Genomic DNA, 57,671 nt, shown 5'->3' with positions numbered 1-57,671 from the left:
ATTTAGTTTGTAATAGCGATGAAGGTGAACCCGGTACTTTTAAAGACCGTGACATCATGCGCTATAACCCACACGCTTTGATCGAAGGCATGATCATTGGCGCCTACACAATGGGTATTACAGTTGGTTACAACTACATCCACGGTGAAATCTGGGATGTGTATTCACGCTTCGAAGAGGCTTTGGAAGAAGCGCGAGCAGCCGGCTACTTGGGCGATAAAATTTTAGGAAGTGATTTCTCCTTCCAATTGCACGCATCCCCAGGATGGGGTGCTTATATTTGTGGTGAAGAAACGGCCTTGCTTGAATCTCTAGAAGGTAAAAAAGGACAGCCACGCTTTAAGCCACCATTCCCTGCAAGCTTTGGTTTGTATGGCAAACCAACCACGATTAACAATACAGAAACATTTGCCGCTGTGCCATTCATTTTGGCCATTGGCGGTCCAGCCTATTTAGAGCTTGGAAAACCCAATAATGGCGGAACCAAAATATTCTCGGTATCAGGCGACGTAGTTCATCCAGGCAACTATGAAATTCCGTTGGGAACTCCATTTGCAGAGCTCTTAAAGCTTGCTGGCGGTATGCGTGATGGCAAAGCTTTGAAGGCTGTGATTCCTGGGGGATCTTCTGCGCCAGTTGTTCCTGGCTCGCAAATGATGGATCTGACGATGGATTACGACAGTATTGCAAAAGCAGGATCTATGTTGGGTTCTGGTGCAGTGATCGTGATGAACGAGACCCGCTGTATGGTCCGCGCTTTAGAGCGTTTGTCTTACTTCTACCATGAAGAATCTTGTGGTCAATGCACCCCATGTCGTGAAGGTACTGGTTGGTTATGGCGCATTGTTCATCGCATTGAACATGGTGAAGGGCGTCCAGAGGACTTGGATTTGCTAAATGACGTAGCTGCCAATATTCAAGGTCGTACGATTTGCGCTTTAGGTGATGCAGCAGCAATGCCGGTACGTGGCATGTTGAAACATTACATGGATGAATTTGCGTATCACGTAGAACATAAGCGCTGCTTAGATTCTGCACAACCTTTATAAAGATTTAGAGCACGGGATATCTAAAAGTGAGCATGGTAGAAATCGAATTAGATGGTAAGACTGTAGAAGTTCCGCAAGGTTCGATGGTGATGCACGCCGCGAACAAGCTCGGCACCTACGTTCCTCACTTCTGCTATCACAAAAAGTTATCGATTGCCGCTAACTGCCGCATGTGTTTGGTTGAAGTAGAAAAGGCTCCTAAACCTCTTCCCGCTTGTGCTACACCAGTAACTCAAGGCATGAAGGTGTTTACGCATTCTGCCAAAGCCGTAGAAGCCCAGCGTTCTGTCATGGAATTCTTGCTCATTAACCATCCATTAGATTGCCCAATCTGTGATCAAGGCGGTGAGTGCCAATTACAGGATTTAGCTGTTGGTTACGGAAAATCTAATTCACGCTATGACGAAGAGAAGCGTGTTGTCTTCCATAAGAATGTTGGCCCATTGATCTCCATGCAAGAGATGACGCGTTGCATCCATTGCACTCGTTGCGTACGCTTCGGCCAAGAAGTTGCCGGTGTTATGGAGCTGGGTATGGTCAACCGTGGTGAGCATTCTGAGATCACCACCTTCGTTGGTCAGACGGTAGATTCAGAGTTGTCTGGAAACATGATTGATTTGTGTCCAGTTGGCGCTCTAACCAGCAAGCCATTCCGTTATGCAGCTCGTACATGGGAACTTGGACGTAAACGTTCAGTTAGTCCGCACGATAGCTTAGGTGCCAACACTACAGTTCAGACTAAAGCTAATAAAGTCATGCGTGTAGTTGCTCTAGAAAATGAAGCCATTAATGAATGCTGGATTAGCGATCGTGATCGCTTCTCTTATGAAGGTTTAAATAGTGCTGACCGTGTAACCACACCGATGGTGAAGCAGGGTGGTGAGTGGTTAGATACAGATTGGCAGTCAGCTTTGGATTATGTTGCCCATTCTCTGAAAACAATCTCAGCAGAAAGTGGTCCCGAGTCCATTGGCGCTTTAGCTCACCCAATATCCTCCACTGAGGAATTGCACCTCTTGCAAAAGTTGGTACGTGGCCTTGGCTCCAATCAAATGGAAACTCGATTGCGCCAAACTGATGTAAAAGCTGCAGCATCAGCACCATGGTTGGGTATGTCAATCGCCAAGATCAATGAATTGGATCGTGTATTAGTTATTGGTAGTTTCTTACGCAAAGACCAGCCTGTATTGGCTGCTCGTATTCGTACTGCCAGCAAACGCGCCTTGCAAGTATTACGTATTGATGCGGGTGGTGATGACTGGTTGATTTCAAGTAGCGGTATTTCTGCAGCTCCAAGTGCATGGTTGAATGCATTGAGTGAGGTTGCACTTGCTGTTGCAAAAGCAAAGTCAGTAACAGCGCCAGTAGGCACATTTAATTTAACTATTTCTCCTGCGGCGCAGAAGATTGCCGATAGCTTGCTTTCCGGCGAGTCAAAAGCTGTATTGCTTGGCTCTGCTGCTATTGCGCATCACCATGCTTCAGACTTGCACGTTATGGCGCAATTTATTGCTGATCAGACTAGTGCTACTTTAGGCTTCTTGCCAGTTGGTGGCAATGCAGTTGGCGCATCTTTAGTGAATGCTAACGGCGTAGGTGTTGAGTCAGTCTTATCTGGCGAACGTCGCGCAGTGATCTTGATGAATATCGAGCCAGATTCAGATTTGCCAAACCCAGCAGCTGCTCGTGCAGCTTTGGCAAAGGCTAATACCGTTATTGCTTTGAGCGCCTATAAAAGTGCTGACTTGATGGAGGTAGCTGATGTCATTCTGCCTACTTCAGTGTTCTCAGAGACAGTCTCAACCTTTGTGAATTTAGAGGGAAGAGTTCAAACAGTACAGCCTTCAGTAAAACCTTTAGGTGATTCACGTTCAGCATGGAAAGTATTGCGCGTATTAGGTGGGCTCTTAGGTTTAGATGGTTTCTTGTTTAACGCTCCCGAGGAAGTTCTTGGAGAAGCATTGGATGATGGTTATTGCAATCGCCTAAATAACAAAACTACAAGCTCTTCAATTGCTAATGGAAATTTAGCACCTTTCAATGGTTTCGAGCGTTTGGCTGATGTCAATATTTATGCTGGCGACCAAATCGTGCGTCGTTCTTCTGCTTTGCAGTTAACGCGTGATGCTAAGCGTGGCAATCAGGTAGGCTTAAATAAAATTACTTTCGCTGAATTGGGTCTCAAAGAGGGTGATGCAGTGCGCGTTACCCAAGACTCTCATTCAGTTGATATGCCGGCAACATTAGAAGTTAATTTAGCGCCTGGAGCTGTCAGAATTTCTGCTGGCACCATGGCTAGTGCCAAATTGGGGTCGATGTTTGGTCCAGTAACTATTAGTAAGGCATAAGGGACGAGATGGATAATTTCTTGAACCTCATAACTACTCAAGGCGAGGCTATTTTTGGCTCATTGTGGCCCTTGGTTTGGGCATTGATTCGTATTGTGATCATCGTATTGCCGATGTTTGGTTGCGTTGCCTATCTAACCCTTTGGGAAAGAAAGTTGATTGGCTGGATGCATATTCGTCTTGGCCCAAATCGCGTAGGTCCACTGGGTTTATTGCAGCCAATTGCTGACGCATTAAAGCTCTTGATGAAGGAGATCATTGCACCTGCTCAAGCTAGTAAGGTTTTGTACTTTATTGCACCAATCATGGTGATCATGCCTGCATTTGCTGCTTGGGCGGTGATTCCATTTCAAGCAAAGATGGTTTTAGCTGATGTAAACGCAGGCTTGCTGTACATCATGGCTATTTCCTCTATTGGTGTTTATGGGGTCATCTTGGCTGGTTGGTCTTCTAACTCTAAATATCCATTCCTCGGTGCAATGCGCGCATCAGCCCAAATGATCTCCTATGAGATTGCAATGGGTTTTGCATTGGTAACCGTCTTGCTTACCTCGGGTTCATTAAATTTAAGTGCCATTGTTACTTCACAAGAGCAGGGTTACTTTGCCAGCATGGGCCTTAATTTCCTCTCGTGGAATTGGTTACCTTTATTACCAATGTTCTTGATTTACTTTATCTCTGGCGTTGCTGAAACAAACCGCCATCCATTTGACGTGGTTGAGGGTGAATCTGAGATCGTAGCTGGACACATGGTTGAGTATTCAGGCATGTCTTTTGCCATGTTCTTCTTGGCTGAATATGCCAACATGATTTTGATTGCAGCTGTTGCATCCATCATGTTCTTAGGCGGTTGGTTGCCGATTGTTGACTTGCCAATCTTGCGAGATATTCCAGGGTTCTTCTGGTTATTTGGTAAAACATTCTTCCTCTTATCCTGCGTTATTTGGTTACGCGCTACATTACCGCGCTATCGTTATGACCAAATTATGCGTTTGGGTTGGAAAATATTTATTCCCATCTCAGTATTTTGGGTGGTTGTTATCGGCGCGTGGGTTGTCTCTCCATGGAATATTTGGAAATAAGTTGATAAATCATGTTTAAGAAAATTTCCCAATTCCTCGATAGCTTGATGCTAAGAGACATCTTGGTCGGTATGTCTATTACTGGTCGCTATCTCTTCAAGCCAAAAATTACCGTTCAATACCCAGAAGAGAAGACGCCGTTATCCAGTCGCTTCCGTGGTTTGCACGCACTTCGTCGCTATGAAAATGGTGAAGAGCGCTGTATTGGCTGCAAGTTATGTGAAGCAGTTTGTCCGGCTTATGCCATCACCATTGAAACTGCTGAGCGTGATGATGGCACTCGTCGTACCAGCCGTTACGACATTGACCTGACTAAATGTATTTTTTGTGGTTTCTGTGAAGAGGCTTGCCCAGTAGACGCCATTGTTGAAACAAATATTTTTGAATATTTCGGCGATAAGCGCGGCGATTTGTATTTCACTAAAGACATGCTTTTAGCTGTTGGTGATAAGTATGAAAAAGATATCGCCGCTAACCGTGCAGCCGATGCACCTTACCGTTAATCGAATCGAGCTTAACTAATATGACATTCGATCCTTCTACTTTATTTGCCATGTTCTTTTATGGCTTTGCAGGTTTATTGGTAATTTCTGCACTGCGTGTTATTACTGCCCGCAATCCGGTTCATGCGGCACTGTTCTTGGTGTTGGCATTCTTTTGTGCATCTGGTCTTTGGATGCTGCTTAAGGCTGAATTCTTGAGCTTGGCTCTGATTTTGGTCTATGTTGGCGCGGTGATGGTCTTGTTCCTCTTCGTGGTGATGATGCTGGACTTAGATATTGAGCATTTACGTCGCGATTTTAAAAAGTTTCTGCCAGTTGCCTTCTTAATGGGTGCCGTTATCGTTCTTGAGCTATCAATTGTGATTATTCGAAGCTTCATTGGGACCAACGCGCCAGTCCAGCCAATGCCAGAAGAGATGATGGCAAACAATACCCAAGCTTTGGGGATGTTGATCTTTGTTGATTATGTATACGCCTTCGAAGTAGCCGGCGTGATTTTGTTGGTGGCGATTATTGCCGCTGTAGCGTTGACATTACGCAATCGCAAAGACTCTAAATCACAGAATATTCACGAGCAAGTCAATGTCGTTGCGGCAGATCGAATGCGCATTGTGAAGATGGGTTCAGATATGGCTGCAAAGCAAGACGTAAGAGGGGGGAAGAAATGAATATCACTCTCGCTCATTATTTAGTGCTTGGTGCGATTTTGTTCGCAACCAGCGTCATTGGAATTTTCCTGAACAGAAAGAATGTCATCGTTTTGCTAATGGCAATTGAGTTGATGCTCCTCTCGGTGAACATGAACTTTGTAGCCTTCTCCCACTACTTGGGTGATATGGCTGGTCAAGTATTCGTATTCTTTATTTTGACTGTGGCAGCTGCTGAGGCGGCTATCGGCTTGGCAATCTTGGTTGTGCTCTTCCGTAAGGTTGACACGATTAATGCTGATGATCTTGACCACCTAAAAGGCTAGTCATGCAATTGACCTTAAACATTCCTGTACTTTGCGCTATTCCTTTGGCGCCTTTAGTCGGCTCTATCATCGCTGGTTTCTTTGGTACGAAATTAGGCGGCAATCGCATTGGTCATGGCGCCAGTCAATTTGTGACTATTTTGGGCGTAACCATTGCATTCGTACTTTCCTGCAATGTATTGGTTCAAGTGATGGATGGCTTCTATTTCAATGGAACTGTTTACCATTGGATGCAATTAGGCGAACTCAATTTAGATATTGGCTTCCTGATTGACCCTTTAACGGCAACCATGATGTGCGTAGTGACCTTTGTGTCATTGATGGTTCACATCTACACCATTGGCTATATGCACGGTGAAGAAGGTTACAACCGCTTCTTCTCCTATATTTCTTTATTCACCTTTGCTATGTTGATGTTGGTGATGAGTAATAACTTATTGCAACTCTTCTTTGGCTGGGAAGCTGTGGGTGTGGTTTCTTATTTGTTGATTGGCTTTTACTTTGAGCGCCAGTCTGCAGTGTTTGCCAATATGAAGGCTTTTTTAGTTAACCGCGTTGGTGACTTTGGTTTCATCTTGGGTATTGGCATCCTGTTGGCTAGCACCGGCTCGATGCAATATGACGTGATCTTCTCTCAGAACTCTGCTTTAGCGGCCCAGACTTTGCCTGGCACTAGCTGGAGTTTAATGACAGTTGCTTGTATCTGTTTATTCATTGGCGCAATGGGTAAATCAGCCCAATTCCCGTTGCATGTGTGGCTACCTGATTCCATGGAAGGCCCTACACCAATCTCTGCATTGATTCACGCTGCAACCATGGTTACCGCTGGTATTTTCATGGTGTCACGCATGTCACCATTATTTGAGCTTTCAGATGTAGCTCTGAGCTTTATTTTGGTGATTGGTTCAATTACAGCGCTCTTTATGGGCTTCCTCGGTATTGTGCAAAACGATATTAAGCGGGTCGTTGCTTATTCGACTTTGTCTCAGTTGGGTTACATGACGATTGCATTGGGTGTTTCTGCGTACCCAGTTGCCATCTTCCATTTGATGACACACGCTTTCTTTAAAGCATTGTTATTCCTTGCTGCAGGTAGCGTGATTCTTGGTATGCATCACGAACAAGACATGCGCAAGATGGGCGGTCTCTGGAAATACATGCCAATTACTTGCTTGATGATGTTGTTGGGTAATTTAGCTCTGGTCGGTACCCCATTCTTCTCAGGCTTCTATTCAAAAGACTCCATTATTGAGGCGGTAGCTGCAAGTCATATTCCTGGTTCGGGATTTGCCTACTTTGCAGTTATGGCTAGCGTATTCGTAACGGCTCTGTATTCATTCCGCTTGTATTTCTACGTATTCCACGGCAAAGCACGCTGGGGTCATGAGGATTCACATGCCCACGACCATCATCACGATCATGCTGAGCAGGGTGATGATCATGCGCATCATGGTTTAGCTCCAGGTCAAAAGCCTCATGAATCACCATTCGTTGTAACTTTGCCATTGATTCTTTTGGCAATTCCATCCGTGATTATTGGTTTCTACACAATCTCACCGCTGCTGTTCGGAACTTTTTTTGGTGACTCCATATTTATTGACCTAGCACGACATCCTGTGATGAAGGAGTTGGAGGATGAGTTCCATGGCCCGGTTGCAATGGCAATTCATGCATTCACATCTCCCGTGTTGTTGCTGGTAGTGCTTGGCGTGTTAACGGCTGCGATAGGTTATCTCTGGGCTCCTAAGCTACCAGCAAAAGTTGCTGAAACATTTGCACCAATTAAAAAATTATTTGATAACAAGTATTACCTCGATGAGATCAACCAAGCTGTGTTTGCTAAAGGCCTTATTTGGATTGGCAGCTTCTTATGGCATCGCGGCGATCAAAAGATCATCGATGGTTTCTTTGTTAATGGCAGTGCGCATGCAGTAGGGCGCTTTGCCGGAGTAATTCGTCATTTGCAATCCGGTTATCTCTACCACTATGCCTTCGCAATGATTGCGGGTCTAGCAGTATTGTTAGCTTGGGTTTTGTATGCTTACCTGCCTTTTGTTCGCTAGGCCTTTGTTACTTAAGTAGCCACTATGATTCTTTCTTACGCCATTTGGACCCCGATTGTCTTTGGACTCATTATTCTGTTTTATGGGTCTGAAAGATCAACTGCTGGTGTGCGCTGGTTGACCCTGATCGGAGCTGTACTTAGCTTCATTGCAACGCTTCCATTGTTGATTAATTTTGATATCGCTAATTCTGGAATGCAGTTCGTTGAAAAGGTCAGTTGGATTCCGCGTTACGACATTAACTATTACCTAGGCATTGATGGCATTTCTGTTTGGTTCATTGTTCTAACTGCGTTCATCAATATCATTGTGGTGATTGCAGCATGGGAGGTGATTCAAACCAAGGTATCGCAATACATGGCTTCGTTCATGATCCTGTCTGGACTAATGATCGGCGTATTTTGCGCTCTTGATGCTTTGCTTTTCTATGTATTCTTTGAAGCGACATTAATTCCGATGTACATCATCATTGGTGTATGGGGTGGTCATAATCGTATTTATGCGGCATTTAAGTTCTTCTTGTATACCTTGCTTGGCTCTTTGCTAACTTTGATTGCCATGCTGTACCTGTACAACGTGACCAATACATTCGATATTCTGGCTTGGCAAAATGCCCGACTAGATATTGTTGAGCAGATCCTATTGTTTGCAGCATTCTTTATGGCATTTGCTGTCAAGGTTCCAATGTGGCCATTACATACTTGGCTACCAGATGTCCACGTTGAAGCGCCAACAGGTGGCTCAGTGGTCTTGGCTGCGATTATGTTGAAATTAGGTGCATATGGCTTCCTGCGCTTCTCTTTGCCAATCGCGCCAGATGCAAGCCAGTACTTAGGCCCATTTGTTATCTTCTTATCTTTGGTTGCTGTGATCTATGTAGGTGCAGTTGCTCTTGTTCAAAAAGACATGAAAAAACTGGTTGCCTATTCTTCAGTGGCTCACATGGGCTTTGTAACCCTAGGCTTCTTCCTCTTTAGTCCGCTGGGTATTGAGGGCGGTATTGTGCAGATGATTTCACACGGCTTTGTTGCCGGTGCGATGTTCTTGTCCATTGGCGTGCTTTATGACCGCATGCACACTCGTCAGATTGCTGATTACGGTGGCGTAGTGCATCGTATGCCTGCATTTACTGCATTTGCCGTATTAATGGCGATGGCCAACTGTGGTTTGCCTGCTACCTCTGGGTTTGTTGGTGAATTCATGGTGATTTTGGCTGCTGTTGACTATGACTTTGTCATCGGCATACTGGCTGCTACAGCTTTGATCTTAGGCGCCGCTTATTCCCTGTGGATGGTGAAGCGTGTATTTTTCGGTACCGTTAACAATGCCCACGTTGAAGAGTTGAGGGATTTGAACTGTCGTGAATATTTCTTGATGGCAGTTTTATCTATCTGTGTAATTGGTATGGGCGTCTATCCAAAACCGTTTACCGACATCATTCATCCAGCTGTAATTAATCTGTTGCAGCATGTTGCTGTTAGCAAACTCTGAGTAAGTACAAATGCAAGCATTCGACCTTTACGCCATCCTGCCGGAACTTGTTTTACTCGTAGCAACCTGTTTGTTATTGGTTGCTAGCGTTTATGTTCGCGAAAGAGTGTCATCTACCCCTGGTATTGAGCAAGACATCTTCCATACTCCGCGAGGAGTTGGCTTTGTGTACTTTTTCTCATTGATCTTATTGGTGTATCTCATTTTTGCTTTTATTGGCCGCATGGGAGACCCAGCGCTAGTGGCAATGAATGGTCTATTTCAGTCTGACCCATTTTCTAACTTGCTCAAGGCATGTTCTTGCATCGCTGTTTTGGTGAGCTTAATTTATTCCAAGCAATATTTGATGGATCGCGCCTTGTTCCGTCCGGACTTTATTGTCTTAGCTTTGCTTGCTTTGCTTGGCCAGTTTGTGTTGATCTCAGGCGCAAATCTATTGACTCTATATCTTGGCTTGGAATTAATGGCTTTGCCTACATACGCTTTGGTAGCTATGCGCCACAGCAGCGAAAAAAGTGTTGAGGCTGGCATTAAGTACTTTATTTTGGGAGCATTGGCATCAGGCTTTCTGCTCTACGGCATGTCTATGCTTTACGGTGTAACGGGATCATTAGATCTGATCGAGATCTTTAAAGCCGTTGCTGATCCACGTGTAAATCACCTGGTGATGGCTTTTGGTTTGGTATTTATTGTTGCTGGCTTGGCCTTTAAGTTGGGAGTGGTGCCATTTCACATGTGGGTACCAGACGTCTATCAAGGTGCGCCAACTGCTGTGACTTTGATGATTGCTGCGGCTCCAAAATTAGCCGCATTTGCGTTGTTATTCCGATTGTTGGTAAATACCTTGTTGCCTTTGCTAGGCGACTGGCAGCCAATGCTAGTCTTACTCGCAGTTCTATCGCTAGTTGTTGGTAACGTGACTGCGATTGCGCAAACCAATATCAAGCGTATGCTGGCTTACTCTGCGATTGCGCAAATGGGCTTTGTGCTCTTGGGCATGCTGTCTGTTTTTGATGACCATGCGTTTAGTGCGGCGATGTTCTACGCCATTACGTATGTGTTGACAACGCTTGGCACCTTCGGCTTGTTGATGGCTTTGTCGCGCAAGGGTTATGACTGCGAAACCTTGAATGGCTTAAAAGGCCTTAATAAGAAGCATCCGTGGTTTGCTTTTATTGGTCTAGTAATGATGTTCTCCTTGGCCGGTATTCCGCCTACCGTTGGTTTTGCGTCTAAGTTAGGTGTTTTGGAAGCCTTGGTTGATGCTGAGCATACATTCTTGGCTGTAATTGCGGTGATCGCCTCTTTGATTGGTGCTTTCTACTACCTCAGAGTAGTTAAGGTAATGTACTTTGATGAGCCTGAGCATGAAATTACAATTTCTGGTTCAGGCTTCGCCAAAGGGCTCTTGAGTCTTAATAGCATTTTGGTTTTAGTTATCGGCATTGTTCCTGCAGGCCTCATGAGTCTTTGTTTGGATGCAATGCGTCGCACCTTGCTGGGATCGTAATCCGAATGGATGTCTTGCTAAAGGCTCCGTAAGGGGCCTTTATTATTTCAGTTGCCATCAAAATGACATTGAATTTAGTTAAGCTGATTTAATCATCTACAGACGGAATACATACTAAGACACTATGACTGAAAAATCATTTCAAGATCTGCCGGCTGGTGATAAACATTTACGTGAAGAGCCTCTATCTGGCGAAGATATTTACGGCGGCATCTTCTTAAACATGAAACGGGATAAAGTCTCATTGCCCGATGGTAAAGAGGCGATACGCGAATATTTAACGCACCCTGGCGCGGTAGCCATTCTTGCAATCTTGGATGATAGTCGTGTATTGCTTGAGCGCCAGTATCGTTATCCGATTGCAAAAGCCTGCATTGAAATTCCTGCGGGAAAGTTAGACCCCAAGGAGAATCATCTAGTTTGTGCGCAGCGAGAGCTTGAAGAAGAAACTGGGTATACGGCAAAAAAATGGAGTTTCATTCGTCGTATTCATCCTGTGATTTCGTATTCAACAGAGTTTATAGATATCTATCTGGCAGAGGAATTGATTCCCGGTAAAAGCCATCTAGATGATGAAGAGTTTTTGGACGTATTTGCTGCCCCGTTGGAGCAATTGATTGCTTGGGTTGAGGATGGCGAGATTACGGATGTCAAAACCACGATAGCCACCTATTGGCTTGATCGCTATCGTAGGGGCTTAGTAAAACCGCATCTAATCGAATAGGCGGCATTCAAACCCGATTAAAATGGGGGTATTGAATTTACTATTTTTGCCCTTATATACATTTAATGAAAGTTTATAACTTAGCCTGCCCCCTAGACCATCGCTTTGAAGGATGGTTTGCTTCAGAGGAAGATTGCCTTGCTCAGCAGGATAAGGGGATGCTTGCCTGTCCAGTATGTGACAGCACGCAAATCACCCGTATGCCATCAGCTCCACATATTGGTAAATCAAGCTCTACTGAGTTAGCTTTACCTAAGGCTGAACCTGAAAGTTTGAGTGGGGGTGTTGTTGCTCTGACTGGTAGTGACCATTCTCATCTCGAGGCTCAAGTACAGGCCGCCTTTTTGAAAGGTATGCGTGAGCTAATGGGTCGCTCTGAGGATGTTGGCAATTCCTTTGCTGATGAGGCTAGAAAGATTCACTACAAGGAATCTCCCGAGAGAAGTATTCGTGGCCAAACAACCTTGGATGAGGCTGAGGCCTTAAGGGAAGAGGGTATTGATGTACTCTCGATGCCAATGATTCCAGCCCTTAAAAACACACTCCAGTAAATCTTTACTTCATCCCGGCAAATAAAAAAGCGATCCGAAGATCGCTTTTTTGCTAATGACTTCCTGATATTACTTAGAGGTAGGCATTACAAACTCCGCCCCTTTAGCAATACTCTCAGGCCAGCGTTGCATCACGCTCTTTTGCTTGGTATAGAAACGTACACCTTCTTTGCCGTATGCATGCATATCGCCAAAGATGGATTTTTTCCAACCACCGAAGCCATGCCAGGCCATTGGTACTGGAATAGGTACGTTAATGCCAACCATACCCACTTGTACGCGACGAGCAAATTCACGCGCAATATTGCCATCGCTTGTGAAGCAGGCTACACCATTGCCAAATTCGCAAGAGTTAACCAAGTTAAGTGCGTCCGTAAAGTTAGCGACACGCAAGCAAGATAAAACTGGTCCAAAGATTTCTTCTAAGTAAATCTTCATATCTGGGGTAACGTTATCAAACAATGTACCGCCGATAAAGAATCCATTTTCGTTGCCAGGAACTTTGAATCCGCGGCCATCAACAAGGAGTTTTGCGCCAGAAGCTACGCCAGCATCAATGTAGCCAGTAATGCGCTCAAGAGCTGCTTTAGTAACGATTGGACCCATTTCAGCATCAAGTTCCATACCGTTTTTAACTTTTAGCGTCTTGGTGCGCTCGATCAGCTTTGGCATGATCTTCTCTGCAACATCACCAACCAATACCGCTACAGAAATCGCCATGCAGCGCTCACCAGCAGAGCCGTAAGCTGCGCCAACCAAGGCATCAATTGCTTTATCAATATCAGCGTCAGGCATGATAACCATATGGTTCTTCGCACCGCCTAATGCTTGGGAGCGCTTGCCAAAGTGAGAGCAACGCTCATAGATGTAATTGGCGATTGGGGTGGAGCCCACAAAACTAACCGCTTTAACATCTGGATTTTCGATTAGGGCATCCACTGCTTCTTTGTCGCCTTGAACAACGTTGAATACACCATCAGGTAGGCCAGCCTCCTTGAGGAGCTTAGCCATAAATAATGAAGCGGAAGGGTCTGTGGGGCTAGGTTTGAGGATAAAGCTGTTACCGCAAGCAATCGCAACAGGGAACATCCACATTGGCACCATGACTGGGAAATTAAATGGGGTGATGCCAGCAACCACACCTAAAGGCTGACGCATAACCCAGTTATCGATACCGGTCGATACTTGCTCGGTGTAGTCGCCTTTGAGCAGCTCGGGAATGCCAGTAGCAAATTCCACAATCTCAATACCACGCGTCACTTCACCTTGAGCATCGGTAAACACCTTGCCATGTTCTGCTGTAATGATGGCTGCCAGCTCATCGCGATGAGCGTTTAACAATTCAAGATACTTGAACATGATGCGTGCACGGCGCAATGGGGAGGTTTGACTCCATGACACAAAGGCTGTTTGCGCATTGGCTACTACTTCATCAACCTCTTTGCGACTAGCAAGCGCAACGCGGCGCGCTACAGTTCCTTTGGTTGGGTTGTAAACATCGGCAAAGCGTCCATCTTTAGGGTTAACTACGTTGCCGCCAACAAAGTGGCCAATATCTTCATTTGATTCAAAGGCTTGAGGTGCGTTCATAATCTCTTTTTGTGAGTACTTTTCAGGTTTTTGGTAAAAAAGTCGCTTGGCCAAATAGCCTGCACGACTTCGCTGTCTCGTTTATTCTGCTTTTTAAGTATTCTATCGCTTTACAGCAATTTTCGTATTTTTGACCTATTTTTGGGCATTTCAAGGTATTTTATGAGTCTTTTATTTTCGAGCTATACCCTCACTTCCCCGCAGGGACCTTTAAAGCTAGCAAATCGCATTGTGGTTGCCCCTATGTGCCAGTATTCAGCCAATAACGGAGAGGCAACTGACTGGCACCTCATGCACTGGGGTAATTTGCTAAACAGCGGCGCAGCGCTCTTCATTATTGAGGCTACCGGAGTAAGTCCGGAGGCTCGAATTACGCCTGCATGTCTGGGACTTTGGGATGATCGCACTGAATCGGCCTTGAAAGACAAGTTAAGTCGTGCGCGTGGATTGGCTCCTGCGGTCCCTGTTTTTATTCAGCTAGCCCATGCAGGACGCAAAGCTTCCAGCGCAACCCCTTGGGACGGCGGACAATTGCTTTCAACGAATCAAGGTGGATGGGAAACCTTGGCTCCTTCAGCAATCCCTCAGCTAGATGGAGAGCGCTTACCGCATGAATTGAGTAAGGCTGAATTAAAAAAGCTGATCGATGATTTTGTGGGGTCTGCAAAGCGTGCTGCGCGAATTGGAATTGATGGGATTGAACTCCATGGCGCCCATGGTTACTTGTTGCACCAATTTTTATCTCCTATCGCAAACCAGCGCACAGATGAATACGGCGGCTCATTTGAAAATCGTATTCGCTTTCCATTAGAGCTCTTTGCTGCCGTAAGAGCGGCATATCAAGGTGTGCTTGGCATACGTATTTCGGCTAGCGATTGGATGGAGGGTGGCTGGACTCCGGAAGAAACGGCGAATTTTGCAAAACAACTTAAACCCTTGGGTTGTGATTTTGTGCACATTTCTTCTGGTGGGATTTCGCCGAAACAAAAGATTGCGATAGGTCCAAACTACCAAGTCCCTTTTGCAAAGATCGTTAAAGATCAATCTGGTTTGCCAACCATGACTGTTGGACTCATTACCGAGCCCCAGCAAGCCGAAGACATTTTGCAAGCGGGTGATGCGGATCTCATAGCTTTAGCAAGAGCATTCCTATACAAGCCACGTTGGGGCTGGGAAGCTGCAGCAGCTCTGGGTGGCACAGTTACCGCAAATGAACGTTATTGGCGCTGCTTACCTAGAGAAGCCCAGGCTGTATTTGGTGATGTAAAAGTAGGGCAGCGATAAGTACTCAAAAATCATACGTTGGAGACAGTAATGAAAAAATATTCAGTGATGCGCAGTGCGCTTGTAATTTTGGGGTTTGGGATTTCATGTCTAGTTATGGCTGAATCTTTTCCGGATCGTCCAATTACTTTGGTAGTACCTAATCCACCAGGCGGGCTTGTTGATACTTCGGCACGTCTATTAAGTGAGCCGTTGACTCGCGTGATCGGTCAACCAGTGATTGTCGATAATAAACCTGGGGCAAGTGGTAATACCGCCTATCAGTATGTTGCCAAAGCAAAGCCAGATGGTTATACCTTATTGATTTCCTATTCGGGTTATCACGTTGGTAATCCTGCTTTATTCGATAAGCTCCCTTGGGACCCCATTAAAGATTTCTCTCCAATTGCCTTGCTAACGGTTTCTACCAATGTCATTGCAGTGCACCCTTCAGTTCCAGTCAATAATTTGAAGGAATTCATTGCTTATGCAAAGGCTAATCCAGGTAAATTAAATTACGCTTCACAAGGCAATGGTTCTGTGTCGCATATTGGTACAGAGATCTTTAAGCAAACTACCGGCGTGGATATGGTGCATGTTCCATATAAGGGATCTGGTCCAGCTATTCAGGATGTTTTGGCTGGGCAGGTGCAGGTATTTATTAGTACGCCACCCTCAGTCATGCAACACGTCCAGAGTGGAAAACTCAAAGGACTTGCTGTCACCGGTAAAAATCGTCACCCTGGTATGCCAAACGTACCAACCACCGCTGAGGCTGGTCTACCATCATTTCAATTGGAGTCATGGGTTGCGCTCTATGCGCCTGCGGGAACGCCTGCACCAGTAGTGACTAAGCTCACCAATTCTGTAAAGCAGAGTTTGGCGCTGCCTGAAATTAAAGATCGTGCTGATGCTGCTGGCGTTGAACTTCGTTACCTGGGGCCAAACCAAACAGATGCACTAGTTAAGAAAGAGATACCTTTCTGGGCTAAAGCAATTAAAGCGGCAAACATTACCCTTGATTAAGAGCTTGGCTAAGCCTGATCTCGTAAACTGGGATCGGGCAATGCCAATGTAAATGCCCGGGCAGCACTCAATAAGAAATGATCTTTACCTGGGCCTGCAATGAGTTGCACGCCTACTGGCAACCCATTGGGGCCCATGCTTACGTTGATATTGATGCAGGGCAAACCTAGAAGAGTCCAGGCTCTAGAAAAAAGTGGATCTCCCGTGCCATCTTTAATGTTGGGTGCCTCTCCATTTGCACTTGGGGCGATCAAGATATCAAGTTCATTATTAAATAAGTCTTCCATAGCCGCCCTTGACTTATCGGCAAGGCTCAAATCTTTTGCATATTGCTCATAACTAATTTCAGCACCTTCACTGAGTTGCATCAAAAGTTGTGGACTAAGTTTTTTTGCGTAATGTACCCGTTCAAAAGTAAGGCTGCGTGACATTTCAGAAATCATGATGCGCGTTTGGGCTTGGGTGAGACCATCACACGTCTTAGGTAGCTTTTGATCAATTACCGCGCCTTTAGCAATCATCTCTGCAGCATGGCGAGCAACGGCAAGCGCTGTAGCAGTTTCCTTTTGTGCAAACGGCCAGCTAGAAGTCTTACAAATGGCGATGCGGGGTTTGTTATTTAAGACTTCAATTTTTGCGAGTCGATGATCGCCGCTCATAGCCGCTACGCCGAGCCCCACATCTTCTACTGTTCTGCCGAAACAACCCATGGTATCTAAGGTTACCGAAAGACTTTTAATCCCCGCAATACTCACTTTGCCGTGACTGGGTTTAAAACCCACTACACCACAAAAAGATGCAGGGCGAATGATTGAGCCTGCAGTTTGACTTCCGGTTGCAAGTGGGACCATAAAATCAGCTACTGCAGCTGCAGAGCCACTAGAGGAGCCACCCGGGGTGTGCTTTGGATTATGCGGATTCGTGGTTAATCCACTCTTGAATGTTGCAAATTCTGTTGTGACAGTTTTGCCTAAAATAATGGCACCAGACTGTCGCATTAGGGCAACCGCTACAGCATCGGCAACCGGATAGTGATTGGCGTAAATAGGTGAACCATATGAGGTCGGCAAATCATAAGTGTCATAAAGATCTTTAGCCCCAATTGGAAGGCCATGTAATAGGCCCTGAAATGCCCCCTTATCAAGCTGTTTGGCGCGAGATAGGGCGTTTTCCTTCCCTAGGCTTGCCCAGGCCTTAACAACGCTCTCTTTTTGCCCTATGCGGTCTAGACAGGAGAGGAGTAAATCAGTTGCTTTTATTTCCCTCTTTGAGAGGGCTTTGATGGCTTGGGTGGCGCTGAGGCTTTCTAGATCTTTCATGGTCTCATTCTACTTATGGTGGCGTATGATCGCAATTGATGGTTTTTGTCCTAGATTTCGATAGAAGAGAAGTTAAATGAAGCAACATACAGTACGTGAGGCGTGGCTAGAAGACGCCGTAAGGCATCTAGAACCAGTCTTTTCAAAAGCAGGTTATGCCATCCCTCCCGTCAGGGTTTCATGCGGCTTTCCCGCCTCTAGTAGCCCTAGAACAACTCTAGGCCAATGCTGGCCCCGCGAACGCTCAGGCGGTGGCGTAAATGAGATATTTATATCCCCTAAGTTGGATGAACCTGTTCAGCTCTTAGACACCCTGGTTCACGAGCTCTGCCATGCAGTGGATGATTGTTTTAGCGGCCATGGTGAAGATTTCAAGGGTATTGCTCAAACGGTAGGCTTGGAAGGCCCAGCAAGACTGGCTCATGCCACCGAGGAGCTCACTGTGAAACTGATGATGATTAGTCAGGAACTAGGCCCATATCCCCATCAAGCGATTGTTTTCCCGCCTCCAAGGCCTAGCAATGCCAGTCGAAGTAAGGCTAAATGCGGTCAATGTGGCTACGAGGTGACTCTGCTCAAGAAGTGGGCGAGTTATGGAGCGCCAATCTGCCCCAAGGACAATATTCGGATGTTAGAGGCTGCACCAGAGACAATCGAAAATACAACTGATTACGATAGTGAATCGGTTGAAAAAGGCAGTAAGAAGGCGCCGGATGAAATTCGTCGCGCCATTAGCTAGTTATTTGTAAAATTCATCTTCAACAAAATAAAACGAGACACATTATTTATGAACGCAAAGAAAATATTTAAGAATCCCAAGATTGCCGTTATTCCTGGAGATGGTATTGGTAAAGAAGTGATGCCAGAGGGCGTACGCGCTCTAGAAGCGGCTAATCGTAAATTTAATCTCGGTATGCAGTTTGATCATTTTGATTTTGCTAGCTGTGATTATTACCTCAAGCATGGCAAGATGATGCCGGATGATTGGTTCGACACTCTCATGAAGTACGATGCGATCTTCTTCGGTGCAGTTGGCATGCCTGACATCCTGCCTGACCATGTTTCATTATGGGGAAGCTTAATTCAATTCCGCCGCGGCTTTGATCAGTATGTCAATTTGCGTCCAGTACGTTTATTACCAGGAGTGCCATGCCCGTTAGCCAATCGCAAGCCTGGTGACATCGATTTCTTTGTTGTGCGTGAGAATACCGAGGGTGAATACTCCAGCGTTGGTGGCAAGATGTTCCCGGATACCGATCGTGAGATCGTGATTCAAGAATCTGTTTTCACTAGACAGGGCGTTGACCGAATTTTGCAATTTGCATTTGACTTAGCTCAAAGCCGTCCTAAGAAGCATTTAACTTCGGCAACCAAATCAAATGGTATTGCTATCACCATGCCTTATTGGGATGAGCGTGTTGAAGCAATGTCTAAGAAATTTGCCGACGTAAGGGCCGATAAGTATCACATTGATATTTTGGCGGCTCACTTCGTCATGAATCCAGATCGGTTTGACGTTGTCGTAGCGAGCAATTTATTTGGAGATATTCTCTCTGACTTGGGTCCCGCATGTACCGGCACAATTGCTGTTGCGCCATCCGGCAGCATCAATCCTGAGGGTAAATTCCCTTCCTTGTTTGAGCCTGTTCACGGATCAGCGCCTGATATCTTCGGCAAAATGATCGCCAACCCGATTGGTCAGATCTGGAGTGGGGCGATGATGTTAGATCACCTTGGTTATCCCGAGGCTGGCAAAGCAATATTTAGTGCGATTGAGAAGGTATTAGCATCGGGTCCAGGACATGCACCTTTGACACCTGATTTAGGTGGCACTGCTAAGACGGATGATTTAGGTAAGGCGATTGCCGCAGCAATCTAACTACTAAACCACTAATTAGGCAGCAGCATTTAAAGGGCTCCAAACGGGGTCCTTTTTACATGTCTTGGCAATTTCTGCCAAGATTTTTTCATGACTTTGTAGATCATCATCGGAGGCTGAAAGCACCATCAGATTCGTTGGCAATGCCTTGGTATGGCCAGTAGAGTCTGCTCCCACTGTGTAGTCAATCAGATCAATAGAAAGGTCTTCTTGACCCCTAGTCATCGATACGTAAACTTCAGCTAGTAACTGGGCATCTAACAGCGCGCCGTGCAAAGTACGGTGTTTATTGCTAATTGAAAAGCGTTCACACAGCGCATCTAATGAATTGCGCTTTCCGGGGAACATTTGACGTGCGTCGAGCAGGGTGTCGGTAATTTTGGCGGCTAAATTTCTGAATGGGGGGCGCTTTAGAAGGGCAAACTCGTTATCCAAGAATCCCAGATCGAAGGCTGCGTTATGAATCACAATTTCAGCGCCATCTACAAACTCAATTAACTGCTCAACAATGTTTGCAAAGATTGGTTTATCAGATAAAAACTCTCTAGAAAGTCCGTGGACTGCAAAGGCACCGGCATCAATATCGCGTTCAGGATTAATGTAGTAGTGGAAAGTTCTATCGGTAAGACGACGACCCACCATCTCAACGCAACCAATTTCAATAATGCGGTCGCCGGTAGCTGGATTAAGGCCAGTAGTTTCGGTATCGAGAATAACTTGACGCATTAGGCACCCTCTAGAACAGCAGGTGGAATATCCATCGGACCGTTACCGGCATATTTATCCAGATAGAGATAAATCACGGGTGTAATGATCAATGTTACGAACTGAGAAAAAATCAGACCGCCAGCAACGCTAATGCCCAGCGGCTGGCGTAATTCAGCTCCAGCACCTAAGCCAAAGGCAATCGGAATAGCGCCCATCAGCGCTGCAAACGTAGTCATCATGATGGGTCGGAATCGCAAGATGCAAGCCTCACGAATGGCCTTCTCTGGAGTCATTCCCTGATTACGTTGAGCATCTAGGGCAAAGTCGATCATCAGAATTGCATTCTTCTTAACGATACCAATCAAAAGCAAAATACCAATAGAAGCAACAATAGTCAGTTCAAAACCAAATATACGCAAGGCTAATATTGCGCCAATCGCTGCAGATGGTAAGCCAGCCAAAATCGTGAGCGGGTGGATATAGCTCTCATAGAGAACGCCAAGCAGAATGTATATAACTCCTAGCGCTGAAAGAATCAAGATCAGCTGGCCAGATTGATTGCTTTTAAATACAGCCGCATCACCACCGTAGCTGGTAATGATTGAGGATGGTAGATCTATGGCTTTAGTGAAAGATTCAATTTGCTTAGTCGCATCACCCAGAAAGATATCTGGAGCCAAGTTAAACGACAGGGTAACTGCGGGAATTTGGCCTTGATGGTTTACTGCTGTTGGGCCAACAGTGCGCGTAAAGCTAGCAAGGCTTGATAGCGGGATGAGCTTATCTGTTGCCCGTCCTCGCACGAAGATTTTATTGAGATCAGACTCATATTGACGATCTTCAACTGCGCCCTCAAGAATGACGTAATAGGTATTTACCGGGGTGTAAATGGTTGAAACCTGCTTTTCTCCATAGGTGGAGTAAAGGGCTGATCGGATATCAGCAATGCTAACGCCAGCGCTTGCAGCTTTTTCACGATCAATATCAATTTTGACGTTCAAACCCTTCATTTGAGAGTCGCTTGTTACATCTCTAAACATCGGATCAGCGCGCATTTTTTGCATTAATTTATCTGACCACTCATTTACGCCTTCAAAGCCTACGCTTTGAAGTGTAAATTGATAGCGACTCTTGCTGCTCTTGCCACCAAGCTGTAAGTTCTGCACGGGGCGCATATAGACTTGAAGACCTGGTATCTCTTTAAACTTGGTGCGCAAGCCTTCCATGATCTTCGCCATTTTGGCGCGATCGCTTTTGGGCTTAAGAATAATAAATATCCTGCCGGTGTTGTAACCTGAGCTGGCGCCACCGCCAATCACGGAGATAGAGCTGGCCACATTGGGATCAGAGTTAACCAATTCAGCAGCTTGGTCCTGCAAGGCAAGCATGGCTCTGAAGGAGATGTCTTCGGAAGCTTCTGTAGTGGCCAGAATTTGGCCGATATCTTCTTCCGGGAAGAAGCCTTTAGGGCTACTGATGAAGAGCGCAATCGTAATTACAAATGTGGAAAGAGCTCCCCATAAAACCACTTTACGATTTTTCAGGGCTAGATCTAGGTAGTGAATATAGGTTTTGAGCATCCAATCAAAGACACGGTCAAACCTTTTATTAATTGCATACTCTTTAGCATGCTGCCCCGGTTTTGGAAGGAAGCGACTACAGAGCATTGGCACCACGGTTAGGGATACAACCGCAGAGACCAAAATAGATAGAGAAACCACCACAGCAAATTCTCTAAAGAGAAGGCCGATTGGCCCAGCCATAAAGAAGAGTGGAATAAATACAGCTACCAAGGAGATAGAGATGGAGATGATGGTGAAGCCAACTTCTTTACTTCCTTTGAGTGAGGCCTTGAGCGGATCCATACCTTGCTCAACATAACGCATGATATTTTCCAGAACCACAATGGCATCGTCCACCACCAGACCAACGGCCAGGGTGATACCAAGGAGCGAAATATTATCTAGGCTATAGCCCATGAAATACAGCAGGAAAAATGCGCCAATCAGCGAGATTGGAAGGCTAATGGATGGAATTACAGTGGCTGATATATGTTTTAAGAAGAGGAAGATCACTAGGATTACCAGCAAGACTGTCAACGCGAGCGTGAAATTAACGTCATGAATCGCTTCAATAATGGAAAGGGAGCGATCATTTAAGAGTTGTAGTTTGATTGACTCAGGCATTTGCTTTTGCAGCTGAGGCAATAAATCTTTTACCGACCGCACCACTTCAACTGTATTGGCGCTTGGTTGTCTTAGAACTGCTACTGCAATCGATCGTTCGCCATTAGAGCTAGCAAGCGTTTTGACATCCTCATAGCTTTCAACAACATCAGCCACATCTTTTAAATAAATTGGCAAACCATTCTTTTGGCTCACAATCAAATTAGCAAACTCTTCAGGTCTTACTAGCTGAGGGTTAGCGTAGATGGTGATTGCTTGACGTGGTCCATCCAATACTCCCACTGGGCTATTAGAGTTTGCTTTATTTATGGCTAAGGCAATGTCGTCAACAGTCAGGTTTCGATTGGCTAGCGCATCTGGATGAACGCGAACGCGAACGGCGTAGCGTTTTGCCCCATAAACCAATACCTGAGCCACGCCGCTAATTGTGGATAAATTTGGTGAAACAAGATTTTCTGCGTACTGATTGATATCTGAAAGGCTGATTGAAGGTGAGCTCATACGCACAACCAATACCGGTGTATCTGCCGGGTTAATTTTGCGATAGGAGGGCGGCACTGTCATTTCAATTGGTAGCCGCTTTTGCGCTCGTAGCAACGCAGCCTGCACATCCACGGCTGCTTTATCAATGTCCCTGTCGTTATTAAATTCGAGGGTAATGCTGGTGCTGCCTAAAGAGTTGGTCGAGCTGATGACGTTAATGCCGTCAATCGTCGAAAATTCTTTTTCGAGAGGGAGTGCAACTGCAGACGCCATATTTTCTGGAGAGGCTCCTGGCAAGGAGGCGCTCACAGAAATAACGGGAGTATTAAAACTTGGTAGTGCGGCTACCGGAATTTTGACGTAAGCAACTGCGCCAGCTATAACGGTAGCTACAGAGAGCAATACCGTCATTACTGGACGCCGAATACATAATTCGGAAAGTGTCATTTCTTATCTTGGACTGAAGGAGTTGCTGGAGGGGTCGAGCTTGCTGGGGCTGCAGGTGATGGATTCTTCGCTTCCCGAACTTTGCCACCAGGGCGCAAGTTTTGCTTACCCTCCACCACCACTCGATCACCAGCATCAATACCGGTTACAACGGTTGAGCCTAGATATTCATAAACCACTTTGATCGGTTTGGCCACAGCTTTGCCATCCTTATCAACGACATAAACCATTTTCCCGCGGGCATTAATAACTACAGCCTGCGAAGGAATTGCCAAAGCATCCTTTAAAGTGTTTGCAACTAATGATACGCGAGCAAACTGACCGGGCAATAAGGTTTTGTCATCATTGGGAATCTGGGCTTTAACGCGGACTGCTGCGATCGATGGATCTACTTGGTTATCAATCACCAAGACTTTTCCTTCGTATGTCTTTTTACCACTATCGCCAACTACAACTTTGACGGTCATTGCTTCTCCATCAAGCTGATTCTCAAGCATGATGGGGATATCCTTTTCAGGAACAACAAACTGAACATTAATTGGGTTCAATTGGGTAATGGTGACCATAGAGCCTACGCTTGAAGTGGCGGTAGAGCTGGTCGCAGTTGAAACAATGTTGCTGGCTTGAACTAGTGAACCCGGAAACACATTCACAATTCCAGCGCGACCGTCAATAGGTGACTTGATGTAATCAAAGGATAGCTGCACTTCTGCGGAACGGGCGGCTGCTTGTGCAGACTTGGCGTTGGCTAAGGTAGTCTCTAAGGCTGCTTTTGAGATAAAGTTCTTCGCAACAAGCTCCTTGGCTCTGAGGTATTGCTTTTGGGCATCATCGGCAAGGGCTTTAAGCTTTTCATAGTTAGCCTTGTCGTTGCGGTCATCTAAAGTAAACAGCAAATCGCCGGCCTTGACTTCTTGACCATCTTTAACTTCAATCTTAGCTACGGTATTGGTAACCATTGGACGAATATCAACAATACTGTTCGATACGATCGTGCCAGTGGCCTCGATGATGAGAGGAACATCTTTCTTCTCTACTACAACAGAGGTAATGGTTACCGGACCACCTGATTTTTCAGAGGCGGGGAAGAAATAATCGTAAGTCTTAGTGCACGCATAGAGAATAATCAGCACCAATAAGATGCGCCATTTGAATTTCACTACAAATGATTTAACGGTTAGGTAGTCCAGCTGCTTAAGTTGATTTAATCGAGGAGAGTGTTGTTGCCAAAGTGCGCATAAGCGGGCTTTGCCGCTGCTTTTGTATTGCACGAGTTTGACAACAGCCTTGTCGAGTGAGGATTCTATTTTTGACACAGTCTCGTTTTTCTTGATTTTATGTTTGTTTAATGCTGCTTCTAAGCCATTTAGAGCAAGGTCATTCTCTCATAAGATGGCTGAAAAGGAGGCTCTTGAGATGCATTTGCCCTATGGCAAAAACTCCTCAACACCCTTATTGGCTAGCTGGTCGGCCAACTCATTTCCAGGGTGTCCATTGTGTCCCCTAACCCAGTGCCAGGAGATCTGATGCCCGGGGAGCAGGGTATCAAGCTCTTGCCAGAGATCCGCATTCTTCACTGGATCCTTGCTGGCGGTTTTCCAACCTCGCTTTTTCCAGCCCTCAAGCCATTCCGTAACCCCTTTCTGGACATATTGAGAGTCCGTCCATAGCTCAACGGTACTGCGTTGTTTGAGTGCTTTTAGGGCAAAAATAACGGCACATATTTCCATGCGGTTGTTGGTTGTGAGCTTTTCACCGCCATGAATATGCTTTTCATGGCCGCCTGATCGCAAAACAGCCCCCCAGCCTCCAGGCCCAGGATTGCCTTTACAGGCGCCATCCGTGTAAATCACGATGTGAGGGTGCTGAGGATGGGATTTCGAATGCGGCATGGCAATAATTTACTTGGAATTCTCGTTTTTGAGGCTTTTTTGCAGATTGCTTCTCTCGGCGGCAGGACTTAGCTGCTTAATGGCTGGTATGCGGACAAGTGATGCCGGGCCAATGAGGCGTATTCCTTGTTGGCGTTTAATAGCTGAAACTAAAAAAACAGCCCCAAATATGGGCCACCATCGGTTCCCCATTTTTTCAAGAAAATTCATCTTGCCCATAACCGCTTCGCCTTGCAAGGGAAGTTTATAGCAACCAAAGTGACCGCGGTCTAGCGAAAAGTTAAGCAACTCCAGCCAATCTTTTATGCGGATGAGGCTAATAAATTGACCATCTCTAGGCAGGTAGGGAGTACCTACCAATCTGCTCAGATATTGTCTGGCACCCCAGAGGCTTGCTGGGTTGAAGCCGGAAATAATTAAACGACCTTCGGGTCGAAGCACTCGATCGACCTCCCGCAATATTTGATGGGGGTCTGTAGCAAATTCTAAAACATGCGGCAGCACAATCAGATCTAGGCTGTCACTGGCAAAGGGGAGGTCTGTGGAGTCACCTTGAATTAAATGCCAGTTGTAATTACTTGCTTGAGAGCGGCTATCGTTAGAGTGAATGAGGATGGCATGCAGAGGCATACGATTTTCACCTAGCGCGTTAATCTGGGGTAGACCTATTTGCAGCGCATGAAAGCCAAAGACATCGGTAACAATTTGGTCAAAACACCGTTGCTCCCAGGCTAGGACATAGCGTCCTGGAGGGGATTGGAGCCATTTTTCCCATGAGCTCCAGGGAGGTGCAAGTGTCTGAGAGGGTATGGGTGGGGTTGGTATCATCGGTCTATGGATAAGAATACTTTATTGCAGGTTTGGCCCATTCCGGCTTTTGATGATAACTATATCTGGTGTATTCACGATGGCAGCTCTGCTTTAGTGGTCGATCCTGGTGATTCAGCACCAGTTTTGGAGTACCTGAGCTCTAATCATTTGACCCTCAAGGGCATTCTCATAACCCATCATCATGCTGATCACACAGGCGGCATTCTTAATTTATTACAAAGCTTGGGTGCGGATCTACCTGTTTATGGCCCAGTTGGTGACAATATTCCAGGCCGTACCAATGTCGTAATGCAGGACGATAAATTTGAAATTGCCTCCCCACGCATTAGCTTGAAAGTTCTCGAAGTTCCTGGGCATACCTTAAGTCACATTGCTTATTTTGCAAACATGCAAGCAAATGTTGTTGAACCAATGCTTTTTTGTGGTGATACCTTATTTGCCTCTGGCTGCGGAAGATTATTCGAGGGGACACCAACTCAAATGACGGAGTCGCTGGCTAAGTTTGCCGCACTGCCAAAAAATACTTTGGTTTATTGCACCCATGAGTACACCTTATCGAATATTCGTTTTGCTTTAGCGGTAGAGCCTAACAACCTCAATCTACTTTCATGGGCAGAGCAGGCTAAATCTCTGCGAGAGCAAGGTTTGCCAACACTGCCAACGACTATTGGGCAAGAACTCCAGGTAAATCCTTTCATGCGTTGCGATCAAGCCGAAGTCATTGCAATGGCTAAAGAGGTTTCAGGCCAGACATCATTGCCAACGCCTGCACATGCATTGGCAGTCATTCGCGGCTGGAAAGATCGCTTCTAATGCGAATGATGTATGCAGTAGTGGTGATTACTGCTTTGTTGAGTGGTTGCGCTAGCACTGGCGATTGGTCTTCCGATACGCCAACTAAAGCGAATTCAAAGGCTTCCAGGGTCGCAAGGGTTAACCTCAAAAATCAATCCGTTAGCAAGGTTTATGCGCCTTCTGACAACCTGTGGATACGCATTCGTGATGGCTTTCAAATGGAGCCCATGAATTCCCCCCTAGAGATTGAACAGGTTCGCTGGCTGGCGGCAAGACCGGACTATGTGAATCGCTCGATGACGCGTTCTTCACGGTATTTGTTTTACATTGTTCAGGAAGTGAATGCGCGCAATATGCCTACCGAAATTGCACTTCTTCCATTTGTTGAAAGTGCTTTTGTAACCAATGCAAAGTCAAATGCAAAGGCTGTGGGTCTATGGCAATTTATGCCAGCTACTGGCAAAGACTTTCGACTCACGCAAAACGTATTTAGGGATGAGCGTCGAGATGTTGTCCAGTCTACGGATGCGGCTTTAGATTACTTGCAACGTTTGAATAATCAATTTGGGAGTTGGGAATTAGCGCTTGCAGCTTATAACTGGGGTGCCGGCAACATTACGAAAGCGCAAAAGCGTAATGCCGCTGCAGGCTTGCCTATAGATTATGAGAGCTTGACCTTACCGCGCGAAACTAGAAATTACGTTCCTAAATTAATGGCGTATCGTCAAATTGTGTTGGATCCACAGGCATATGGCATTGTGCTTCCTGAGTTAGAAAATCACCCCTATTTTGTTGCAGTTGATGTGGGTAGCGATATCGACGTTGCCCTGGTTATTAAATTAGCCGAAATACCAGCGGATGAATTCCATAGCCTGAATCCGTCTTTTAATAAGCCGGTTATTTTGAGTAATGCTAACCAGCAAATTCTTTTGCCGTTTGCGCATGCTGAGATCTTTCAAGATAACCTCAAGCTATACCCTAAACCTCTTTCGTCGTGGACTGCGGTTCAAGTATCTAAAACAGAAAGTGTTGATCAGGCTGCTAAAACATTGGGTGTGGATGTAGATACTCTGCGCGAGGTCAACGGTATTCCAAGGGGAATGCGTATACGTGCGGGCTCTACCGTGCTGATTCCCAAAACCAGTCGTAGACCGGGCGATGTTTCAACTGCTATGGCTGAAAATGCTAGCCTCAGCTTAGAAAAGCCAGCTCCACCTGCGCCTAAATGCCCCAAACCAGCAAAGGGTGCAAAAGGGACTAAATCAAGTAAATGTGTAGCACCCAGCAACACCAAAACAGGAGATAAGGGCACCTCTAAGGGTAATTCTTCTGGAAAAAATGCTGCATCTCAGCATAAATCCGCATCGACAGGGCTTGCAAAATCTGCGAAAAATGGTAGTTCACCTGCCTCAGCCAGCAGCAACGCTAGTAAAGGGGTGAGCAAGAGCCAGTAATTTGAGTAACTTTTTAAGAGATCAGGTTGACCATGTCCTACAAAGCACACCACGAACGTTCAATTAAAGACCCAGATGGATTTTGGGGTGAGCAAGCGCAGTTAATACATTGGGAAAAACCTTTTAACAAAGTCCTCAATTACGACAACCCTCCATTTGCTAAATGGTTTGAGGGTGGCTCAACGAATCTTTGCTACAACGCAGTTGACCGTCACTTAAAAGATCGTCCAGATCAAATTGCCTTGGTTGCGGTTTCTACAGAAACCAATCAAGAGAAGGCATATACCTTTAAAGAGTTATACGAAGAAGTGAATCGTATGGCAGCAATCTACAAAGCGGCAGGCGTTAAAAAGGGTGATCGTGTACTCATTTACATGCCAATGATTGCTGAAGCTTGTTTTTGCTATGTTGGCGTGCACCCGCATTGGCGCTATTCACTCTGTTGTATTTGGTGGCTTTGCATCCCACAGCTTGGCATCTCGTATTGATGATGCAAAACCAAAGCTTATCGTCACTGCAGAAGCAGGTGCCCGTGGTGGCAAAGCAGTTCCTTACAAGCCATTGCTTGATGAAGCAATTACTCTGGCTGAATACAAGCCTGAGAAGGTTTTGATTGTGAATCGTGGTTTGACTGAATTCACCACCGTCGCTGGACGTGATTTGGATTACGCAAGCGAACGCCAAAAGCATTTAAATGATGTAGTGCCTATTGAATGGGTTGATGCAACTCATCCGTCTTATATTTTGTACACCTCCGGTACAACTGGTAAACCAAAAGGGGTGCAGCGAGACACGGGTGGCTATGCAGTTGCTCTCGCCGCTTCAATGAAACATATTTTTACCGGCAATGCTGGTGAGACCATGTTCTGCACATCCGATATTGGTTGGGTTGTCGGACACAGCTACATCATTTATGCACCATTACTATCTGGTATGGCTACGATCATGTACGAGGGCACCCCCTTGCGTCCTGATGCGGGCATTTGGTGGGAGCTGGTAGATAAGTACAAAGTATCCGTGATGTTCTCTGCACCAACAGCAGTTCGTGTTCTGAAGAAACAAGACCCCGCTTTCTTAACAAAGTACGATCTATCTAAATTGCGCGCTCTGTTCTTGGCTGGCGAGCCATTAGATGAGCCAACTGCCAGCTGGATTCATGGTGCAATAAATAAGCCAATTGTGGATAACTATTGGCAGACAGAAACAGGTTGGCCAATGTTGGCTATTCAGCGTGGTATAGAAGTCATGCCGCATAAATTTGGTTCGCCAGGTGTGCCATCATTTGGTTACAACATGAAGTTGCTCGACGATGCTACCTCTGAAGAGTTGGGCCCAGATCAGAAGGGTGTAATTGCTATTGAAGGGCCATTGCCCCCAGGTTGTATGCAAACCGTTTGGGGTGATGACAAACGTTTTATTAGTACTTATTGGGAGACGATCCCGGGCAAATTGATTTACTCCACCTTTGACTGGGGCATCAAAGACAAGGATGGCTACTTCTTCATCTTGGGTCGTACGGATGACGTGATTAACGTAGCTGGACATCGCCTTGGTACTCGCGAGATTGAGGAAAGTATCTCTAGTCATCCGAATGTTTCAGAGGTTGCCGTGGTTGGCATTGAAGATAAGTTAAAGGGGCAGGCTGCGATTGCCTTTGTGATTCCAAAAGATGCCTCCAATACTGCCACCCTGGAAGCGGAGTGCATGAAGACTGTAGATACCACGTTAGGGGCGATTGCACGTCCCGGACGGGTTTATATAGTTACTGCGTTACCAAAGACGCGTTCAGGCAAGATTGTTCGTCGAGCACTTCAGGCTGTAGCGGAAGGGCGTGATCCCGGTGATATCAGCACGATGGATGACCAATCTGTTTTAGCTCAAATTAAGACCATCATTGAGCAAAGCGCCAAGGCTTAAAACACCGATTTTGGGATAAATTGCTCCTCCAGCCATTAGGCTAGAGGAGCTTTTTACCTTCCAGCCCCCATTCGACCGTATATCCAAGGGTTTACGAGCAAAAATGTTATGATTACAGGGTTCGAAACTTAATATATACCCTAGCGCTTAAAGACACTCACCACCCGCAAAAACATCCCCGGGCTAGTCTTTTTTGGGGTTTTGAGCGTCGGATGGAGCAGGGACTGGAGATGGTTTGTCACCCTTGCTTCCTTCTTTTCCCCCAGCCGTGTTGGCCTTAGCCGACGGCACATTATTTCCCGGTTTTAGCATTGGCGCCCCTGGCGAAACTACTGGCGAAGTCGTTTTCAATACTGCGTTGACTGGATATCAAGAGATCATTACTGATCCCAGCTACTCACGCCAAATTGTTACCTTAACCTATCCACACATCGGTAATGTCGGTATAAATGCTCAAGATGCGGAATCAGATCAGATTCATGCGGCAGGCTTGGTAGTGAAGGATCTCCCAAAACGGGTATCCAACTTCCGTTCAGAAGGCTCTTTGGATGACTACCTTACCAAAGCAGGTGTTTTAGGGATTTCTGGCATCGATACACGCAAGCTCACCAGAATTCTGCGTGACAAGGGTGCGCAATCGGGCGCCATTGTTGCTGGCAAATTAGGTGATAGCCATGAATCTTTAGGCGCTAAGGCTCTAGAACTTGCTAAGGCTTTTCCTGGCATGTCAGGCTTAGATCTTGCGAAGGTAGTAACTACTAAGAAAGCCTATGAGTGGCGCGAGGCTGAATGGGATCTTCATGGTCCAAATGGCAAGCCTGCCTACAGAACATTGGATACCAGTAAGCCAGTTAAAAAGGTAGTTGCTTACGACTTTGGCGTGAAGCGCAATATCTTGCGCATGCTGACTGAGCGTGGCTGTCAATTAACAGTTGTTCCAGCACAAACTAGTGCAGCAGAAGTTCTGGCTATGAATCCTGATGGCGTGTTCTTCTCAAATGGCCCTGGCGATCCTGGTCCATGTGACTACGCCATTGCTGCTGCAAAAGAAATCATTGAAAAGGGCGTACCTACTTTTGGCATCTGTTTGGGTCATCAAATTATGGGTCTTGCAGCAGGCGCAAAGACACTTAAGATGAAATTTGGCCATCATGGCGCCAATCATCCTGTGAAAGATTTAGATACAGGACGTGTTGCCATCACCTCACAGAATCATGGTTTTGCGGTTGATGCTAATACGTTGCCAAGCAATATTCGTGTAACCCATGTTTCTTTATTTGATGGATCCTTGCAAGGTTTGGCATGGAATGACAGGCCAGCACTCTGTTTCCAGGGGCATCCTGAGGCTTCACCAGGTCCTCATGACATTGCCTATTTATTTGATCGTTTTGTGGAGCTAATGAATGCTGCCAAGAAGGAGGGCAAATAATGCCTAAGCGTAGCGACATTAAGAGCATCCTGATTATTGGTGCGGGTCCAATTGTGATTGGACAGGCCTGTGAGTTTGACTATTCTGGAGCGCAAGCTTGTAAAGCATTGCGTGACGAAGGCTACAAAGTTATTTTGGTAAACAGTAATCCTGCAACCATCATGACTGACCCAGAGATGGCCGATGTAACGTACATTGAGCCGATTACTTGGGAAGTGGTTGAGCGCATTATTGCTACTGAAAAGCCTGATGCGATATTGCCAACCATGGGTGGCCAGACCGCACTGAACTGCGCATTAGATCTGCACCGTCATGGTGTTTTAGAGAAGTACGGTTGCGAATTGATTGGGGCCTCACCAGAGGCAATTGATAAAGCAGAAGATCGCCAAAAGTTTAAAGAGGCTATGACCAAAATTGGCCTAGGCTCTGCGAAGTCAGGCATTGCGCACTCAATGGATGAGGCGCATGAGGTTCAGCAGCAAATTCAGAAGCAAACTGGCAGCTCAGGTTTCCCAGTGGTCATTCGTCCATCATTCACCATGGGCGGATCGGGTGGTGGTATTGCCTATAACCGTGAAGAATTTGAAGAAATTTGTAAACGTGGTCTCGATTTATCACCAACACGTGAGCTCTTAATCGAAGAGTCTCTCTTGGGCTGGAAAGAATTCGAGATGGAAGTCGTGCGCGATCGCAATGACAACTGCATCATCGTTTGTTCAATTGAAAACTTGGATCCAATGGGTGTGCATACCGGTGACTCAATTACCGTAGCGCCTGCGCAAACGTTGACGGATAAAGAATATCAAATCATGCGTAATGCATCGATTGCTGTTCTGAGAGAGATTGGCGTTGATACCGGTGGGTCTAATGTTCAGTTCTCAATTAATCCAGTTGATGGACGCATGATCGTCATTGAGATGAATCCGCGGGTATCCCGCTCATCAGCTTTGGCTTCAAAGGCCACAGGCTTCCCAATTGCAAAAATTGCGGCTAAATTGGCCGTGGGCTATACCCTTGATGAACTCAAGAATGACATTACCGGTGGTGCCACACCGGCATCATTTGAGCCTTCAATCGATTACGTGGTTACCAAGATTCCACGCTTCGCATTTGAGAAGTTCCCACAGGCTGATTCTCGTTTAACAACGCAGATGAAGTCGGTTGGTGAAGTCATGGCTATTGGCCGCACTTTTCAAGAGTCCTTCCAGAAAGCACTTCGTGGCCTTGAGGTTGGTGTTGACGGCTTAGATGAAGTATCCACAGACCTTGATGACATCATCAATGAAATAAATGAACCAGGACCTGATCGTATTTGGTATTTGGCTGATGCATTCCGAATGGGGATGGGGCTTGATGAGATTTACTCTGAAACAAAAGTAGACCCTTGGTTCTTAGAGCAAATTGAAGAACTTATCACCATAGAGACTGAGCTTAAGCAGCGCAAGATCGATAGCCTAACTGCACCCGAGTTGCGTTTTGTAAAGCAAAAAGGTTTCTCAGATCGCCGCTTGGCAAAATTATTAAAAGTTGATGCTGCATCTGTTCGTGCTGCACGCCATCGTTTAAAAGTTGTCCCTGTCTATAAGCGTGTAGATACCTGCGCGGCTGAATTTTCGACTAATACTGCTTATTTATATTCAACATATGAAGCAGAGCATGGTGAGTGCGAATCACAACCAACCAATAAAGAGAAAATCATGGTTTTGGGCGGTGGTCCTAACCGAATTGGTCAAGGGATTGAGTTTGACTATTGCTGTGTGCATGCTGCCTTAGCAATGCGTGATGATGGTTACGAAACTATCATGGTCAACTGCAATCCTGAAACCGTTTCTACTGACTATGACACATCAGATCGTCTTTACTTTGAGCCGCTGACTCTTGAAGATGTATTAGAAATTGTTGCCAAAGAGAAGCCAAAGGGCGTCATTGTTCAATACGGCGGTCAAACTCCTCTGAAATTGGCTTTAGATCTGGAACGTAATGGCGTGCCCATTATCGGCACTTCACCAGACATGATTGATGCAGCAGAAGACCGCGAACGCTTCCAAAAGCTATTGCAGGATCTCGGCTTACGTCAGCCACCCAATCGTACAGCTCGTACTGAAGAGGAGGCTCTCAAGCTCGCCGAAGAAATTGGTTATCCATTAGTGGTTCGCCCTTCCTATGTCTTGGGTGGTCGCGCTATGGAAATCGTTCATGATGGGCGAGACCTAGAGCGCTACATGCGTGAGGCCGTTAAGGTATCTCATGATTCTCCTGTGCTACTCGATCGCTTCCTGAATGACGCGATTGAGTGTGACGTGGATTGCATTAGCGATGGCAAAGCTGTATTTATCGGTGGCGTCATGGAGCATATCGAGCAAGCCGGTGTTCACTCTGGCGACTCAGCCTGCTCATTACCTCCATATTCGTTATCCGATGCAACGGTGGAAGAGATTAAACGCCAAACTGCAGCGATGGCTAAAGGACTGAATGTTGTTGGTTTAATGAACGTCCAGTTTGCGATTCAGAATGTAGATGGCAAAGACGTTATCTATGTTTTGGAAGTAAATCCACGCGCTTCACGTACCGTACCGTTTGTATCAAAGGCCACCGGTCTGCAGTTGGCGAAGATTGCTGCACGTTGTATGGTTGGTCAGACTCTAGAGCAGCAGGGTATTAAGACTGAAGTGAAACCGCCATACTTCTCAGTCAAGGAGGCTGTATTTCCGTTTAATAAATTCCCAGGTATTGATCCAATTCTCGGACCAGAAATGCGCTCCACTGGTGAAGTGATGGGTGTTGGCAAGACTTTTGGTGAGGCTTTGTTCAAATCTCAACTCGGTGCTGGAATCAAATTGCCAAAAAGTGGAACAGTTCTGTTGACCGTCAAGGATAGTGATAAGCCAAAGGCGGTTGAGGTTGCTAAGTTATTGCATCAGCTGGGCTTCCCGATGGTTGCCACTAAAGGTACTGCCGCGGCAATTGAAGCGGCTGGCTTGCCGGTAAAAGTGGTTAATAAAGTTAAAGATGGGCGTCCACATATCGTTGATTTCATTAAAAATGGCGAGATTTCACTAGTCTTTACTACTGTTGATGAGACTCGGACAGCGATAGCTGACTCTAGATCGATTCGTACAAGCGCACAAGCTAACGGCGTGACGTATTACACGACCATTAGCGCGGCGCGTGCGGTAATGGATGGTTTACTGGCTTCTGAAAATGGCCGACTCGACTCACTCGAGGTTTATTCCTTGCAAAACTTACATCGGGAGCTCATTTAATCTAAAATTAACCTTTACACGCGTGATTTAGCGCAAGAATTTAAGTTAGGTTAGCTTCATGAGCACAATTCCGATCACCAAGCGCGGTGCAGAGCTTCTTAAAGAAGAGCTGCACCGTCTTAAACACGTAGAACGTCCTTCAGTTATTAATGCTATCTCCGAAGCTCGCGCTCAAGGCGACCTTTCTGAGAATGCCGAATACGATGCTGCCAAAGAAAAGCAAGGCTTCATTGAAGGCCGCATTCAAGAGTTAGAGGGCAAGTTATCGGCAGCTCAAATTATTGACCCCGCTACTTTGGATGTTGCTGGTCGCATAGTATTTGGAGCTACTGTTGATCTTGAGGATTTAGAAGATGGCACTAAGCTCACGTATCAAATTGTTGGGGATGATGAGGCTGATATCGCCGTTCAGAAAATCTCCATCAGCTCACCGATTGCCCGTGCTTTAATTGGCAAAGAAGAGGGTGACGTTGTTGCTGTACAAGCCCCAGGCGGAAATCGCGAAGTTGAAATCTTGGCCGTGCGATACCTCTAATGCAGCAGATCCGCTCCCAGAGAATATTTAGCCTGATTTCAGGTCTCTGGGTTGGTAGTTTCATCACCATTGGATTTTTAGTTGTGCCTGTGCTGTTCTCTAGTTTAGGAGACAGGCAGGTTGCCGGCTTGGTTGCAGCAAATCTCTTCAAAACCACTGCTTATATCGGCGTTGCCTTAAGCGCATTTCTAATGGTGATGGCAAATCACCTAGTAAGACAGGGTGACGAGCATTACCGTATCATTCGTTGGATTTTATTAGGAATGCTCGCATGCGCAGTTGGAGCTGCATTTATCATCATTCCTTGGATGGATTCGTTGAGAGATCAAGCGCTCTATTTAGGCTTGTCGGTTCGCGAGTCTACTAATGCTGCAATATTTGCTCGCCTACATGGTGTTTCTAGCGCAATCTTCATGATTCAGTCGGTACTCGGTCTAGCCTTGGTTTGGCGGGCAACAAAAAACGCCGACTAGCGGCGTTTTTTGTATCTCACTTGCTTGAATTAAGAGCCAAGTGATTTTTTCTTTGTGCTGCTCATTCTGACTTTACGTTTCTTAATTGGTGCTGGTGCAGCAACTGCTTTTCTGTAGCCGGGAGAAGACCAGCCAATTTTTGATTCCGCCGCTTCAGAGCGTAAAACCCGCTTCTTAGGTGTTGCAGATTTCACTGCGGCAGCACGTGCAAATGGTGCTGCATTTGAGGCAGAACGTCGATCCGATCTTTCGGAGGTGCTTGTACGAACACCAGCTTTTACTGGAGCACGATTTGGTTGACGTTTTGTGCGGGGAGCTTGCAATGATTTTTTGGTTTGCTTGCTTGATCTACCTAGATTGCTAAAAGCTTCATCCACCATATCTTTTGGTTTCCACAACACGAGCAATTTGCCGATATGTTGAACTGGAGCAGCATCAAGTTTGTCGCAAAGCTCTTCATAGATGGCAATACGAGCTTCGCGCTCATCACCAAAAACGCGGACCTTGATTAGGCCATGATGATTGATGGCTAATTTGGCCTCTTTGATTACAGCAGGGGTTAGTCCGTCGCCACCAATCATGACAACAGGACTTAAGTCGTGAGCGTCAGCTTTGAGGGATTTACGTTGTGCTGGGGTGATAGTTAGTGCAGTCATAGGGTCGATGATAGAGCATTGAGGGTCAAAATTGCCCTTTTAGCTTGAATTTGCCAGCATTTTGATCGATTCCTTTTGCTTTAGAGCTCAGAAACCAGGAAAATAGAGGGCGAAAGTGGGTAAGTTGTGGCAAAGAATAAATTTAATAAAAGTTGGTTACAGGATCATCTAACGGATCCCTATGTAAAGATGGCTCAAAAAGAGGGCTATCGTGCAAGAGCGGTCTACAAGCTCAGTGAAATTGACGAGCAAGATCATCTCATCAAGGCTGGTATGACTATTGTGGACTTAGGGAGCGCTCCTGGAAGTTGGTCTCAGTACGTTCGCAATCGCCTTACTGAACTTGGTAAAAGCAATCCTAAAATTGAGTCTGGCAAACCGGATGGGCAAATTATCGCCATCGATATTTTGCCAATGGAAGACATAGCAGATGTGAGCTTTATTCAAGGTGACTTTAGAGAGGATGAGGGGCTTGCCGCTTTAGAGGCGTTGCTACCGATGAGTGCTGAAGGCAAAGTTGATTTGGTTTTATCGGACATGGCGCCAAACCTTTCTGGGGTTGGTGTGGCTGATGCTGCCAGAATGGCTTTTTTGGCAGAAATAGCCCTGGACTTCGCAACCGCCCACTTGAGGCCTGAAGGCGCTCTTTTAATAAAGTGTTTTAACGGAAGTGGTTACAGCCAAATCGTAGAATCTTTTAAAAAGGTCTTTAAAACAGTGGCCTCCCGCAAACCCAAAGCATCAAGGGCAAAGTCCTCTGAGATCTTCCTGTTAGGAAGAAACCTGAAATCTTCAAAATAATCATTTACTGAGACACTAAATTTGCCTAATAACCCTGAAATATAGGGGGTTTATTAAATAAATATGCCATTAGCCCTTGAAAAAGGGTGGTAGTAGAATCAAATACTTAGGAAGCAAATCGCTTTAACTCCTGGATCAATCCAGAAAAGGACTCATTTTGAACAGCAATATGTTCCAAAAAATCGGTGTGTGGCTCATAGTGGGCTTGGTGCTTTTTACTGTTTTTAAGCAGTTTGATAAGCCTAAGGACCAAACTCAGGTCACGTATTCCCAATTCATGGATGATGCTAAAGCCGGCAAAGTAAAGCGTGTGGATGTACAAGGTCGCACATTGCAAGTAACGCCTGCTGATGGTAATAAATACTCCATCATCTCTCCGGGTTATATCTGGATGGTTGGCGACCTCATGAAGTATGGGGTTCAGGTTACCGGTAAGGCGGATGACGAACCGAATATGTTGGTTTCTGCTTTGTATTATCTTGGCCCTACCTTATTAATTATTGGCTTTTGGTTTTTCATGATGCGCCAAATGCAAGGTGGCGGTAAGGGTGGTGCATTCTCATTTGGTAAATCTAAAGCGCGTTTGATTGATGAAAATAGCAACACGGTGACATTCGCTGATGTGGCTGGTTGTGATGAAGCAAAAGAAGAGGTCTTTGAGATTGTCGATTTCTTAAAGGACCCACAAAAATTCCAAAAGCTTGGTGGCCGCATTCCACATGGTGTATTACTTGTAGGGCCTCCGGGTACTGGTAAGACCCTTTTGGCCCGCGCTATTGCAGGCGAGGCCAAGGTTCCCTTCTTCTCAATTTCAGGTTCAGACTTCGTTGAGATGTTTGTTGGTGTTGGAGCATCGCGTGTTCGCGACATGTTTGAAAACGCCAAGAAAAACTCCCCCTGCATCATCTTTATTGATGAGATTGATGCTGTTGGTCGTCATCGTGGCGCTGGTATGGGCGGCGGTAATGACGAACGCGAACAAACGCTAAACCAAATGCTGGTTGAGATGGATGGTTTTGAAAGTAATAGCGGCGTGATCGTAGTTGCTGCCACAAACCGATCTGATGTTCTTGATAAAGCTTTATTGCGTCCAGGGCGTTTCGACAGACAAGTTCACGTAGGTTTACCAGACATTCGTGGTCGTGAGCAAATTTTGCAAGTGCATATGCGCAAGGTCCCCATTGATCCTGACGTAAACGCTGCTGTTTTGGCTCGCGGCACTCCAGGCTTCTCAGGGGCAGATTTGGCGAACTTAGTAAATGAGTCTGCACTATTTGCAGCGCGTCGTAATAAGCGTGCAGTTGATATGAAGGACTTTGAAGACGCAAAAGACAAGATCTATATGGGTCCTGAGCGCAAGTCGGCCGTAATGCGCGAAGAAGAGCGTCGAAACACCGCATATCACGAGTCTGGTCATGCTGTAGTTGCTAAGGTTTTACCTAAGGCTGATCCTGTTCATAAAGTTACCATCATGCCCCGAGGCATGGCTTTGGGCGTTACTTGGCAGTTGCCTGAGTTTGATCGCGTGAACTTGTATAAAGATCGCATGATGGAAGAGTTGGCTATTTTGTTTGGTGGCCGTGCTGCTGAAGAGGTGTTCTTGCATTCTATGAGTACTGGTGCATCGAATGATTTTGAGCGAGCTACGAAGATGGCTCGCGATATGGTCACTCGTTATGGCATGAGCGATAGCTTGGGTACGATGGTTTATGTTGATACTGAATCCGAAAGTATTTTTGGTCGTAACAGCACCAAAACAGTTTCTGAGCTCACTCAGCAAAAAGTGGATGCCGAGATTCGCACCTTAATTGACAGTCAATATGCCTTAGCACGATCCATCTTGGAGGAAAATCGAGACAAGGTGGAGGCAATGGTTGCTGCTTTGCTCGAATGGGAAACCATTGATGCAGAACAAATCACTGACATCATGGAAGGTCGCCCGCCACGAGCACCTAAAGCACCACCAGCAACTCAGTTTGGTAATTCCGCTGGTACCCCCGGCCCTGCGACTGGCAGCGCTCCAGCTACCGCTTAAGAGCTGTATTTAGCTGTAGTATTTGATGCGTTTTCAAAGTCTTCGAGAGATGCCCACAACTTGGCGTTGTGGGCGTTTTCTTTTTGACTTCACCAAACGCAAGCGCCCGATAGTGATGGGCATCCTAAACGCAACCCCAGATTCTTTTTCTGATGGCGGAAAATTCAGAAGCGCTAATGATGCAATTGCGCAGGCGGAATTGATGATTAAAGGTGGGGTTGACCTCATTGATATTGGCGGTGAATCAACCCGTCCTGGTGCTGAGCCTGTTGAGCTGCAAGAAGAACTAGATAGAGTACTTCCGGTAATTGAAGCCCTTAAAGATTGTGGCGTGCCTTTATCAATAGATACTTATAAAGCAGAGACGATGCGTCAAGCTTTATATGCTGGTGTAGATTGCGTGAATGATATCTGGGCCCTCAGACAAGCGGGGGCTTTAGAGGCAGTGATGGAAAGTCGCGACTGCGGCATTGTATTAATGCACATGCAATGCGACCCCTTAACAATGCAATTTAACCCTGAATATCAGGACGTCATTGCAGAGGTAAGGCAGTTTTTACAGAGTAGGGCGGAGCTTTTACTATCCAATGGCATTGGTGGGGACCGCATTGCTATTGATCCGGGATTTGGCTTCGGTAAGAGCTTAGAGCATAACCTCAATATGCTGGCAAACTTTGCCGACTTCTCGACTTTGGGTCTTCCTGTATTGGCAGGAATTTCACGTAAATCCATGATCGGTAAAATAACTGGTAAGGACACAAATGAGCGTGTAGCCCCAAGTATTGCCGCAGCAATCATGGCCACTGATCGTGGCGCCCAAATTGTCCGAGTTCATGATGTTGCCGAGACTGTCGACGCCCTAAAGCTTTGGGAGGCTATAAATACTTAGTGACGCATCTAAGTTTTATAATGAAATTCATGAAAAAACAATACTTTGGCACTGATGGCATTCGAGGAGAAGTGGGGCTATTTCCAATTGTTCCAGAATTTATGACTCGCCTTGGCTATGCTGCTGGCAAAGTATTAACACGTGATGCTAAGTCGGGTGAGCGTTGCAAAATTCTCATCGGCAAAGATACTCGGGTATCAGGATATTTATTGGAAGCAGCATTGGAGGCTGGTTTTGCTGCTGCTGGAGTAGATGTGATGCTCTGCGGTCCTATTCCAACTCCTGGCGTTGCTTACCTCACAAAAGCATTGCGCCTTTCTGCTGGCTTGGTAATCTCAGCCTCTCATAACCCTTATCAAGATAACGGCATTAAATTCTTTTCTGCAAATGGCGATAAATTGTCCGATGATTTTGAGTTGGCAATCGAGGCTGAATTGGAAAAGCCCATGGGTTGCGTAAATTCAAAAGAGCTAGGCAAAGCTTTTCGATTAGATGATGCTGCAGGACGTTATATTGAATTTTGTAAATCAGCATTTCCAGGCGAACTAAATCTCAAGGGATTAAAGCTTGTAGTCGATTGCGCTAATGGAGCTGCTTACCATACAGCTCCTCATGTTTTTCATGAGTTGGGCGCCGAGGTGATTTCAATTGGCGTGAGCCCAGATGGTCGTAATATCAATGATGGTTGCGGAGCAACGGCACCGGCAGCTTTAATTGCCAAAGTTAAGGAAGTAAATGCAGATTTAGGCATTGCTTTAGATGGTGATGCTGATCGCTTGCAAATGGTTGATGCTTCTGGTCGTTTATTTAATGGTGATGAGCTTCTGTATGTTTTAGTAAAAGATCGCTTGGATCGCGGCCAGCAGATTGGTGGTGCTGTAGGTACTCTGATGACCAATCTTGCAGTTGAAAACGCTATTAAAGACCTGGGCATTGGTTTTGAGCGCGCCAATGTAGGCGATCGCTATGTTTTGGAATTACTCAAACAAAATGGTTGGATTATTGGTGGTGAAGGTTCTGGTCACTTGCTTTGCTTGGACCAGCACTCCACAGGTGACGGCACAATTGCGGCACTTCAAGTGTTAGCGGCAATGAGTCAAAACAAAAAAAGTCTTGCTCAATTATTGGACTCCGTCAAAGTATTCCCGCAGGTACTGTTAAATGTGAAATTCAAACCTGGTTACAACTGGAAAACGGATGAGAAGCTAAAAAACCAAATTACGAAGGTTGAGGCTGAACTCCAAAATATTGGCAGGGTTCTAATACGCGCTTCTGGGACTGAGCCTCTGCTGCGAGTGATGGTGGAGACTCAGAATGGCGATGTTGCTTTGAGCGCTGCTAAGAGTATTGCTGACTTAGTCCCAACTGCTTAATGCCTTGTTAAAACGCAGCCCTAACGCCAACCATCAAACTTCTTCCAGGTTGCGGAGCATATAGCCTAACCGCCATCGGTGAGGTTGCATATCGAATCTCCTCATTCAAGAGATTTTTCAATATTAGATATCCAGTCCAATTTACCTTTCCAATGCGCTCCGTATAAGAAAGATTGGCATTCACTAGGTTGTAACTTGGCGTAGGACCAATTTCCCAACTGGCTAATTTATTTTGTTGATAGCTGTAAATATAGGTAGCGCTTGTTAACCAGCCATTACGTTGGTAAGCTAATTCAGTGCCTAGACGTGGTGCTGGTTGAAGTGGAAGATTGCCTCCAGAGGCAAATGTTCCTTGGGATACATCCCCAAACAATCTACCTCCAACACCGGTTTCGTTCCAGTTATAGCTAAGCTCTGCTTCTGCACCTTGAATAGAGGCATTTGCTTGAGTGGCCTGAACCACGGAAAAGTTTTCATTTGCTTTGCTGTAGGCGCCAGTGTAGTAGCCATAGATGTAGTTGCTAAATTGGTTCCTGTAAATGCTGGCTTTGCTACGGATTAAACCCAAGCTTTTCTGAAAGCTCAGCTCTAGATTGTGTGATGTTTCGGTGCTTAGATTTGCATTTCCGATATCAAATGTTGCTGTTGAATCATGCGGCCCATAGGAGTAAAGCTCTTGTGCAGAAGGCGCTCTTTGGGAGACTGTATAGGAAAGACCTATGCCGTAACCTTTGGCAATATCGAACATTCCACCAGCTGAATAGGACATTAAATTAAATTGTCTACTCTGTAGTGATGGAGGACCATAAGATGTCGGGACAAACTCCTGACTGCTTGCACTTGGAAACTGTGTCCCGGAATTGGGATTTTGGGTGGTATAGCTATAGCGAGCCCCAAGACTTGTTTTTAAAGGGCCGTATCGGCCTTCTTCAACTAAGAATAGGGCAGTTGCATTAGATTTTGTCTGCGGAACAATGGCGTAATTATTCGTAGATAAATCCGTGGCATTCAGAGTTGCGCCGGTAATTTGCGCGCCTACTATGCCCTTAGATCCCAGCAATTCTTTGTGTGCCAACTCTAACCTAGCTTCAGTGGCAGTGTTGTTCCATTGTGTGGAGGCAACCCCATTGTTAGTAAATTCGGTATGTTGATAGTTGGTATTGGCGGCGCTTATTTTGACTGAGCTAAAGCCATCAAACGGGTCATTAGTTTGGTGAGCAAAATCGTAACGATTCTGCGACTGCTGAATAAAGCCACCTTCTGCAGTTGGAATTCCGTAGTTATGATTCATGCGCTCTAATGAGATGCCGGTGTATCCATCGGAGCGAACATAACTTGCACCTAAGCCCATGCTATTTTCATTGCTAAAAGAGAAGGGCAACTTGCCGCTATAAGGAATATTCACTGGCTGACCAGGATTAATAGACCAATTGGCATTTGGCCCGCCTTGTTCTGCAAAACCTGGGATGCGATAGTTATTAGAATTGCTAATCGCCGAATCAAAGTGGAGCGCTAAAGGTCCAGCGGGTGCATCTAATTCTATATTGGCAGTCTTACCTTGATTCACTGTTTCATAGCTAGTATTGAGTGCGCCCGATGTTGCATCTGGCATCGTCGTCACAATGCGGTCGTTAACAACGTTTACCAGTCCGCCGCTAGAGCCAGATCCATAGAGTAGGGCGGCAGCTCCTCGTAAAATCTCAATTTGGTGAGTGTTTTGCATTGGGCTAGCAACCGCATGGTCTGGTGAGATACTGGAAACATCACCAACTGATAAGCCGTTCTGCAGGATCTGCACACGTGCACCATCTAGGCCGCGAATAACTGGTCTTGAAGATCCCGCCCCATAACCCGTCGCAGATATTCCCAACTCATTGGCAAGTGTTGCTCCTAGTGTTCCGGAAAGCTTATTTTGAAGTTCATCTCCGGCTAATACTTTATTCGGCGAGAGGAATCCTTGGCCACCTTCTCGCACGCCTGTGACATCCAATTGAGGTAAGGTCTCCGCTTGGTTTTGAGACCAGGCAGGATTTATTAGCAAAATGCAGGCCAGCGCTATTAGGTGGGCGCAAGAAAATTGTTTAAAACGATAATTCATATTCATCCAGATTCACTAATAAATAGTGAGTAATTAAAACGGAGGTGCGCAATGAAGCGCCTTGTTTTAAAGGATGAAAGTAGGGGGCGCGCGCGAGTGGTATGAGTTACCAACCAAACTTCGTAACGAAGGATTGCTTGAGTTTTGTAGATCTGAGGCGCCGACGAAAATGACTTCAGCATCTGCGTGATTACTCGGTACAAATCCTGCAAGTGAAAGCGCATCAAACAAATGACATGTATCAGAGCTATGATTGAAGCTCTTTTCAATATTGCTCGATGCATTAGCCTCTATAGTTTGCTTTTGGAAGCCAGCGTGAGATATGGCATGTGAGAGGCCTACCCAGTGGGTGCCTAGCAAGCAAAAAACTAGCAATGCTGCTGTAAGCGCAGCATGAATTTGCTTCGTAAATTTGCTTGAAAAATAGGCAACCATGGGATGAATCTTACAGGATTTGCCTCGAATGGCGCTCTCGGTGTAGAATATCGATTCCGTCGGAGTGTAGCGCAGCCTGGTAGCGCACCTGCTTTGGGAGCAGGGGGTCCAAGGTTCGAATCCTTGTACTCCGACCACTTTCCCTCATTGTTCTAGATATACCCAGCACATAACTGCCCATAGCTCAGCTGGATAGAGCAACGCCCTTCTAAGGCGTAGGTCGCACGTTCGAATCGTGCTGGGCAGGCCATAAATTCCCCACATTCCTAATGCTATAAATTGCGGCTTATTTCGCCCTTTTTCTTGCGCACATTGCCTTAGAATGATCCGATGAATACCAGTTTACTTAGAGCTTCCTTTTTGGCCTCCTGCTCCTTGCTTCTTGTTGCCGCTTGCTCGACAGCCAAACTAGAGGCACGTCTTGAAGCTAACCCCCAATGTAAAGATGTTATGAACCCTAAAACGGGTGCTTTAATGCCTTGTCCTGGTTCGGATAGGGCCTTTTATAGAGAGGTTGGTTTAGCTCCAGCAAAGCCGGCCCCGGCAGTGAGCAATCCAATCGCTTCGTCGCCAACGGCAGCAACTTCAGTGCAAGCACCATTAAATAATGCTCAAACGTCTGCACCAGTGATATCAACTCAGACGACTCCCATTCAAGTTGAATGCAAACCCCAGATACATAAAAAGACGGGTGGAACTTTGCCTTGTCCAGCCCCGGACTAAATTGATATAGGTATGATCATCTTTATTAATAACGGTCTTACAAATAACTTAACCAATCACTCGGAATCGCCATGAATAAAATGAAAGTGCTGTTAGCTTCTTTTGCTGCAGCAATGACTTTAGCTGCATGTAGCAATGCACCTAAATTGGCCACGCAGCCAATGCCTAGGTCAGGCTTCTTGCCTGATTACAATCTCTTAGTTCCAATGGCTAGTAACGATAGCGATACCCGCATCTGGAGATACCGCATTTCAGGCGTGAACCCTGGTGTATACACCGCTGTAATCTTGGACCCTATTTACCTAAATCAAAATGCCACCAAGTCAGTAAGCATGGATGATATTAATAAGGCTAAAGCTGCCCTACAGGCATCTATGGTTGAGGCTGTTAATGCTCGCGGCACTATCAAGATTGTTAATAAGCCAGGCCCCGGAGTTGCACGTATTTCAGTAGGCATTACTGGCGCAGAGAGTTCGGCCGATAGTTTGCAACCATGGAATTTCACTCCAATTGGTTTGGCAATGAATGCTGCTGCTTATGCTGGCGGTATAAATTCTAAAACACCAGCGCTCTTAGTTGAGAGCAAAATTACGGATAGTCAATCAAAACAATTATTAGGAGAAGGTTTGATTACTATTCAAGGTGAATCCTTCAGAACTAATGCTGGATCTGCAGATTCATTTGTTGCAATGGCTAAGAAAGTGGTCCGCTCTGCATTGGAAACATCAGCCAACCCAGTGCCAACTGGTCAATAAGCCACCGCAATGAAATCACTCATTAAAAAAATAGTCGCTACTGCCGTGTCATTCTTCGTGGCAATCCCATTGTTAGCTCTGGCTGATGATGCGTCTCGCGATAAAGAAATTGCTGAACGATTTGCTAAATGCGATGTTAATCATGATGGCAAGTTAACTCGTGAAGAGGCCAATGGTTGTATGCCTCGTATTTATGACCACTTTAGTTACATTGACTCAAGCAATAAAGGATATGTGACCGTGGCTGAAATTCAGGCTATGGCTAATCGTTAATATTTAAAATACAAGAGTCTTCTGGGAGGCTCTTTTTTATTGGGTGAATGATGTCTGTATCTTTTCCTGGCTTTGAATCTAAAACATTTTCCACTGACTCTGAAGACGGTTCTATTGAGATCTCATATCTCATCGGTGGTAAGGGCCCTCCATTGTTGTTGCTTCATGGATTCCCCCAAACGAAAGCTATCTGGAGTCAAGTAGCTCCTGAGTTAGCCAAAAACTTTACGGTAGTTGCTGCTGACTTGAGGGGGTATGGCGCGTCATCAAAGCCCCATGGCAAGAGTGATCACTCAACGTATTCAAAAAGATCAATGGCTGCAGATCAGCATGCACTGATGGCAAGTTTAGGTTTTAATCAATTCTTCTTGCTTGGACATGACAGGGGCGGAAGGGTTTCTCATCGCCTCGCAATGGATTTTCCTGAAAGTGTTTTGCGCTTAATGGTCTTAGATATATCTCCAACATTAACAATGTATGACAACACCACAATGGAATTTGCTAAGGGATATTGGCATTGGTTCTTTCTCATTCAACCGGAGCCAGTACCAGAAACATTGATTGGCGCGAATCCAGAGTTTTGGTTAAAAAACCATATGGGTCGCCATGCGGGCACGGGGATATTTTCCCCAGATCGATGGTCGGAATATTTGGCTGGGGCTAGTTATCCAGAAAGCATGCATGCCATGTGTGAAGATTACCGTGCTGCTGCTACGATTGACCTCATGCACGATCGCTCTGATCGTGCTGCAGGCAAGATGCTAAAGATGCCGCTGAAGGTGTTGTGGGGTGAGCATGGTTTAGTAAACCAGTGCTTTAAACCCATAGAAGACTGGAGTGTTATAGCCAAGGATGTTGCTGGAAAAGCCGTTCCCAGTGGTCACTACATACCGGAAGAGGTTCCCGAGCTTTTACTGGAAGAAGTCAGGGAATTCTTTGGCTAAACAACCAAATAAGTGAGCTGTAAAACAAAAAATCCTAAATAAATCAAATATTTAGGATTTTTTCATAATCACTCTGGGTGAAAATTATTGCTAGCCATGAAGCTGATCGTACGTTCAAAGCCGAGGATGCGGATATATCGCCAAGCGATATCACGATATTTGCTATCTAAATAGCCAATAGCAACCTCAGGCGTCCTTTTGGACAAGTCGATCTCTTGAATTGCACGGGCCCAACGTTTGAGTCTTGTTGACATATTTGTCACCTCCATGGCTATACAACGCATGAAAAAGCGGTCGAGATGACACGAATTACAAAATATTTATGAAAAAAGCAGCTGTTTTTCTTAAATGGAGACAACTTTATGGGGATTAAGGATATTTTGGGGGTCTAAAGCTCTTTTGAGTGTCTTCATGAGCTCGTGAGCCACTTCACCCTTATGAGCCCTTAAGCCTTCTAATTTAAGCTGTCCTACCCCGTGTTCTGCCGATATTGAGCCGTTACAGCGTTCGACTTGGGCATATACAAGTTCATGAATAGGTTTTTCATGGATTTCATTGAAGGTCTTGGGGTCCGCTCCCAAGGGTGGGGCAATGTTGTAGTGCAGGTTTCCATCCCCTAAATGGCCAAAATTGATGATTCTGACACCCGGGAATTTTGTCCTCATCAAGGCATCGGTTTCCTTGATAAAGCTATCAAGCGATGACAGGGGGATAGTAATGTCATGCTTTAGATTGGCGCCTTCTTCAGCCTGCGCAAGCGTGATGTGTTCCCGCATATGCCAAAAAGCATTAGCTTGACTTAAGTTGCTGGCGATCACTGCATCGCTGATCAGTCCAGATTCAAAAGCTTCTTCTAAAATGGTTTCTAGAAGTTGCCTGACATGTTCCTCGCTCTCATGATCTGATAATTCAATCAGCACGGTAAATGGTGGATTACCTTGCAGGGGATTTGCCATTTGAGGAAAGTACTTTTCATTTAAATCCAATGACTCTTGCGTCATCATTTCAAAACCGGTAAGCAATGAGGTGGCCCGTTTTTGAAAGAGATTTAAAAGTGCAATTGAAGATGCGATGGTTTCACATGCAACTAGGGTGGTCCATTGAGAGATCGGCAGGGGATACAACTTCATGACTGCAGCAGTGATGATCCCAAGAGTACCCTCAGACCCAACAAACAAATCACGCAAATCGTAACCGGTATTGTCCTTACGCAAACCTTTAATACCATTCCAAATCTCACCTGTGGCGGTAACAACTTCGAGGCCCAAACAGAGATCACGCGCATTACCGTAGCGCAGCACATTGGTTCCGCCTGCATTGGTTGCTAAATTACCGCCAATCATGCAGCTACCTTCGGCACCAAGACTTAATGGAAACAAAAATCCTTGTTGAGCAGCTTTTTCTTGGACGGCTTGCAAAATGCATCCAGCCTCAAGTGTGATGGTCTGATTGGCAATATCGATCTCACGAATCTGATTCATGCGCTTGAGATTGAGGACGATTTGCTTACCACTGTTGTCGGGGGTCGCGCCACCACAGAACCCGGTATGACCACCTTGAGGGACTATAGCAACCTGGCTTGCGGCGCAGAGCTTGACGATATTTGCTACTTCAGCAGCATTACCAGGCAAAAGAACTGCAAGTGCTTTTCCCGTAAAGCGTTTACGCCAATCAGTTAAGTAGGGCGCTTTATCCTCATCTTGAGTCAGAATATATTTTGTTTCAAGGACTGTAGATAACTGATCTATGAAGTTTTGCATTCTTACTCCGCAGCCGCCTTCTTCAGGGCCTTAGCTTCTTTTTTGATGGGCTTGAGATACATGAGTAAACAGGCAAAGCCGATAGTCGAGAGAATAGTTTCTAGCAGCGCAAGCCAAAAGTTGGCACCTGTTTCGAGAATGCGGACCAAGCCTTCTGTTGTATATAGCAGTATCAACATTGAGGCCCACTGCATTGTGTAAACCTTACCTTTCCATATCCCAGGAATAGCGAATAGCAAAGGTATTCCTTTCAGGATTAACCAGGATCCACCAGGTCGCAGAGGGGAGATGAACCACTCCCAGCATACGCATAATATAAATAAATCAATAAAAGCAGCTGTTGCTATTAGTTGGTAAGGATTTTTGTCGAGAAACTTTTTAATCATGATGAATACTTAATACATTATCTTTTATTTTGATGAAGCATTAATGCGGCCTCAGCTAGGCGCTTGCCTTGTGCTTTTGCTAATCGCTGCTCTTCGGGGCTGATAGGCGCACGTCCATCAGCATGAGCCAGATGGGTAACTCCATACGGACTACCGCCTGTACTTGAAGACATGAGGTCGGGCTCACTGTAAGGAATGCCCATCAGCATCATGCCGTGATGCAGCAGTGGGATCATCATGGTTAGCAGGGTGCTCTCTTGACCACCATGCATGCTGCCGGTACTCGTAAAGACACATGCCGGTTTACCAATCAAGGCGCCATTCAACCACTCCGAAGAACTACCATCCCAAAAGTATTTCATCGGCGCTGCCATATTGCCAAAACGAGTAGGAGACCCCAAGGCAAGGCCAATGCACTCCTGTAGGTCTGAATATTCAACGTAAGGTGCTCCATCCTGGGGAACAGCTGCCTCAGTAGCTTCACAAACCGCAGATATGGGGGGCACGGTTCTCAAGCGGGCATTTACCCCTGGTACGCTCTCGATTCCCTCGGCAATCAGGCGCGCCAGATCCTTGGTTGCACCATAACGGGAGTAGTACAAAACTAAAATATCGTGTTGGCTCATATTGATCTCTTATGATACGGCGATGCGCCTTATTCGTAACCCCCAATTATGGCTCTCTCTGGCTAAAGAGATCTGGGAGCGTAATCGCGGTCAAAATTTGAAGCAAATTGCAGCTAGCCTAGCATTTACGACGACTTTATCCATGGTGCCCATGGTGACGATAGCCACCATGCTCATTGGTCACCTCCCAAGCGTTATCCAAGTTAAAAATACCTTTAGATCCTGGCTTTTGGATACTTATATGCCAGGCGGCATTAATCAGCAGGCATTTATCTATTTAGATCAATTTTCATCCCAGGCAAAAGGCCTGACCTATGTAGGTTTAGCTGGGCTGATCATTACAACAATCATGACTTTAGCTGTAATTGAAGGTGCCTTTAATCAAATATTCAAGGTCACTGCAAGACGTCCTTTGTATAAAAAAATTGTGATTTATAGTGCGGCAACTATTCTGGGCCCAATATTCCTAGGGGTTGGAATTTACTTGAGCGGTGTCTTATTTAGTGCCTCAGAGGGCTGGATCAGCGCGGTATCGTTTGGCTTTCAATTGGTAGCTGCTATTGCCCCAATCTGTTTGGCCATTCTGGTCTATGCGGTGGTTTACAAAATTCTTCCGTATGCCAAGATTTTATGGCGAGATGCCTTTGCGGGCGCTCTTGTAGCAGCGCTTGCCTTTGAGTTAATGAAGTTTGGCTTTGCAATTTTCTTGGGTAATACCGCCTTCTATAAGACGGTATATGGCGCTTTTGCGATCTTGCCCTTGGGTTTAACGTGGATCTATATGACCTGGTGGATTACCTTAACCGGAGCGGTATTGGTGGCTAATTTGCCGGATATTCGAAGCGGTGTCATTAGGGTTATTCGTTACTAAAAGTTGCGCCTAAGCTCTTGATTCGCGGAGACCTTGAGTCTATATTGGATCTATAAATACATTGTTTTCGGAGACCAAATGAAAGTTCGTGACATATTACGCGTCAAGGGAAGCACCCTTTTTACAGTAGCCCCCGATACAGCGCTGCAAACTGCAGTGCTAGTAATGAGTGAGCACGACATTGGTTCATTGGTGGTCATGGAGTATGACAAGCTAGTTGGCATTCTGACCTTCCGTGAAGTCATTGCCGCCTTGGCCAAGCATCACGGCAAGCTTGAGGGTCTTCAAGTGAATACTGTGATGAATCAAACCCCTTTGACCTGCAATATGGAAACCGAGATTGATGAGGTCCGTCGCATGATGTTGGTAGATCATGCTCGCTATTTACCGGTAGTCGATCAAAAGATGTTGATGGGCGTTATCTCTTTTTACGACGTAGCAAAATCAGTTGTGGAAGCCCAGGACTTCGAAAATACGATGCTCAAGGCCTATATTCGAGATTGGCCAGAAGATACTGAAAAAGCGGCTTCCTAGGCGCTTCTAGCCATCATTTACTGACAAATGACATAATGTCGATATGTCAGGAAATACTTTAGGCCTCCTTTTTACTGTTACCACTTTTGGTGAATCCCACGGTCCCGCAATCGGGGCGGTGGTTGATGGTTGCCCACCAGGCATGAATCTTTCTGAAGCTGATATTCAGCTAGATTTAGATCGTCGCAAACCAGGCACATCCCGTCACGTTACGCAGCGCAAAGAAGAGGACAAAGTCGAGATCCTTTCTGGCGTCTTTGAGGGCAAGACAACAGGTACGCCTATTGCGCTATTAATTCGTAATACAGACCAACGCAGTCAAGACTATGGCGACATCTTGCAGACCTTTAGGCCTGGTCACGCAGATTATGCGTATCAAAATAAATATGGCATTCGTGATCCCCGTGGCGGCGGTCGCTCATCGGCTCGCTTAACAGCGCCCGTTGTTGCTGCGGCAGCGATTGCAAAAAAATGGCTTCATGAAAAATATGGCACTGAGTTTTATGGCTACATGAGCCAATTGGGCGAACTTGAAATTCCATTTAAAGATATTGCTCAGATTGATCAGAATCCATTTTTTGCCGCAAATGCAGAAATCATCCCTCAGCTTGAAGGCTATATGGATGACTTGCGTAAAGCAGGGGACTCTTGTGGGGCACGTATCGAGGTACGAGCTCGTAATGTGCCTGCGGGTCTGGGTGAGCCTTTGTTTGATAAATTGGATGCCGATATTGCGCATGCCATGATGGGTATCAATGCAGTGAAGGGTGTTGAGATTGGTGCTGGCTTCAAGTCAGTGTCTCAACGTGGTAGCGAGCATGGAGATGAACTTCATCCTGATGGCTTTGCAACGAATAATTCTGGGGGTACCCTGGGTGGCATTAGCAGCGGTCAAGACCTCCGTGTTTCTATAGCAATCAAACCGACTTCTAGCATCATGAGCCCAAAGCAATCCATTGATTTAGATGGAAAGCCGATTACAGTTCAAACCAAAGGCAGACACGACCCTTGCGTTGGTATTCGTGCAACACCGATTGCTGAAGCAATGTTGGCGCTTGTTTTAATGGATCATGCTCTACGCCATCGCGCTCAATGTGCTGATGTTCCAGATGCCGCATCTATTCCAGCCTCTCAACCAGGCTCATTGCGCGATTAATTGGCTTAATCGATGACGCCTTCGCTACGCTGGGCCTTCGGGTCCTTTTTCTTTTTATATTTCGCTTATGTTGGGTTGGTTTCTCCATATGCCAGCTTGTTCTTTTTAGAACGGGGCTTTAGCGTTATAGAAATTGCTGCATTGATGTCTATGTTGCAGATCACCCGCATTGTTGGTCCATTTTCTTGGGGTTGGCTATCAGACTATCTTTCTAATCGGATTAGCATTATTCGATTCTGCGCATGTCTTGCAGCGCTTGTTTTCTTATGTATTTATTTCTTGCACAGCTATATCGGATTTTTTATTTGGATGTTTGTGTTGCACACCATTTTGAGTAGTTTGATGCCGCTTGGTGAGTCAGCCACTATTCATGCCTTATACAAAGATAATTCCTTTGATAAGCGTTACGGACGCTTACGTCTTTGGGGGTCTATTGGCTTTATTGCCATGGTCCTTGCTGCAGGAGAGTTATTCCAGCGCAAAAGCATTGGGCTTTATCCCATTGTTGGCACCGTTGTTTTAATTGCCCTAGCTCTTATTACTTTTTGTCTACACGAGCCCAAGATGGAGCGTCGCAAAATGGTGAAAGGGGAGTTATTGGTTGTGCTTTTTAATCCAGATGTTCGTTGGTTTTTAGTGTCTGGATTTTTTATGATCTTTGCCCACGCTGCTTTATATGTTTTTTACTCTCTTTATCTTTCAAACCTTGGCTACAACAAATTTCAGATTGGCCTGTTTTGGGCTCTAGGAGTTTTTGCTGAAGTCATTTTCTTTTACTTTCAAAGTAAAGTATTGAGTAGGTTAGACGCTGAGGTGATATTGCAGGCCGCGTTTGGAATTGGCGTAGTGAGATTTGCCTTAATCGCCTTTTTACCAATTACTTCCGTATTGATTGTGGCGCAATTGATGCATGCCGGTACATTTGCTGCACACCATAGTGCTGCTACAAAACTTTTGCAACGCTGGTTCACAGGCCCGGTACAGGCTAGAGGTCAAGCTTTGATGGCTACCATCTCTTATGGTCTTGGTGGAACACTCGGAGGCTTATGTGCTGGCTGGATATGGGAAGCATCTCAACCAAGAGATGTATTCGTAATGTCCGCATTTGCTTGCGGACTGGCGGGTATGGCGATCCAAAAACTCAGACCGCGACGTTACCCCGCCAGATAGAGCTAATTAGTTTTTTATTGAATCTTTGCTTTAGCGCGTAGTTTTTGCATCATTTCTGAGAACTTCGCCTTTTGCCAATTCTTATCAGAGATGATCATCTGCTTCAATTGAGCCTTCATTTCTTCAAAACTTGGGGCTTGAATATCACGAGAGTCAATCACCTTAATGATGTGCCAACCAAACTGTGATTTCACAGGCTTATCAGTGATTTGCCCATTTTTGAGCTGCACCATTGCTTTAGAAAACTCTGGTACTAATGCTTTATCGCTAACCCAGCCAAGATCGCCGCCATTTTTAGCAGAGCCCGGGTCCAGGGACTTTGCTTTAGCGATATCTTCGAAATTAGCGCCTGCCTTAAGCTGCGCAGTGATTGCCTTGGCATCCGCTTCTTTTTCTACCAAGATATGTTCTACGTGATATTCCTTACCGCTGTATTGCGCCTTTGCGGACTCATAAGCAGCTTTCAGATCAGCCTCAGCAACACCTTCTTTTTCAACATAATCCTCAAATACGGCACCCACCAAAACTCCCATGCGTGCTTGTTCTAATTGCTCTCGTACCATTTCATTTTGAATGACGCCGCGCTTGTCAGCTTCCTGCAATACCAATTCACGAGTCACCAACATCTCACGAGCTTGATCGCGTACTTGTGGATTATCGGGCTGTCCTGAACGTTGAACTAGCTTATCTAATTGCGCTTTAGGAATTGCTTTACCATTGACAATGACGGCGTTTTGGGCGATTGCATTTGTCGATAGAAGAGTGGCACCAAGAAGGCTGATTGAGAGTAATTGACGTTTATTGATCATGGTTTTGATAATTAAATTAAAAGGAATGGAGCCATTCTAAAGTAGCCCTAGACAGCAACTTCGTCTGGAGCTAGAGCGGCAATGGTTAGAGCATGAATTTCCTTGGGAATATGGCGATTCAGGGCAGCATAAACAGCCCTATGACGAGCCACTAGGTTCAAACCCTTAAACTCTGGGGCGATGATTTCAACTCGAAAGTGCCCGCCGCCACTAGCTGCGCCCGCATGGCCAGCATGAAGATGACTTTCATCTTCAATTTTTAAGGCTTGTACCTGAAAAGCTTTGCGTAGATCTCCATCGAAAGCGGCAATCCGTTGTTGATTGATGCTCATTCGCCTGGATGCTCCATATGCTTGGATAGCCAAACTCCTTGAAGGATGACAAAAACCAATAGGAGGCCAGTGCTACCGAATAATTTAAAGTTAACCCACGTTTCTTCTGAGTACTCAAAAGCAATATAAAGATTAAGAGTGCCCATGATGAAAAAGAATATTGCCCAAGCCATATTGAGGCTATGCCAAACTGAATGCGCAGATTCTGCTTTGAGCGTTACCTGCTTTCCCATTAATACTTTTATCCAATTTTTTTGAAAAAACTGAGCGCTGATAAATAGAGCTCCTGAAAAAAGCCAGTAAAGAGCAGTTGGCTTTAGCTGAATAAACATTTTGTCATGCAGGAAGATCGTAAGGCTACCGAAAACAACAATCATGACCAAACTTATCCATTGCATGGCATCGATCTTGCGATGGCGGTAATAGACCCAAAGAATTTGCCCGATAGTGGCAACCATGGCTACGATGGTCGCTGTGTATATGTCACCTAGCTTAAAGGCAACAAAGAAGAGAATGATGGGGAATAGGTCGAATAAAAATTTCATAAGAGGATTATCCAGCTATTTATTTATTTTTCAGTTTTTACGGGTATGGCGTTGGCACCTGGCTCAAAACTCAAGGATGCAGAGTTAATGCAGTAGCGCAATCCAGTTGGCATGGGGCCATCCTCAAATACATGCCCTAAATGGGCATCACAATTTGCACAACGGACTTCGGTGCGAACCATGCCATGAGTAGTATCTCGAATTTCTTTAATAGAGGATGCAACTTCTGGGGCGTTATAGCTTGGCCATCCGCAACCAGCATCGAACTTGGTCTCTGATAAAAAGAGTGGTGTACCACAGCAAACACACTGATAGCGACCCTTGTCCCAATGATCCCAGTACTTGCCGGTAAAAGGTCGCTCAGTTGCTGCTTCTCGAGTGACTCGGTACTCTATATCACTTAATGATTGCTTATATTCTTGATCTGTTTTTTTCATTTTGACTCCAATAATATGATTTTCTTAATGAACATTTATGAGGAACAGCTTACTTCGACCATATCCATATCTGGTGGTGGAGCTAGCGAGTAAGAGGCAAATTCTGGCTGTTCATCAAAGGGGCTACTTAAAACCTTAAGAAGCTTTGATGCTTCAGAAAAGTCTTTTTTCTGCGCCAGCTCAATGGCAAACTGTGCAAGATGATTTCGCAGTATGTATTTTGGGTTGACTCGATTCATTGCTAGGTATCGCTCTGAATCATTGCTAGATTCACTCTGTAAGCGAGCTAAATAATCAACGAACCAAAGATCAATTGCATCACGGTCCATAAAATCATCTCTTAAGGTAATCTGCGAAATAGAAAGGTTTGAGTTAACCCTTCCAAGGTTGCGAAAGAAGTTCGTGAAATCCACCTTCGAATCATGCATTGCCTGCAATAACCGTTCAATCAGGGCGACGTCTCCATCTTGCTCAGTACTAAATCCTAATTTATTACGAAATAACGATTGCCAAGTTTGCGCATAAATTATCGGAAACTCTTCAAGGGCAGCCCGTAATTGCTCTTGCGCTTCTTTTTCGCTATGGCGGAGCTCGAGCAGTGGAATAATAGCGCTGGCCAAGCATGCCATATTCCAATGCATGATTTGTGGTTGACGATGGTAGGCATAACGACCACCTTGATCGCTATGGTTGCAAATATGATCGATCTGAAACTGGTCTAAAAATCCAAAAGGGCCATAGTCAATAGTCAATCCAAGTACGCTGATATTGTCACTATTGAGAACCCCATGACAAAAGCCCACAGCCTGCCATTGAGCGACTAATTTGGCATTGCGTGCACTAATTCTTTTGAATAAATCTAAATAGGGCTCGTTAGCCTGCAGGGATTCTGGGTAATGTATTTCTATGAGGTAATCTGCGAGCTCTTTTAACCTTGCATGGTTTTGTAGTGAAGCGTAATGCTCAAAGTGTCCAACCCGAATAAAGCTTGGCGCCAAGCGAGCACAAACGGCTGCAGTCTCTAAGGTTTCCCTTCTGACAGGCATGTCTGAGCCAACAATTGATAGCGCTCTTGTAGTTGGAATTCCCAAAGCATGCATTGACTCGCTGCATAAGAATTCTCTTATAGATGAGCGCAATACAGCGCGACCATCACCCATGCGGGAGAATCGCGTTATCCCAGCTCCTTTGAGCTGTAACTCTTGTCCAGCAATATCGCCTAACAATATTGCCCGCCCATCACCCAGTTGACCAGCCCATACCCCAAATTGATGTCCGCTATAGGCTGTTGCCATAGGATTTGGAAATTGATGGTTGGCTGTATTTAAACCGTTACCAGACAATACCTCTAGCCATGTTTTATCTACGGGCAAATTATTTTCGTCCAGGTCGATACCCACCAATTTGGCGGAAGAGGGTGAAAATGCGACCCAGTAGGGATTGGGTATCGGGGTGGGGAGAGTTGCTTGGCAGGCATCTTCGCCGCGTAAAGTAAAGGCCATAGAGGTATTCTAGGTGGATTTACTAAATCACGTGCATGGCTCTAAAATTAATCTATGAACAAACAAGTCCAAATGAACCCACAGACCCAGTTAGCTAATTTAGGCGAGGAATTGAATGTGCCTTTTTTAAAGCTTTTAGGTGTTCGTTGTTTAAGCGCTGAAATGGGCAAAGGGGAGATTTTGCTAGCCCTCAAACCCGAGCACAACAACACCTGGGAAGTAGCACATGGAGGTGTGTTGTTAACGCTAATGGATGTAGCTATGGCCGTTGCAGCACGTTCCGGCGATCCCGGTGATCGTAGCGTGGTGACCATTGAGATGAAGAATAATTTCATGCAAGCTGCAACCGGCGTGTTGAGGGTCAAGGCTGATACCGTTCGCAGAACTGCAACGATGGCTTTTTGCGAGGCCAAGCTTTACAACGATCAAGGTGAAATTTGCTGCATGTCTACCGGTACCTTCAAGTACCTTAAGCGCTTAGCAACTCGCAATGCGGATGGTGACCGAGTTATAAACAATGATGGTCGCTCTGAATAATCCTAAACGGATAAATTTGAATCTGATGCAGAGCTAAGGGCACCTGTAACAACGTCATGGCCTACAGTTCCTGAAGCATCAAAGCGACGCTCCACCATCTCAAACTGACCATCTTTCCGCACCCGCAAAACTGTACTTGAGCGCGTCCCATAAGCGGGAGTTTTAATAAATGCGGGAGAGAGTGCCTTCTCCCACTCACGACTAACCCCAGTGCTAGGAAGTTCGTTATCACTGGCGTGA

General features: G+C 45.7%; 54 protein-coding genes, 2 tRNA genes and 1 pseudogene (2 of these 57 only partly in view). 37 read left to right on the top strand and 20 right to left on the bottom strand.

Translation table 11 applies throughout. The features are described from left to right. The 11 genes from nuoF to FD963_RS05885 form a co-directional block, all read left to right on the top strand. Window positions 1–1,049, top strand: partial view of an NADH-quinone oxidoreductase subunit NuoF gene (gene nuoF, locus FD963_RS05935; protein ID WP_215361062.1) — the 3' portion only. 250 nt of this gene lie to the left of the window's left edge; the window shows 1,049 of its 1,299 coding nt (coding positions 251–1,299); its start codon lies beyond the left edge, outside the window; the stop codon is at window positions 1,047–1,049. Window positions 1,050–1,081: 32 nt separating this feature from the next. Next, window positions 1,082–3,397 (top strand): NADH-quinone oxidoreductase subunit NuoG, encoded by a 2,316-nt coding sequence (gene nuoG / locus FD963_RS05930; protein WP_215361061.1) that lies wholly within the window; start codon window positions 1,082–1,084, stop codon window positions 3,395–3,397. A gap of 8 nt (window positions 3,398–3,405) precedes the next feature. Next, window positions 3,406–4,479, top strand: coding sequence for an NADH-quinone oxidoreductase subunit NuoH (gene nuoH / locus FD963_RS05925; protein ID WP_072582485.1), 1,074 nt, complete (start codon window positions 3,406–3,408; stop codon window positions 4,477–4,479). An 11-nt stretch (window positions 4,480–4,490) separates the two neighbouring features. Next, window positions 4,491–4,982, top strand: coding sequence for an NADH-quinone oxidoreductase subunit NuoI (nuoI, locus tag FD963_RS05920; protein WP_215319862.1), 492 nt, complete (start codon window positions 4,491–4,493; stop codon window positions 4,980–4,982). A 20-nt stretch (window positions 4,983–5,002) separates the two neighbouring features. Next, entirely contained in the window at window positions 5,003–5,650 is a 648-nt protein-coding gene (locus tag FD963_RS05915; protein WP_215361060.1) for an NADH-quinone oxidoreductase subunit J, read from the top strand. Beyond that, entirely contained in the window at window positions 5,647–5,955 is a 309-nt protein-coding gene (gene nuoK, locus FD963_RS05910) for an NADH-quinone oxidoreductase subunit NuoK (protein WP_072582482.1), read from the top strand. The genes FD963_RS05915 and nuoK overlap by 4 nt, the downstream gene beginning before the upstream one ends. 2 nt (window positions 5,956–5,957) lie before the next feature. Then, on the top strand, window positions 5,958–8,018 hold the full coding sequence (nuoL, locus tag FD963_RS05905) for an NADH-quinone oxidoreductase subunit L (protein ID WP_215361059.1): 2,061 nt from the start codon (window positions 5,958–5,960) through the stop codon (window positions 8,016–8,018). A 24-nt stretch (window positions 8,019–8,042) separates the two neighbouring features. Beyond that, on the top strand, window positions 8,043–9,509 hold the full coding sequence (locus FD963_RS05900; RefSeq protein WP_215361058.1) for an NADH-quinone oxidoreductase subunit M: 1,467 nt from the start codon (window positions 8,043–8,045) through the stop codon (window positions 9,507–9,509). A gap of 10 nt (window positions 9,510–9,519) precedes the next feature. Continuing rightward, window positions 9,520–11,019 carry an NADH-quinone oxidoreductase subunit NuoN gene (gene nuoN, locus FD963_RS05895; protein ID WP_215361056.1) on the top strand — a complete coding sequence of 500 codons (1,500 nt, stop codon included), beginning with the start codon at window positions 9,520–9,522 and terminating at the stop codon, window positions 11,017–11,019. 124 nt (window positions 11,020–11,143) lie between these two features. Continuing rightward, window positions 11,144–11,743, top strand: coding sequence for an NUDIX domain-containing protein (locus FD963_RS05890; RefSeq protein WP_215361054.1), 600 nt, complete (start codon window positions 11,144–11,146; stop codon window positions 11,741–11,743). A 65-nt stretch (window positions 11,744–11,808) separates the two neighbouring features. Beyond that, a complete protein-coding gene (locus FD963_RS05885; protein WP_215361052.1) occupies window positions 11,809–12,294 on the top strand; it encodes a DUF1178 family protein in 486 nt (161 codons plus the stop codon). 69 nt (window positions 12,295–12,363) lie between these two features. Here the strand turns inward: FD963_RS05885 and FD963_RS05880 are convergent, their stop codons facing one another. Then, window positions 12,364–13,884, bottom strand: coding sequence for a CoA-acylating methylmalonate-semialdehyde dehydrogenase (locus FD963_RS05880; RefSeq protein ID WP_215361051.1), 1,521 nt, complete (start codon window positions 13,882–13,884; stop codon window positions 12,364–12,366). Window positions 13,885–14,046: 162 nt separating this feature from the next. On the opposite strand from FD963_RS05880, the gene FD963_RS05875 reads away from it, so the two are divergent. Then, the gene (locus tag FD963_RS05875) at window positions 14,047–15,168 is read left to right on the top strand and encodes an NADH:flavin oxidoreductase/NADH oxidase (protein ID WP_215361050.1); all 1,122 of its coding nucleotides are present in this window, start codon (window positions 14,047–14,049) and stop codon (window positions 15,166–15,168) included. A 96-nt stretch (window positions 15,169–15,264) separates the two neighbouring features. Continuing rightward, a complete protein-coding gene (locus FD963_RS05870; RefSeq protein ID WP_371818500.1) occupies window positions 15,265–16,173 on the top strand; it encodes a Bug family tripartite tricarboxylate transporter substrate binding protein in 909 nt (302 codons plus the stop codon). Between the two features lie 8 nt (window positions 16,174–16,181). Here FD963_RS05870 and FD963_RS05865 read toward each other — a convergent pair whose 3' ends face one another. Beyond that, a complete protein-coding gene (locus FD963_RS05865) occupies window positions 16,182–17,492 on the bottom strand; it encodes an amidase (protein ID WP_215361047.1) in 1,311 nt (436 codons plus the stop codon). Between the two features lie 76 nt (window positions 17,493–17,568). Between FD963_RS05865 and FD963_RS05860 the strand changes: the two genes are divergently transcribed. Together FD963_RS05860 and FD963_RS05855 are read left to right on the top strand one after the other, a co-directional pair. After that, window positions 17,569–18,231, top strand: a complete 663-nt coding sequence (locus FD963_RS05860) for a SprT family zinc-dependent metalloprotease (RefSeq protein WP_215361045.1) — start codon at window positions 17,569–17,571, stop codon at window positions 18,229–18,231. A 48-nt stretch (window positions 18,232–18,279) separates the two neighbouring features. Then, entirely contained in the window at window positions 18,280–19,371 is a 1,092-nt protein-coding gene (locus tag FD963_RS05855) for a tartrate dehydrogenase (RefSeq protein ID WP_305848936.1), read from the top strand. Between the two features lie 15 nt (window positions 19,372–19,386). Here FD963_RS05855 and dnaQ read toward each other — a convergent pair whose 3' ends face one another. The 5 genes from dnaQ to FD963_RS05830 all read right to left on the bottom strand — a co-directional run bounded on the left by dnaQ (window position 19,387) and on the right by FD963_RS05830 (window position 25,915). Then, the gene (dnaQ, locus tag FD963_RS05850) at window positions 19,387–20,097 is read right to left on the bottom strand and encodes a DNA polymerase III subunit epsilon (protein WP_215361043.1); all 711 of its coding nucleotides are present in this window, start codon (window positions 20,095–20,097) and stop codon (window positions 19,387–19,389) included. Continuing rightward, window positions 20,097–23,195: an efflux RND transporter permease subunit gene (locus FD963_RS05845; RefSeq protein ID WP_215361042.1), complete on the bottom strand. Its 3,099-nt coding sequence runs from the start codon at window positions 23,193–23,195 to the stop codon at window positions 20,097–20,099. Before FD963_RS05845 ends, dnaQ begins: the two co-directional genes overlap by 1 nt. After that, window positions 23,192–24,511, bottom strand: coding sequence for an efflux RND transporter periplasmic adaptor subunit (locus FD963_RS05840; RefSeq protein ID WP_215361037.1), 1,320 nt, complete (start codon window positions 24,509–24,511; stop codon window positions 23,192–23,194). The genes FD963_RS05845 and FD963_RS05840 overlap by 4 nt, the downstream gene beginning before the upstream one ends. 111 nt (window positions 24,512–24,622) lie before the next feature. Continuing rightward, window positions 24,623–25,087 carry a ribonuclease HI gene (rnhA, locus tag FD963_RS05835; RefSeq protein WP_215361036.1) on the bottom strand — a complete coding sequence of 155 codons (465 nt, stop codon included), beginning with the start codon at window positions 25,085–25,087 and terminating at the stop codon, window positions 24,623–24,625. Window positions 25,088–25,096: 9 nt separating this feature from the next. Beyond that, complete coding sequence (locus FD963_RS05830) at window positions 25,097–25,915, bottom strand: class I SAM-dependent methyltransferase (RefSeq protein ID WP_215361035.1); 819 nt, start codon at window positions 25,913–25,915, stop codon at window positions 25,097–25,099. Window positions 25,916–25,921: 6 nt separating this feature from the next. Here FD963_RS05830 and gloB point away from each other — a divergent pair, with 6 nt between their 5' ends. The 7 genes and pseudogenes from gloB (at window position 25,922) to FD963_RS05795 (ending at window position 35,784) form a co-directional block, all read left to right on the top strand. Continuing rightward, window positions 25,922–26,731, top strand: coding sequence for a hydroxyacylglutathione hydrolase (gene gloB, locus FD963_RS05825; protein WP_215361034.1), 810 nt, complete (start codon window positions 25,922–25,924; stop codon window positions 26,729–26,731). Next, complete coding sequence (locus tag FD963_RS05820) at window positions 26,731–28,167, top strand: transglycosylase SLT domain-containing protein (protein ID WP_215361030.1); 1,437 nt, start codon at window positions 26,731–26,733, stop codon at window positions 28,165–28,167. Before gloB ends, FD963_RS05820 begins: the two co-directional genes overlap by 1 nt. Before the next feature lie 32 nt (window positions 28,168–28,199). Then, window positions 28,200–30,084: pseudogene (locus FD963_RS05815) on the top strand (propionate--CoA ligase). Between the two features lie 244 nt (window positions 30,085–30,328). Then, on the top strand, window positions 30,329–31,513 hold the full coding sequence (gene carA / locus FD963_RS05810; protein ID WP_215361028.1) for a glutamine-hydrolyzing carbamoyl-phosphate synthase small subunit: 1,185 nt from the start codon (window positions 30,329–30,331) through the stop codon (window positions 31,511–31,513). After that, window positions 31,513–34,776 (top strand): carbamoyl-phosphate synthase large subunit, encoded by a 3,264-nt coding sequence (gene carB, locus FD963_RS05805; protein ID WP_215361026.1) that lies wholly within the window; start codon window positions 31,513–31,515, stop codon window positions 34,774–34,776. Before carA ends, carB begins: the two co-directional genes overlap by 1 nt. A 58-nt stretch (window positions 34,777–34,834) precedes the next feature. Further along, window positions 34,835–35,311 carry a transcription elongation factor GreA gene (gene greA, locus FD963_RS05800; protein WP_215361024.1) on the top strand — a complete coding sequence of 159 codons (477 nt, stop codon included), beginning with the start codon at window positions 34,835–34,837 and terminating at the stop codon, window positions 35,309–35,311. Continuing rightward, the gene (locus tag FD963_RS05795; RefSeq protein ID WP_215361023.1) at window positions 35,311–35,784 is read left to right on the top strand and encodes a DUF4149 domain-containing protein; all 474 of its coding nucleotides are present in this window, start codon (window positions 35,311–35,313) and stop codon (window positions 35,782–35,784) included. The genes greA and FD963_RS05795 overlap by 1 nt, the downstream gene beginning before the upstream one ends. A gap of 29 nt (window positions 35,785–35,813) precedes the next feature. Here the strand turns inward: FD963_RS05795 and FD963_RS05790 are convergent, their stop codons facing one another. Further along, window positions 35,814–36,440, bottom strand: coding sequence for a YhbY family RNA-binding protein (locus FD963_RS05790; RefSeq protein ID WP_215361022.1), 627 nt, complete (start codon window positions 36,438–36,440; stop codon window positions 35,814–35,816). A 126-nt stretch (window positions 36,441–36,566) separates the two neighbouring features. On the opposite strand from FD963_RS05790, the gene FD963_RS05785 reads away from it, so the two are divergent. The 4 genes from FD963_RS05785 to glmM all read left to right on the top strand — a co-directional run bounded on the left by FD963_RS05785 (window position 36,567) and on the right by glmM (window position 41,538). Continuing rightward, a complete protein-coding gene (locus FD963_RS05785; RefSeq protein ID WP_215361021.1) occupies window positions 36,567–37,241 on the top strand; it encodes an RlmE family RNA methyltransferase in 675 nt (224 codons plus the stop codon). A gap of 157 nt (window positions 37,242–37,398) precedes the next feature. Continuing rightward, a complete protein-coding gene (gene ftsH, locus FD963_RS05780; protein WP_215361019.1) occupies window positions 37,399–39,276 on the top strand; it encodes an ATP-dependent zinc metalloprotease FtsH in 1,878 nt (625 codons plus the stop codon). 49 nt (window positions 39,277–39,325) lie between these two features. Further along, window positions 39,326–40,165: a dihydropteroate synthase gene (folP, locus tag FD963_RS05775; RefSeq protein ID WP_215361016.1), complete on the top strand. Its 840-nt coding sequence runs from the start codon at window positions 39,326–39,328 to the stop codon at window positions 40,163–40,165. 29 nt (window positions 40,166–40,194) lie between these two features. Next, the gene (gene glmM / locus FD963_RS05770; RefSeq protein WP_215361015.1) at window positions 40,195–41,538 is read left to right on the top strand and encodes a phosphoglucosamine mutase; all 1,344 of its coding nucleotides are present in this window, start codon (window positions 40,195–40,197) and stop codon (window positions 41,536–41,538) included. Between the two features lie 7 nt (window positions 41,539–41,545). Here the strand turns inward: glmM and FD963_RS05765 are convergent, their stop codons facing one another. Continuing rightward, window positions 41,546–43,636, bottom strand: a complete 2,091-nt coding sequence (locus FD963_RS05765) for a TonB-dependent receptor (protein WP_215361012.1) — start codon at window positions 43,634–43,636, stop codon at window positions 41,546–41,548. A gap of 66 nt (window positions 43,637–43,702) precedes the next feature. Further along, window positions 43,703–44,071 carry a hypothetical protein gene (locus FD963_RS05760; protein ID WP_215361011.1) on the bottom strand — a complete coding sequence of 123 codons (369 nt, stop codon included), beginning with the start codon at window positions 44,069–44,071 and terminating at the stop codon, window positions 43,703–43,705. Between the two features lie 60 nt (window positions 44,072–44,131). Here FD963_RS05760 and FD963_RS05755 point away from each other — a divergent pair. The 6 genes from FD963_RS05755 to FD963_RS05730 all read left to right on the top strand — a co-directional run bounded on the left by FD963_RS05755 (window position 44,132) and on the right by FD963_RS05730 (window position 46,766). Then, a tRNA-Pro gene (locus FD963_RS05755) sits at window positions 44,132–44,208 on the top strand. A 36-nt stretch (window positions 44,209–44,244) separates the two neighbouring features. Continuing rightward, a tRNA-Arg gene (locus FD963_RS05750) sits at window positions 44,245–44,321 on the top strand. Window positions 44,322–44,401: 80 nt separating this feature from the next. Continuing rightward, window positions 44,402–44,794: a hypothetical protein gene (locus tag FD963_RS05745; protein ID WP_215361009.1), complete on the top strand. Its 393-nt coding sequence runs from the start codon at window positions 44,402–44,404 to the stop codon at window positions 44,792–44,794. 71 nt (window positions 44,795–44,865) lie between these two features. Further along, window positions 44,866–45,549 (top strand): DUF3313 domain-containing protein, encoded by a 684-nt coding sequence (locus tag FD963_RS05740; RefSeq protein ID WP_215361007.1) that lies wholly within the window; start codon window positions 44,866–44,868, stop codon window positions 45,547–45,549. Window positions 45,550–45,558: 9 nt separating this feature from the next. Next, window positions 45,559–45,822 carry an EF-hand domain-containing protein gene (locus FD963_RS05735; RefSeq protein ID WP_215361005.1) on the top strand — a complete coding sequence of 88 codons (264 nt, stop codon included), beginning with the start codon at window positions 45,559–45,561 and terminating at the stop codon, window positions 45,820–45,822. Window positions 45,823–45,872: 50 nt separating this feature from the next. Further along, the gene (locus FD963_RS05730; RefSeq protein ID WP_215363903.1) at window positions 45,873–46,766 is read left to right on the top strand and encodes an alpha/beta fold hydrolase; all 894 of its coding nucleotides are present in this window, start codon (window positions 45,873–45,875) and stop codon (window positions 46,764–46,766) included. A 68-nt stretch (window positions 46,767–46,834) separates the two neighbouring features. On the opposite strand, the gene FD963_RS05725 is transcribed toward FD963_RS05730, so the two are convergent. From FD963_RS05725 to wrbA, 4 genes are all read right to left on the bottom strand, one after another. Next, on the bottom strand, window positions 46,835–47,020 hold the full coding sequence (locus FD963_RS05725) for a hypothetical protein (protein WP_087909997.1): 186 nt from the start codon (window positions 47,018–47,020) through the stop codon (window positions 46,835–46,837). Window positions 47,021–47,110: 90 nt separating this feature from the next. Continuing rightward, window positions 47,111–48,526, bottom strand: coding sequence for an FAD-binding oxidoreductase (locus tag FD963_RS05720; protein WP_215361003.1), 1,416 nt, complete (start codon window positions 48,524–48,526; stop codon window positions 47,111–47,113). A gap of 2 nt (window positions 48,527–48,528) precedes the next feature. Beyond that, window positions 48,529–48,912 (bottom strand): DUF2069 domain-containing protein, encoded by a 384-nt coding sequence (locus tag FD963_RS05715; protein WP_215361001.1) that lies wholly within the window; start codon window positions 48,910–48,912, stop codon window positions 48,529–48,531. 17 nt (window positions 48,913–48,929) lie between these two features. After that, window positions 48,930–49,538 carry an NAD(P)H:quinone oxidoreductase gene (gene wrbA / locus FD963_RS05710; protein WP_215360999.1) on the bottom strand — a complete coding sequence of 203 codons (609 nt, stop codon included), beginning with the start codon at window positions 49,536–49,538 and terminating at the stop codon, window positions 48,930–48,932. Window positions 49,539–49,560: 22 nt separating this feature from the next. Here wrbA and FD963_RS05705 point away from each other — a divergent pair, with 22 nt between their 5' ends. The 4 genes from FD963_RS05705 (at window position 49,561) to FD963_RS05690 (ending at window position 53,269) form a co-directional block, all read left to right on the top strand. Beyond that, complete coding sequence (locus FD963_RS05705) at window positions 49,561–50,409, top strand: YhjD/YihY/BrkB family envelope integrity protein (RefSeq protein ID WP_215360995.1); 849 nt, start codon at window positions 49,561–49,563, stop codon at window positions 50,407–50,409. A gap of 78 nt (window positions 50,410–50,487) precedes the next feature. Next, window positions 50,488–50,943 carry a CBS domain-containing protein gene (locus FD963_RS05700; RefSeq protein ID WP_072582442.1) on the top strand — a complete coding sequence of 152 codons (456 nt, stop codon included), beginning with the start codon at window positions 50,488–50,490 and terminating at the stop codon, window positions 50,941–50,943. 43 nt (window positions 50,944–50,986) lie between these two features. After that, entirely contained in the window at window positions 50,987–52,099 is a 1,113-nt protein-coding gene (gene aroC, locus FD963_RS05695; protein ID WP_215360993.1) for a chorismate synthase, read from the top strand. 12 nt (window positions 52,100–52,111) lie between these two features. Beyond that, on the top strand, window positions 52,112–53,269 hold the full coding sequence (locus FD963_RS05690; RefSeq protein ID WP_215360992.1) for an MFS transporter: 1,158 nt from the start codon (window positions 52,112–52,114) through the stop codon (window positions 53,267–53,269). A 14-nt stretch (window positions 53,270–53,283) separates the two neighbouring features. On the opposite strand, the gene FD963_RS05685 is transcribed toward FD963_RS05690, so the two are convergent. From FD963_RS05685 to FD963_RS05665, 5 genes are read right to left on the bottom strand one after another with little or no spacing between them, the layout of a single operon-like run. After that, the gene (locus tag FD963_RS05685; RefSeq protein WP_215360991.1) at window positions 53,284–54,078 is read right to left on the bottom strand and encodes a peptidylprolyl isomerase; all 795 of its coding nucleotides are present in this window, start codon (window positions 54,076–54,078) and stop codon (window positions 53,284–53,286) included. A 47-nt stretch (window positions 54,079–54,125) separates the two neighbouring features. After that, the gene (locus FD963_RS05680; RefSeq protein WP_215360989.1) at window positions 54,126–54,410 is read right to left on the bottom strand and encodes a BolA family transcriptional regulator; all 285 of its coding nucleotides are present in this window, start codon (window positions 54,408–54,410) and stop codon (window positions 54,126–54,128) included. Continuing rightward, the gene (locus FD963_RS05675; RefSeq protein WP_215360987.1) at window positions 54,407–54,955 is read right to left on the bottom strand and encodes a septation protein A; all 549 of its coding nucleotides are present in this window, start codon (window positions 54,953–54,955) and stop codon (window positions 54,407–54,409) included. Before FD963_RS05675 ends, FD963_RS05680 begins: the two co-directional genes overlap by 4 nt. A gap of 23 nt (window positions 54,956–54,978) precedes the next feature. Next, window positions 54,979–55,392 (bottom strand): peptide-methionine (R)-S-oxide reductase MsrB, encoded by a 414-nt coding sequence (gene msrB, locus FD963_RS05670; RefSeq protein WP_215360984.1) that lies wholly within the window; start codon window positions 55,390–55,392, stop codon window positions 54,979–54,981. A 35-nt stretch (window positions 55,393–55,427) separates the two neighbouring features. Next, entirely contained in the window at window positions 55,428–56,894 is a 1,467-nt protein-coding gene (locus FD963_RS05665; RefSeq protein WP_215360980.1) for a YdiU family protein, read from the bottom strand. Window positions 56,895–56,948: 54 nt separating this feature from the next. On the opposite strand from FD963_RS05665, the gene FD963_RS05660 reads away from it, so the two are divergent. Then, on the top strand, window positions 56,949–57,431 hold the full coding sequence (locus tag FD963_RS05660; protein WP_215360972.1) for a PaaI family thioesterase: 483 nt from the start codon (window positions 56,949–56,951) through the stop codon (window positions 57,429–57,431). 2 nt (window positions 57,432–57,433) lie between these two features. Here FD963_RS05660 and FD963_RS05655 read toward each other — a convergent pair whose 3' ends face one another. Continuing rightward, on the bottom strand, window positions 57,434–57,671 hold the 3' portion of the coding sequence (locus FD963_RS05655) for an NRDE family protein (protein ID WP_215356799.1). The gene runs 620 nt beyond the window's last position; the window shows 238 of its 858 coding nt (coding positions 621–858); its start codon lies off the right edge, out of view — the gene reads right to left on this strand; the stop codon is at window positions 57,434–57,436.

It is taken from the genome of Polynucleobacter sp. JS-JIR-II-50 (assembly GCF_018687895.1).
Classification (GTDB): Bacteria; Pseudomonadota; Gammaproteobacteria; order Burkholderiales; family Burkholderiaceae; genus Polynucleobacter.
This window is presented reverse-complemented; position numbering and strand designations above follow the sequence as displayed.

Coding starts and splice junctions, on each gene's coding strand:
- nuoG (WP_215361061.1), top strand. CDS start 1,082: ATGGTAGAAATCGAATTAGATGGTAAGACTGTAGAAGTTCCGCAAGGT.
- nuoH (WP_072582485.1), top strand. CDS start 3,406: ATGGATAATTTCTTGAACCTCATAACTACTCAAGGCGAGGCTATTTTT.
- nuoI (WP_215319862.1), top strand. CDS start 4,491: ATGTTTAAGAAAATTTCCCAATTCCTCGATAGCTTGATGCTAAGAGAC.
- FD963_RS05915 (WP_215361060.1), top strand. CDS start 5,003: ATGACATTCGATCCTTCTACTTTATTTGCCATGTTCTTTTATGGCTTT.
- nuoK (WP_072582482.1), top strand. CDS start 5,647: ATGAATATCACTCTCGCTCATTATTTAGTGCTTGGTGCGATTTTGTTC.
- nuoL (WP_215361059.1), top strand. CDS start 5,958: ATGCAATTGACCTTAAACATTCCTGTACTTTGCGCTATTCCTTTGGCG.
- FD963_RS05900 (WP_215361058.1), top strand. CDS start 8,043: ATGATTCTTTCTTACGCCATTTGGACCCCGATTGTCTTTGGACTCATT.
- nuoN (WP_215361056.1), top strand. CDS start 9,520: ATGCAAGCATTCGACCTTTACGCCATCCTGCCGGAACTTGTTTTACTC.
- FD963_RS05890 (WP_215361054.1), top strand. CDS start 11,144: ATGACTGAAAAATCATTTCAAGATCTGCCGGCTGGTGATAAACATTTA.
- FD963_RS05885 (WP_215361052.1), top strand. CDS start 11,809: ATGAAAGTTTATAACTTAGCCTGCCCCCTAGACCATCGCTTTGAAGGA.
- FD963_RS05880 (WP_215361051.1), bottom strand. CDS start 13,884: ATGAACGCACCTCAAGCCTTTGAATCAAATGAAGATATTGGCCACTTT.
- FD963_RS05875 (WP_215361050.1), top strand. CDS start 14,047: ATGAGTCTTTTATTTTCGAGCTATACCCTCACTTCCCCGCAGGGACCT.
- FD963_RS05870 (WP_371818500.1), top strand. CDS start 15,265: ATGGCTGAATCTTTTCCGGATCGTCCAATTACTTTGGTAGTACCTAAT.
- FD963_RS05865 (WP_215361047.1), bottom strand. CDS start 17,492: ATGAAAGATCTAGAAAGCCTCAGCGCCACCCAAGCCATCAAAGCCCTC.
- FD963_RS05860 (WP_215361045.1), top strand. CDS start 17,569: ATGAAGCAACATACAGTACGTGAGGCGTGGCTAGAAGACGCCGTAAGG.
- FD963_RS05855 (WP_305848936.1), top strand. CDS start 18,280: ATGAACGCAAAGAAAATATTTAAGAATCCCAAGATTGCCGTTATTCCT.
- dnaQ (WP_215361043.1), bottom strand. CDS start 20,097: ATGCGTCAAGTTATTCTCGATACCGAAACTACTGGCCTTAATCCAGCT.
- FD963_RS05845 (WP_215361042.1), bottom strand. CDS start 23,195: ATGACACTTTCCGAATTATGTATTCGGCGTCCAGTAATGACGGTATTG.
- rnhA (WP_215361036.1), bottom strand. CDS start 25,087: ATGCCGCATTCGAAATCCCATCCTCAGCACCCTCACATCGTGATTTAC.
- FD963_RS05830 (WP_215361035.1), bottom strand. CDS start 25,915: ATGATACCAACCCCACCCATACCCTCTCAGACACTTGCACCTCCCTGG.
- gloB (WP_215361034.1), top strand. CDS start 25,922: ATGGATAAGAATACTTTATTGCAGGTTTGGCCCATTCCGGCTTTTGAT.
- FD963_RS05820 (WP_215361030.1), top strand. CDS start 26,731: ATGCGAATGATGTATGCAGTAGTGGTGATTACTGCTTTGTTGAGTGGT.
- carB (WP_215361026.1), top strand. CDS start 31,513: ATGCCTAAGCGTAGCGACATTAAGAGCATCCTGATTATTGGTGCGGGT.
- greA (WP_215361024.1), top strand. CDS start 34,835: ATGAGCACAATTCCGATCACCAAGCGCGGTGCAGAGCTTCTTAAAGAA.
- FD963_RS05795 (WP_215361023.1), top strand. CDS start 35,311: ATGCAGCAGATCCGCTCCCAGAGAATATTTAGCCTGATTTCAGGTCTC.
- FD963_RS05790 (WP_215361022.1), bottom strand. CDS start 36,440: ATGACTGCACTAACTATCACCCCAGCACAACGTAAATCCCTCAAAGCT.
- folP (WP_215361016.1), top strand. CDS start 39,326: ATGCCCACAACTTGGCGTTGTGGGCGTTTTCTTTTTGACTTCACCAAA.
- glmM (WP_215361015.1), top strand. CDS start 40,195: ATGAAAAAACAATACTTTGGCACTGATGGCATTCGAGGAGAAGTGGGG.
- FD963_RS05765 (WP_215361012.1), bottom strand. CDS start 43,636: ATGAATTATCGTTTTAAACAATTTTCTTGCGCCCACCTAATAGCGCTG.
- FD963_RS05760 (WP_215361011.1), bottom strand. CDS start 44,071: ATGGTTGCCTATTTTTCAAGCAAATTTACGAAGCAAATTCATGCTGCG.
- FD963_RS05745 (WP_215361009.1), top strand. CDS start 44,402: ATGAATACCAGTTTACTTAGAGCTTCCTTTTTGGCCTCCTGCTCCTTG.
- FD963_RS05740 (WP_215361007.1), top strand. CDS start 44,866: ATGAATAAAATGAAAGTGCTGTTAGCTTCTTTTGCTGCAGCAATGACT.
- FD963_RS05735 (WP_215361005.1), top strand. CDS start 45,559: ATGAAATCACTCATTAAAAAAATAGTCGCTACTGCCGTGTCATTCTTC.
- FD963_RS05730 (WP_215363903.1), top strand. CDS start 45,873: ATGTCTGTATCTTTTCCTGGCTTTGAATCTAAAACATTTTCCACTGAC.
- FD963_RS05725 (WP_087909997.1), bottom strand. CDS start 47,020: ATGTCAACAAGACTCAAACGTTGGGCCCGTGCAATTCAAGAGATCGAC.
- FD963_RS05720 (WP_215361003.1), bottom strand. CDS start 48,526: ATGCAAAACTTCATAGATCAGTTATCTACAGTCCTTGAAACAAAATAT.
- FD963_RS05715 (WP_215361001.1), bottom strand. CDS start 48,912: ATGATTAAAAAGTTTCTCGACAAAAATCCTTACCAACTAATAGCAACA.
- wrbA (WP_215360999.1), bottom strand. CDS start 49,538: ATGAGCCAACACGATATTTTAGTTTTGTACTACTCCCGTTATGGTGCA.
- FD963_RS05705 (WP_215360995.1), top strand. CDS start 49,561: ATGCGCCTTATTCGTAACCCCCAATTATGGCTCTCTCTGGCTAAAGAG.
- FD963_RS05700 (WP_072582442.1), top strand. CDS start 50,488: ATGAAAGTTCGTGACATATTACGCGTCAAGGGAAGCACCCTTTTTACA.
- aroC (WP_215360993.1), top strand. CDS start 50,987: ATGTCAGGAAATACTTTAGGCCTCCTTTTTACTGTTACCACTTTTGGT.
- FD963_RS05690 (WP_215360992.1), top strand. CDS start 52,112: ATGACGCCTTCGCTACGCTGGGCCTTCGGGTCCTTTTTCTTTTTATAT.
- FD963_RS05685 (WP_215360991.1), bottom strand. CDS start 54,078: ATGATCAATAAACGTCAATTACTCTCAATCAGCCTTCTTGGTGCCACT.
- FD963_RS05680 (WP_215360989.1), bottom strand. CDS start 54,410: ATGAGCATCAATCAACAACGGATTGCCGCTTTCGATGGAGATCTACGC.
- FD963_RS05675 (WP_215360987.1), bottom strand. CDS start 54,955: ATGAAATTTTTATTCGACCTATTCCCCATCATTCTCTTCTTTGTTGCC.
- msrB (WP_215360984.1), bottom strand. CDS start 55,392: ATGAAAAAAACAGATCAAGAATATAAGCAATCATTAAGTGATATAGAG.
- FD963_RS05665 (WP_215360980.1), bottom strand. CDS start 56,894: ATGGCCTTTACTTTACGCGGCGAAGATGCCTGCCAAGCAACTCTCCCC.
- FD963_RS05660 (WP_215360972.1), top strand. CDS start 56,949: ATGAACAAACAAGTCCAAATGAACCCACAGACCCAGTTAGCTAATTTA.